The sequence below is a fragment of the Sphingomonas sp. genome (assembly GCF_041661825.1).
Taxonomy (GTDB): domain Bacteria; phylum Pseudomonadota; class Alphaproteobacteria; order Sphingomonadales; family Sphingomonadaceae; genus Sphingomonas.
Window position 1 is genome coordinate 114,753 of record NZ_JBAZTU010000003.1, and the last position, 54,497, is coordinate 169,249.

Here is a 54,497-nt window from a genome sequence, read left to right on the forward strand (position 1 = left end):
TCGCCTGGTCGCTGGGCGAATGGCGCAGCCCCGATCCCGTGCCGCTGTTCGATCTGTTCATGCGCAACCGCGGTCCGCTGGGTGAGGCGGGCCGCTCGCGCGGGCCGATGCGCGCGGTGCGGCGGCTGTGGCACCTGCTCCGCCGCAATCACCGCAGCGGGGCGCGGCGGAACATCGAGTTCCATTACGATCTGGGCAACGACTTCTACAGCCTGTGGCTCGACCCGGGCATGACCTATTCGAGCGCGCTGTTCGAGGAACCGATCTCGGCGGCGCAATCGCTCGAAGACGCGCAGGCGACGAAGCTTCGCGCCGCCCTCGATCGCACCGCGACCAAGCCCGGCGACACCATCCTGGAGATCGGGTGCGGCTGGGGCTCTTTCGCCGAGATTGCGGCGGGGGCAGGGGTGAAGGTGCATGGCATCACCCTGTCCGCCGAGCAGAAGCGCGCGGTCGAGGCGCGCATGGCGGCGGCGGGGCTGGACGGCGTCACCGTGTCGCTGACCGACTATCGCGACGTCACGGGGCAGTATGACGCGGTCGCCAGCATAGAGATGGTCGAAGCGGTCGGCGAGGAGTTCTGGCCGGCCTATTTGCAGGCGATCGCGCGAGCGCTGAAGCCGGGCGGGCGCGCCGCGATCCAGTATATCGCGATCGATGACGCGATCTTCCACGCCTATGCGAACAATGTCGATTTCATCCAGCGCTTCGTCTTCCCGGGCGGTATGCTGCTGTCGGAAAGCCGTTTTCGCGCCATTGCCGAGGCGAATGGCCTGGGCTGGCACGACCAGCGCGATTTCGGCCTTCATTATGCCGAGACCTTGAAGCGCTGGCGCGCGGCGTTCGACGTCGCGGTAGCCGCAGGAAGGCTGCCGGCCGAATTCGATCGTCATTTCGTCGATCTGTGGCGATATTATCTGATGTATTGCGAGGGCGGGTTCAGAGGCGGCGGGATACATGTCGCCCAGGTCACGCTGATCAAGGGGGGATGAGATGAAGAGGCAGTTGTTGGGCGTGCTCGCGCTGGCGGGCGTCGCGATGATTCCGGTGCAGGGCTTCGGCCAGGCCCAGCCTGCGGCCGAGGCGACCCAGCGTCAGGTCGGTGCGGAAGTGCTGTTCTGGTCGCAGGCGCAGCGCGATTCGAACTTCCCGGCGATGGAGAAGATCTTCCCGGGCAACGTCATCAAGGCGGACCCCGCCAGGGTGCGTGCGCTGCCGGCCGGAACGCCGTTGCCGATAGCGGCTGCTGATGTGGACGCGTTCATGAGTTCGATGAACGTCGCGGGCCTGATCGTGCTGCAGGACGGCAAGGTGCGGCTCGAACGCTATGCGCGCGGGTTTTCGGCGGAAGGACGCTGGACCAGCTTCTCGGTCGCCAAGTCCTTTACCTCGACCCTGGTCGGCGCGGCGATCAAGGACGGTTTCATCAAATCGCTCGACGATCCGGTGACTCGTTACATCCCCGATCTGGCAGGCAGTGGTTATGACGGGGTGACCGTCGCGCAGCTCATGACGATGACCTCGGGCGTCAAATGGAACGAGGATTATACCGATCCCAAGTCCGACGTGGCGCGGATGTTCCTGGAGCCGGTGCCGGCGGGCGTCGATCCGACCGTGTTCTTCATGCGCAAGCTGCCGCGCGAGACGGCGCCGGGCACGAAATGGGTCTACAAGACGGGCGAGACCAACCTGATCGGCGTGCTGGTGCGCCGCGCCACTGGCAAGACGCTCGCTGCCTATGCCGAGGAGAAGATCTGGAAGCCGGCGGGGCTGGAGCGCGACGGTTTCTGGATGAAGGACCAGACCGGCGCCGAGGTCAGCGGCTGCTGCCTGTCGGTGTCGCTGCGTGACTATGCGCGCTTCGGGCAGTTCACGCTCGAGGGTGGCAAGGGCGTGGTCGCGCCGGGCTGGTTCGCCGAGGCGACCAGGGCGCATGCCGAGGTGGCGCCTGGTGGCTATGGTTATGGCTATCAATGGTGGACCTATCCCGAGGGCCGCTACGGTGCACAGGGGATTTTCGGGCAGATGATCACGATCGATCCGGCGTCGAAGCTGGTGATCGCGATGGTCAGCGCCGCGCCCAAGGCGAGCGAGCGATCGCTGACGCTCGCGCGGCTGGCGTTTTTCGAGAAGCTGATGGCGGCGGCGAAGTGAGCATGTCCCCTCCCGCAAGCGGGAGGGGAGAAGGTCAGTCGATCCGCTCGAAATGGCCGTTCTCGAAATCGCCGGCGATCAGCGCGACGAGGCGATCGGCCACGACTTCCGGCGCCTTCACCGAGGCAGGATCCTCACCCGGATAAGCCCGCTCGCGCATCTTCGTCCGCGTCGCACCGGGATCGACGATGGCGGTACGGATGCTGCTGATATGCTCCATCTCGTCGCCATAGGCGCCGACCAGGGTCTCGAACGCTGCCTTGGAGGCGCCGTAGAGGCCCCAATAGGCGCGCGGCGTGCGGCTGACGCTCGAGGTGATGCCGATCACCCGGGCGCGCTTCGATTTGCGCAGCATCGGGTCGAACGCCGTGATCAGCGCGGCCTGGGCGCTGACGTTGAGGGTCAGGACGGTTGCGAGTTCCTTGTGGTCGATCGCCGGCACGGCGGCGAGGCTGCCCAGGGTCGCGGCGTTCATCACCATGATGTCGAGCTGCGGCCAGCGCTCGCCGATCGCGGCACCGAGACGGGCGATGCTGTCGGTCTCGGTCAGGTCGAGCGGCGCGATGGTCGCGCTGCCGCCGGCGTCGAAGATCTCGGTCTCGACCTGTTCGAGATCCTTGGCGGTGCGCGCGGTGATGACGACGTGCGCGCCGGCTGCCGCCAGGGCTTTGGCGGTCGCCGCGCCGATGCCGCGGCTGGCGCCGGTGACGAGGGCGATCTGGTTGGCGAGGGGCTTGTCGGTCATGCTCGTCTCTCTTCGTCACCGGTCCGCACAACGGACGCGGCGGCGCTTGCACCACGGTGGATGCCGGAACAAGTCCGGCATGACGGGTTTTGCTAGATCACGCGCTCCGCGAGGAGGGCGAACTGGTCGACCGAGGCGACTTCGTCCTGGTCGGTCAAGGTCGTCGGGTAATCCCCGGTGAAGCAGGCGTCGCAGTGGCTCGGGCGGATATCGGCGCGGCAGGGCTCACCAAGGGCCTTGTACAGGCCGTCGATCGAGACGAACGCCAGGCTGTCCGCCTGGATATAGGTGTTCATCTCTTCGATGTTCTTGGTCGCCGCGAGCAGTTTGGCCCGCTCCGGCGTGTCGACGCCGTAGAAGCAGCTGTGCCGGGTCGGGGGGCTGGCAATGCGCATATGCACTTCCGCCGCGCCGGCTTCGCGCATCATCTGCACGATCTTGAGGCTGGTGGTGCCGCGCACGATCGAATCGTCGATCAGCACGATGCGCTGGCCCTTGATCAGCGCGCGGTTGGCATTGTGTTTCAGCTTCACGCCGAGATGGCGGACCTTGTCGCCCGGCTGGATGAAGGTGCGGCCGACATAATGCGAGCGGATGATGCCGAGCTCGAACGGGATGCCGGACTGCTGGGCATAGCCGAGCGCCGCGGGCGTGCCCGAATCGGGCACCGGGATGATCAGGTCGGCATCGACCGGGCTCTCGATCGCGAGCTGCGCGCCGATCGCCTTGCGCACGGTATAGACGCTGCGATCGTCCGAAATCGAATCGGGGCGCGAGAAATAGACATATTCGAAGATGCAGGGCCGCGGCGAGACCGGTGCGAAAGGACGGTGCGAGCTGATCTCGGTACCGCGCACGATGACCAGTTCGCCCGGCTCGATCGAACGGACATATTCGGCGCCGACCACGTCGAGCGCCACGGTCTCCGAAGCGAAGATCACCGCGCCGTCGAGCGTGCCCATCACCAGCGGCCGGATGCCGAGCGGATCGCGGCAGGCGATCATGCCCTCCGGGGTCATCACGATCAACGAATAGGCGCCCTCGACTCGCTTCAGCGCATCGATGAACTTGTCGACGAAGGTGCGGTAGCTGGAGGTCGCGACGAGATGGATGATCGTCTCGGTATCCGAGGTCGACTGGAAAATCGAACCGCGCTGGACGAGATCGCGGCGCAGGCGCATCGCGTTGGAAATATTACCGTTATGCGCAATCGCGAAGCCGCCCGACGCGAGATCGGCGTAAAGCGGCTGAACGTTGCGCAGGGCCGTCTCGCCGGTCGTCGAATAGCGGACATGGCCGCACGCGACCGTGCCGCGCAGCGCGCCGATGACGTCGTCGCGGTCGAAATTGCCGGCGACATGGCCCATCGCGCGGTGGGTGTGGAATTCGGCGCCGTCGAAGCTGGTGATACCAGCCGCCTCCTGGCCGCGGTGCTGCAGCGCGTGGAGTCCGAGCGCCACGAGGGCGGCTGCGCCCTCGCTGCCGGATACGCCAAAAATGCCGCACTCTTCGCGCAGCTTGTCGTCATCAAATGGATTCGTTGTAAGCATGGCGCCCTTCGGGGGGTAGCGTCGCCCGCCATATAGGGGCGCCTTTCGGCTTTGTCGCGCTTTTGTCACATGGATTAATCGCCAACCGTCGCATTGGCGGTTTTGCGTGGGTCGCGCTAAGCGTCGTGCATGCCTGATTCCCGCGATACCGGCCTTGTGCTCGACCCGAAATACGATGCGGCCGGCCTGATCACCGCCGTTGCAACCGATCGCACCACGGGCGAGGTGCTGATGCTCGCCCATATGAACGCCGAGGCGCTGGCCGCCACGGTGGAGACGAAAGAGGCGCATTTCTGGTCGCGCAGCCGCGGGCGGCTCTGGAAGAAGGGCGAGTCGTCGGGCCATGTGCTGCGAGTCGCGGACATCCGGATCGACTGCGACCAGGATGCGGTGTGGCTGATCGTCGATGCCGCCGGCCCGGCCTGCCACACTGGCGAGCGCAGCTGCTTCTATCGCCGGATCGACGGCGACCGACTCGCGCCGATCGAATGAAACGCGGGCTGCCGTTCGCCCTGCTGTTGGTCCTCGCCGGTTGCGGGGGCGACGAGCCCAAGCCGGCGAGCAATGCGACCGCCGCGAGCGGCCTCGAGGCCGCGGCGATCGAGGCGGGGGTGATTCCCGATCCGAACAGCACCGACATCACGGGGCTCTATGCGCGTGATACCGACCGGGTCTGCATCGTGCCCAGCACCACAGCGTACCGCGTCGGCGTGTTCGTCGACTATGGCGACAAGGTGAGTTGCGGCGGCTCCGGTACGATCACGCGGGTGGGCGAGAAGCTCCAGCTCGAATTCGACGGGGTGGAAGGATGCAGCTTCGAGGCGCGCTTCGAGGGAGACCGGATCGTGTTTCCCGGCACTTTGCCCAATGCCTGCCAGAAACTTTGCGTTCAGCGGGCGTCGATGGCGGCGCTCGACGTGACCCGGCTGAGCGAGTCGGTTTCCGAGGCCTCGACCTTGCGCGACGGGAAGGGCAAACTGCTCTGCAGCAGCGGCGGATGAGCTTGACGTTCACGTAAACGGCACCTAATTTGCCAGCATGTCGACAGCCGCTGCCCCCATTGCCGCCTCCGTCGCCGCCTATGCCGCGATCGAGCGTCATCCCGATCGCGATCACTTCTCGATCTCCGACCTGTCCGCCGAGTTCGGCGTGACCGCCCGAGCGCTCCGATTCTACGAGGATGAAGGCTTGATCGCGCCCGAGCGGCGCGGCACCGCCCGCATCTATTCGCAGCGTGACCGTGCGCGGCTCGCCTGGATCCTGCGCGGCAAGCGCGTGGGTTTCAGCCTCGCCGAGATTCGCGAGATGATCGACCTCTACGATATCGGCGACGGCCGGCAGGTGCAGCGCGCGGTGACGATCGATCGCTGCCGCCAGCGCGTGTCGCTGCTGACGTCACAAAAGCAGGATATCGACGCGGCGATCGACGAACTGAACGATTTCATCACCCTGCTCGAAACCCATGGCGCGCAAGGCCGCCTGAAGGACTGATATCATGCCGCAATATACCCCGCCCGTGCGCGACACGCGCTTCATCCTGGAGCATGTGGTCGGTCTCGATCGCTATGCGAACCTGCCCGGCTTCGCCAACGCGACCCCCGATGTGGTCGATGCAGTGCTCGACGAAGGCGGCCGGTTCGTGGCGGAGGTGCTGTTCCCGCTCAACCAGTCGGGCGACCTCGAGGGCTGCACGCGCCATGAGGACGGTTCGGTGACGACGCCCAAGGGTTTCAAGGAAGCCTATGACAAGTTCGTCGAATCGGGCTGGGGTACCTTGTCCGCGCCGGCCGAGTTTGGCGGGCAAGAGATGCCGCACGTCGTCTCGACGGCGTTCCAGGAATATATGATCTCCTCGAACATGGCGTTCGCCATGTATCCGGGCCTCACGCATGGTGCGATCGCCGCGCTGCTGGTCAAGGGCACCGACGAGCAGAAGGCGAAATACGTCCCCCATATGGTCTCGGGCAAATGGGGCGGGACGATGAACCTGACCGAGCCGCAATGCGGCACCGATCTCGGCCTGATCCGCACCCGCGCCGAGCCGCAGCCCGGCGGGTCCTATTCGATCACCGGCACGAAGATTTTCATCTCGTCGGGCGAGCATGATCTGACCGAGAACATCATCCATCTCGTCCTGGCCAAGACGCCGGGCGCGCCGGAAAGTTCGAAGGGCATTTCGCTGTTCGTGGTGCCGAAGTTCCTCGTCAATGACGATGGGTCGCTTGGCGCGCGCAATGCGGTGTCGTGCGGCTCGATCGAACACAAGATGGGTATTCACGCCAATTCGACCTGCGTGATGAACTATGACGGCGCCACCGGCTGGCTGGTCGGCGAGGAGATGAAGGGCCTTGCCGCGATGTTCATCATGATGAACGCGGCGCGCCTCGGCGTGGGCCTTCAGGGGCTGGGTGTTGCCGAGACGGCGTACCAGAACGCCGTCCAGTATGCGCATGACCGGCGCCAGGGTCGCTCGCTGACCGGCGCCAAGGATCCGCAAGAAAAGGCCGATACGCTGTTCGTTCACCCGGATATCCGCCGGATGCTGATGGATGCCAAGGCGCTGACCGAGGGTCTGCGGGCCTTGTGCCTCTGGGGTGCGCTCCAGGTCGATCTCGAGCATGCCGCGGGGAATGAGGAGGAGCGCCAGCTTGCCGAGGACCTGATCGGCCTGCTGACCCCGGTCATCAAAGGCTATGGCACCGACAAGGGCTACGAGATCGCGACCAACGCGCAGCAGGTCTATGGCGGCCATGGCTACATCGCCGAATGGGGCATGGAGCAATATGTCCGCGATGCCCGCATCTCGATGATCTATGAAGGCACCAACGGCATCCAGGCGATGGACCTGGTCGGCCGCAAGCTCGCCATGAATGGCGGCCGCGCGGTGCAGGCGTTCTTCCGGGTCGTCGGCGAGGATGTCGCGGCCGGCAAGGCCGATCCCGCCACTGCCGATTTCGCGACGCGTCTCGAAAAGGCCAATGGCGAGCTGCAGCAGGCGACGGTCTGGTTCCTCCAGAACGGCATGCAGAACCCCGACAATGTCGGCGCGGGCGCGCAGCCCTATCTGCACCTGATGGGCATCGTCGCGGTCGGCTTGATGTGGCTGCGCATGGCCTCGGCCGCCGCGAAGCTGAAGGCGGCGGGAGAAGGCGATGCCGCGTTCCTCGACGCAAAGCTGGTGACCGCACGCTATTTCGCCGAGCGGATCATGCCCGATGCGGGTGCGCTGCGTCGCAAGATCGAGGGCGGGGCGGAAGCGCTGATGACCCTGCCGCCGGAGATGTTCGTGGCGGCCTGAGCGTCTGGGCGTTCGACTAGGTCGGGCGCGAGCGCCAATCAATTCCGTCATGCCGGACTTGTTCCGGCATCCACTGTTCCGCAGGAGTCGACGCGGTTTTGTACGCGGCACGATGGACCCCGGAACAAGTCCGGGGTGACGTTAAAGGGGACTGGTTCGCCTCCTAACGGAGCGGAGGCTGCGTCGCCGGCGCTGGCGGTGCCGTGACAGGCTTGGTGGGCGGGGGCGTCTCCGCCTTCCGCCGCACGCCCGACAGCTCCGGTATCGGCCTGATCGTCGCGGTCACGGGCGGCGGTGAGACTCTGGTTGTCCCGCTCAGGCTCTCCAGCTTGAAATTGTCCACTTGCCGCGCGACCGGGACCAGTACCTGGAGCTTCATGCACTGGCTGAACTCGGCCCGCTTGAACTCGGTGCAGTTCCACAGCGCCTTGTCGTAGTTGCGGGACTTGTCGCGCAGATAGCTGAACGACATCGCCGCGATCTGGGTCGGCTGCAGCGGCAGGGCGCCCGGGGTCTTGGCCTTGCTCGTCCAGCCCATGACCTTGCAATAGGGCCGCTCGCCGCAAGTGCGCGTAGCGAGCAGCGCATAGGCGTCGGGCGGCATGCGCGGATCGAGCGTCAGCAGGAAGCTGTTGGCATCCGTCGTCAGGGCGGGTGGCAAGACCGCGCCCGCCGCTGCCGCTTCGGCAACGGTCGCTGAGGCATCTACCAGCGCGGCACCGGTCTTGTGGGCATCCGAATAAAGCCCAAGCTGGGCGATGACCGGCTCGTCCGACGAGACATGGCGGTTGAACGCAGGCGGCGTGCCCCACCAGCCGGTCCAGCGGAAGAACAGATGCGTGCGAACCGCGGCGATCTTGTCGAGGCTCGACTGCCAATAGGGCACGACCCAGTCGGTATGGTAATGAGTCGCATAGCCGACCGGCTTGTAGACGGCACCATCGAGCGCGAGCGTGGCGGTTTCGCGCGCGCGCACCCAGGCGGCATCGGACCAGCGATGGCGGACCAGCGCACCGTCGCACGTGAAGGTGAACTGGCACCCGGTCACGCGTTCGGATCCCTGGAACACCACGCCGCAGATCGTCTTGGGAAAGGCGGGATGGCGCGCGCGGTTGATCACGACCTGCGCCACGGAGCGCTGGCCCAGCGTATCGTCGCCCGCTTCGTAGAGCACGCCGGCGGCCAGGCAGTCGATCGCCCGGGCGCGTTGCTCGTCGGTGCCGACGAACTTGAAGGCGCGCGCCGCCGGATTGGGGCCGGTCGAGAAGGGGACGGACGCGTTGTAGGCGCGGGCATCGTCGGGATCGAGATTCTGGAACGCGACGGGCTCGACCGGCGGCAATTCGGCCTTGGGCACGACTCGCTGCGGCAGGCGCTTGACCGGATGGTGGGGCACGACCGGCGGCGCGTTGCGGACGACGAGCGCCGGCGCTGCGATCGCCGAGATCGCGACCAGCAACAGCAGGAGGTTCAGGCCGAAACCGGGATTGCCCGGCGGGGCGGAGGGCTGGGACATAAGCGAGGAGGTTTCAGCGATGAAGGGAGCGACGCGGAAGGGAGGTCAAGAGCGGCTCCTGGCGGCGATGAGGAGGGGGCCTTTACCCCAGAACGCTTCGGATGCGAAATGGTTCGCAGGAGTCTCGTAGAGGGACAGCGGCGCATCGGGCCGGAGAAACGGCCTGGCTCGCAGAACAGCTGGTGACGTCCGAGTCGCGCGGCGACGGTGCCTGTCGTGCTGAGTCGCCTGCCCGACCAGAACTGCCCTCAGAAGCAGGCCGAACGCTTCGGTCGTCTTGAGGACCCGCTGCACGTCGCTCGGTCCCATCGGGGCCGCGAACGGTCATTGAGGTAAGTCTGCTGAAGACGCTCCGGGCGTTGGCCGCGTCACGCCGGCTACGGCGTTGGCGTCGTCATTCGCCCTGGAAAAGGCCCCGCTGCATGGGGGTCGCTGCCGTCGCGGCCGCGGCCCATTATTCCGGCCAGAATCCCGTGGCTTCGCACAGATCCCATTGATCGGCGGCATTGATGCTGCAGGCCTGATCACCCCTGGCGCATTTCTGGAACGCCGCCTGATAGCGCTTGTAGCAGCTCTTCGGGGCAATGGCGGCGGGCAGGCTGACCTTGGCCGGAATGGGGATCACCGCCGCCACGGCGACGGCGGGAATGGGCTTCGGCGCCTCCCGCGTAGCAGTGGCCGCCGCTGCCGCGCCCTCGCCATGCTGCCCGAAAATCATCGGCCAAACCAGAAACAGCGCCAGCATCACGCTGACGCAAATCATCGCCCTGCGCATTTTCCCACCCCTCGCAACGCCCCCGCGTCGACCATCGAGATATAGCCGAAGTGGATGCTTTGCGCGAGATTAACTTTCCGGCAGGAAGTCCGGCACGGAGAGGTAGCGCTCCCCGGTATCATAGTTGAATCCGAGCACCCGGACGCCGTCGGGCAGGTCGGGCAGCTTCTGCTGGATCGCGGCCAGGGTCGCGCCCGAGCTGATGCCGACCAGCATGCCTTCTTCCCGCGCAGCGCGGCGGGCCATCTCTTTTGCGACGGCCGCATCGACCTCGATCGCGCCGTCGATCGCCTGGGTATGGAGGTTGGCCGGGATGAAGCCGGCGCCGATGCCCTGGATCGGATGCGGTCCGGGCTGGCCGCCCGAGATGACCGGCGAGGCCTGGGGCTCGACCGCATAGACCTTCAGGTGCGGCCATTCCTTCTTCAGCGTCTCGGCGACGCCAGTGATGTGGCCGCCGGTGCCGACGCCGGTGATGATCACGTCGATCGGCGAATCGCGGAAGTCGTTCAGGATCTCCTGCGCGGTGGTGCGCACATGGACATCGATATTGGCCGGGTTCTCGAACTGCTGCGGCATCCAGCTGTTCGGCGTCTGCGACACGAGCTCGAGCGCGCGCTCGATCGCGCCCTTCATGCCCTTTTCACGCGGCGTGAGATCGAAGGTCGCGCCGTATGCGAGCATCAGGCGGCGGCGTTCGAGCGACATGCTCTCGGGCATGACCAGCACGAGCTTGTAGCCTTTCACCGCGGCGACCATCGCCAGGCCGACGCCGGTGTTGCCGCTGGTCGGCTCGATGATCGTGCCGCCGGGCTTGAGATCGCCCGACTTCTCGGCCGCCTCGATCATGCTGAGCGCGATGCGATCCTTGATCGACCCGCCGGGATTGGAGCGTTCGGACTTGATCCATACCTCGGCGCCGGGGAACAGCTTCTGCACGCGGATGTGCGGGGTGTTGCCGATCGTCTCGAGGATCGTGTTGGCTTTCATCGTGCGGCCTCCATCTCAATATCTGCGGCGTCTTGTGGCGTCGTGGGTGGATCGAATGTACGGGCGTTGCGGATGCTCGGGAAGAGCCAGGTCCATAATATGGTGACGACGATCGCGCCGCCGCCACCGACCAGCACGGCGCCGATCGGGCCCAGCGCGGAGGCGAGAAAGCCCGATTCGGCTTCGCCCAGCTCGTTGGAGGCGGAAATGGTCAGCTGCGAGACGGCGCCGACCCGGCCGCGCTTGTCGTCCGGCGTGTGGAGCTGGATCAGCGACTGACGGATATAGACCGAGAACATGTCGGCGGCGCCGGCGATGGAGAGCGCGATCAGGCTGAACAGCATCGAGGTCGACAGGCCGAACAGCACCGTTGCCGAGCCATAGACCAGCACGGCACCGAGCATCTTCGGCCCGACATTGGTCTTCAAGGGCCGGAAGGAGAAGAACAGCGCGGTCAACGACGCGCCGACGGCGGGTGCGGCGGCGAGCGCGCTGAGCCCTTGCGGCCCGACCTTCAGGATGTCGTACGCATAGATCGGCAACAGCGCGCTGGTGCCCGCGAGGAACACGGCGAACAGATCGAGGGTGATCGTCCCCAGGATCATCTTGTTCTGCCAGACATAAGCGAGCCCATCGGCGATCTGCTTGAGCGGATGCGCGGTGCTGACCGCGATGGTGCGTGCGACCGGGCCGATCATCATCAGGCAGATCAGCGCCCCGCTGAACAGCGCGGTCGCAAGGAAATAGGCGGCCGAGGGCGCAAAGGAATAAGCGAATCCGCCGATCGCGGGGCCGATGATCGTGCCGACCTGCCAGGAGATCGAGCTGAGCGCGATCGCGGTCGGCAGCACTTCGCGCGGGACGAGATTCGGCGCCAGGGCGGAGAAAGCGGGGCCGGCAAAGGCGCGGCCGAGGCCCAGCAGCACGGCGACCGAGAACAATACCGGCAGCGACATCCAGCCCTCATAGGTCGCCATCGCCAGGATGAAGGCGCAGAGGATCTGGAGCGATACCGTGACGCGGGTGATCCACCGTCGATCGAATCGGTCGGCCACCCATCCGGTGACGGGGGTCGTCAGGAACAGCGGCACGAACTGCAACAGGCCGATCAGGCCGAGCTGCGCCGCGGCGGCGGCGGGCGACATCATCATCGTCTCGCGCGCGATGGTGTAGGTCTGCCAGCCGATCACGATGATCATGCCGTTCTGCGCCAGCGTCATGCAGAAGCGGGCGGCCCAATAGGCCCTGAAATTGGCGATGCGGAACGGGTGGGGAGGCGAATCCATGTAAGGGCGGCTTTAGGCCCCCGATCCTTCGCGGGGCAATCGCCGATTGCTTGGGGGCGTGAAACTTCTCATGTTCCGGGGCGATTGATGTCCGGGACGAAACGGGCCTATAGGCTCGCCGTCCTCCCCTACGGAAACGAGGTTTCCCTCACGTGGCCAAAGCCCCTGCTGCTCGTAAAGCCGAGCCCCTGACGCCCAATCGCGAGCGTCCCGACGAACCCAAGCCCTACAAGGCGTCCAAGGAAGAGTTGCTCGACTTCTACAAGCAGATGCTGCTCATCCGCCGCTTCGAAGAGAAGGCGGGTCAGCTTTACGGCCTCGGCCTGATCGGCGGTTTTTGTCACCTCTATATCGGCCAGGAAGCCGTCGCGGTCGGCCTGCAATCGGCGCTGACCGAGAAGGACAGCGTGATCACCGGCTATCGCGACCATGGTCACATGCTGTTGTGCGGGATCCCGCCGCAGGACGTGATGGCCGAGCTGACGGGACGCCAGGCCGGCATCTCGAAGGGCAAGGGCGGCTCGATGCACATGTTCAGCGTCGAGCATAAATTCTATGGCGGCCACGGCATCGTCGGCGCGCAGGTCTCGCTCGGCACCGGGCTTGGCTTCAGCCATAAATACAAGGGCGATGGCGGCGTGTGCCTCGCCTATTTCGGCGACGGCGCCTCGAATCAGGGCCAGGTGTACGAAAGCTTCAACATGGCCGAGCTGTGGAAGCTGCCGGTCATCTACGTCATCGAGAACAACCAGTACGCCATGGGCACGAGCGTCAACCGCTCGTCGTCCGAGGACCAGCTCTATCGCCGCGGCGAGAGCTTCCGCATCCCCGGCATCCAGGTCGACGGCATGGACGTGCTGGCGTGTCGCGGCGCGGCCGAAGAGGCGCTGGCCTGGGTCCGCGCGGGCAAGGGGCCGATCATCCTCGAGATGAAGACGTACCGGTATCGCGGCCACTCGATGTCCGACCCGGCAAAGTACCGCAGCCGCGAGGAGGTCCAGGCCGTTCGCGACAAGTCCGACCCGATCGAGCATGTGAAGAAGCTGCTCGAGGAGCTGGGCGCGAAGGAAGACGAGTTCAAGAAGGTCGATCAGGAGATCCGTAAGGTCGTGAACGAAGCCGCCGATTTCGCCGAACAGACGCCTGAACCGGAGCCGTCCGAGCTCTACACCGACGTGCTGGTGGAGAAATACTGATGGCGATCGAGATCAAGATGCCGGCGCTTTCCCCCACGATGGAGGAAGGCACGCTCGCCAAGTGGCTCGTCAAGGAAGGCGACACGGTCAAGTCCGGCGACATCATGGCCGAGATCGAGACCGACAAGGCGACGATGGAGTTCGAGGCAGTCGACGAAGGCACGATCGGGAAGATCCTGGTCGCCGAGGGTACCGACAATGTGAAGGTCGGCACCGTCATCGCGACGCTCAATGCCGAGGGCGAGGAGGCGTCGACCGCCGCGCCCGCTCCGGCCGCCGAGAAGGCGCCCGAGGCGCCGGCGGAGCAGAAGGCCGAGGCGACGCCTGAGCCGAAGCAGGTCGAGACCGGTGCGCGCCAGATGTACGAAGCGGCGAAGAATGACGGCCCGACCGACCCGGCGATCCCGGCCGGCACCGAGATGGTCAAGCTGACGCTGCGCGAGGCGCTGCGCGATGCGATGGCCGAGGAGATGCGCAAGGACGACCGCGTCTTCGTGATGGGCGAGGAAGTCGCGCAATATCAGGGCGCCTACAAGGTGACCCAGGGCCTGCTCGACGAGTTCGGCGACAAGCGCGTGATCGACACGCCGATTACGGAATATGGCTTTGCCGGTGTGGGTACGGGCGCGGCGATGGGCGGGCTTCGCCCGATCGTCGAGTTCATGACCTTCAACTTCGCGATGCAGGCGATCGACCACATCGTGAACTCGGCGGCCAAGACCAACTATATGTCCGGCGGCCAGATGCGCTGCCCGATCGTGTTCCGCGGGCCGAACGGCGCTGCGTCGCGCGTGGGGGCGCAGCATTCGCAGAATTACGGCCCCTGGTATGCCAGCGTGCCGGGCCTGATCGTGATCGCGCCTTATGACGCGGCCGATGCCAAGGGCCTGCTCAAGGCAGCGATCCGCAGCGAGGATCCGGTCGTGTTCCTCGAGAACGAGCTGCTCTATGGCCGCACCTTCGAGGTGCCGGCGCTCGACGATTACGTCCTGCCGATCGGAAAGGCGCGGATCATGCGCGAGGGCAAGGACGTGACGATCGTCAGCTATTCGATCGGTGTCGGCCTGGCGCTCGAAGCCGCCGAGACCTTGGCGGGCGAGGGCATCGAGGCCGAGGTGATCGATCTGCGCACCTTGCGTCCGCTGGACAAGCAGGCAGTGCTCAAGAGTCTCAAGAAGACCAACCGCATGGTGGTGGTCGAAGAGGGCTGGGCGACCTGCTCGATCAGCTCCGAAATCGTCGCGATCGCGATGGAGGAAGGGTTCGACGACCTCGACGCGCCGGTGCTGCGCGTGACCAACGAGGACGTGCCGCTGCCCTATGCCGCCAATCTCGAAAAGCTGGCGCTGATCAATACCGACAAGATCATCGCGGCGGTGAAGAAGGTGACGTACCGGGGCTGATCGCCCCGGTCGTCGACCTAGCAGGTTGCGATCGCTGCGCCGGCCGTGTTGTAGATCTGGGTCAGGTCGCGCCGGTCGCGGACCGCCATCGAGGCGATCTCGGTGAAGGTCGTCGTCGGGGCGAGCGTGCCGCGGCCGACCAGTGGGACATAGGTGTAGAACACCTCGACGAACATCGTCGCGTTGCCGCTCTGCGCCGTCACCTGGCGGCCGGTCGGGCCGACGCCGGTCAGGTTGGTCGTGCCGGAGGTGCTTGGATATTGCCGGGCATAGCTGGTCTTCAGGCCGTAGCAGCGCCGCCACCCGACCTTATATTTGCCGGTATTGGCCGAATCCTCCTCGATGTCGGAGAGGATGACCCGGCCGTTGGTCCTGAGATCGAGTTCGCCCGACTGCATCTGCGCGCCGGTGAACAGGTCGTTGATGTCGGTCTCGGTAATCGTCTTGGCCGAGAGCTGGCTGCCGCTGCCCATGCGCGCCGCATCGTCGGCGATGTGCAGGGCGAGCTGGCTGATGCGCATCTTGGCGGTGATGTAATTGGTCATCTCGGCACCGGTGAGCGCCATGGTCAGGAACACCGGCAGGATGAACGCGAATTCGAGCAGCGCGAGGCCGCTCTTGTCATCCCGCAGCCGCGTGGCAACGCTGGTCAGGCGCGCGATCATGGGCAATTCCTCACAGTCGGTGTGCCGTAGCTGCCCTGATCCGCATAGGGCTGGTTCGCCAGGACGGTCGCGGCGCTGATGACGGTCGTGTTCGATCCGCCGATGATGCGGTAAAGCGGGAAGAAGCGCGGATAGCTCATGCTCACGGTATAGACGGCCTTGTCCTTCGCGCCGCCCTGGCCGCCATTGCCGCCATCGGCATCCCAGCTGCTGTTGTTGTTGGCGTCCTGATAGGGCTCTCCCGCGTCGCAGGTGCCGTTGTGGTTGGTGTCGGTCCACGCCTCGGCCTGGGCGGCCGACGCGGTGGAGAAGGTGCGGTAATAGCGCCGCGTGATCGTGACGTTGGCGTTGTTGGCGATCGCCTTGACCGACGCCCGCACCTTGTTGTCCAGCACCGTCTGCTGAGCGGTGGTCGTGCCCGATTCGAGCGATGCATCGCGTGCCACCTTCTGCACGATGCCCTGCAACACTGACCGCATGTACAGCGAATGGGCCGTATCGAACGCGCCGAGCAGCAACAGGCCCATGACGGGCGCGATCATCGCAAACTCAACGATCGTCGAGCCGCGCCGGTCAACGGCGACACGCCGCAGCAGGCGGTGGGGCAGAGGACGCCGGGTCATTTGGTTAGCCTCAACTGGGAGATCTGGTTCGCGATGCTAGCAAACGTCGTCTGCAGGGTTGCCGAGTTGCGCGCCGTGAAATAGCGGCCGGGCGAAGCGCAGGTTTCGAGCCGACTCTCAGTGGTGGTGTTCGAGCCGCTGCCGAACGAGATCACCCACAAGGTGATGTTCTTGTTCTTGACCGCGGTGCAGAGCGCTTCGAGCCGGTAGTTGATCTGGTTGTTCAGCGAGGTCATGCCGCCATTGATGCCGGCGCAATCATTTGCTGTGCCGACGTCAGTCGTCGTTCGCTGGTCCCAGAAGGCGACGCCATAGGCTGCGTAGTCGCAATTCTGCGATACCGCGTCGCCGTCGGTCATGAAGATCATGTGGCGCTCGATCTCGGCGCCGCCCGGGGTGAGGGCGTTCTCGGAGGCGAAGATGCCGGTCGGTGACATCAGCCGGGCGCCCCACAACATGCCGATGTCGTGATAGGTGTTGCCGGTCGGCACGAGGCTGTCGACATAGCCATCGAAGGTCGTGGCATCTGGCCAGGACTGCAGCTTCTTCGCCTGGGTCGGGCAATAATAGGAAACGCCGTTATAATAATTGGTCGTCGTGCCGAGCACGTTCGTCCGGCTTGCCTGGCTATATTGCGAGGTGATCGAGCGCATATAGATGAGCTCGGGAAGCGCGGGCCCCCACAAGGTGGTCGCGTCCCCGGACGACGGAACGAGATCGATGTTGAGATCCTTCGCACCGCTCGGAATCGGATCATAGTCGGTGGCCTGCACGGTCGGGCGGCGCTCCTCGATACAGCCGTCCCAGGTGATCGTGCGGTCGGTGCCGTTGGCGCCGATCGGCGCGGTGAAGGTGTTGTTCCAGCTGCTGCCGCCGGCCTTGAGGCCGCTGATGTTGATCGGCGCATCCTTATAGTCCCAGCTGGCGAATTGCGGGACATAGGTGGTGGTGGCGTCGGTGCGCGCGCGCCGGCAGCTGCGGTTGGTGCCGCTGTCGTCCGACGAGCCGCTCCAGCCCCATTCGCCGGTTCCGCCGGCGGTCGCGGTGCCGTCGCTGTTGAAGGTCACCACGACGGTAGGCGTCGGCGAGGGGCCGCCCGATGTGGTGGCGGTGGGGGTGAAGCTGCCGAACGACTGATTGTTCATGTATTTGAGACAGTCGCTCTGCGAGATCGCGCCGCCGCTATAGACCTGCCAATAGGGCCCATTGCTCGTGGTCCCCGGCGGATTCCAGTTCGCGACGCGGGTCTGATAGTTCCAGCTATCAGCCAGATAGCTGTTCGGCAGGAGTCTCCCGACGTTCACGTTGGTTGAATAGGGTACGAAGCCGAAGCGGATCTGGACCTGGGTGCCGGTGCCGCTGGTGCCTGGATTGCCGGTGGTACAATTGGCGTCGGTGTCGAGGCGCGCGACGATCTCGTAGAAGCATTTGACCGCCGTTCTCAGGCTTTCCATCTTCGTGTCGGGGTCGGTCGACACGGCCTTTTGATCCATCGACCCGGTGTTATCGAGCACGAACATGATATCAGTGTTGGGCAGCCGCATCTCGGCGTCGCACGTGACGCTGAGCGTCGCATAGGCCCAGTCCTTGGTCACGACCTTGACCAGGGTCATCTGCAGTTCGACCGAGGCGGTGCCGGTGACCTTGCCCGCGCTTTCGGCAAAGGCCTTGGTGAGGTTGCGGGTGCCGTAGCTGTTGGGCGCGAAGTTCGCGTCGAAGAACTGGACGGCCGTCGTGTTGGGCATGCCGTTGCTCTGCGACCAGGCGCCGCCACCCATCGCCTTGCGCCCGGCGAGTGCCCCGGCGTCACAGGCGTGTTGCAGCCGCGTCTTGGTGATGTACATCCGGCTGATGTCGATACCGCCGCCAACCAGCCCTGCCAGGGGGACCAACGCGATCGCCATGATCGCCAGCGCATTGCCCCGCACATCGCGTGCGAGCCGGCTCAAAAAGCCAAGCGGCGTCGCTAGCATCTTCGGCTTCTTCCCCAGCATTCGCGTGCCCCACCCGATAGAAACAGTTCCCGGTCGATGCAGTATGCGGGGGGAAGGGATAATCGCGGCTCAAGCGACATGGTTAACGCGGCGGTTACCAAATGCTTTTCCAACGGCCTGCTGGTGAGTGGGCCGGTGAGCGGGGAGGAGAGGGGGCGGGACCCCGAACGCGGCCTCGCGCTGGCCTATGCGCCGCGGGCGACGCTGCCCGCCATCAGCGCGCTGTTCGCGCTCGACGATAGCCTCGCATCGGTCCTGCGGACGACGCGCGAACCGATGGTCGGCCAGATGCGGCTGACCTGGTGGCACGAGGCGCTGACCAGGCTCGATACCGCACCGCCGCCGGCCGAGCCGGTGCTGCAGGCGCTGGCGCTGCATGTCGTGCCGAACGGCGTCTCCGGCGCCCGGCTGGCCTGGATGATCGAGGGCTGGGAGGAACTGCTGGAGCCCGAGCTGAACGACGACGCAGTCGCCCGGCATGCCGCGCGGCGCGGCGGCAAACTGTTCGAGATGGCGGGCCTGTTGCTGGGCGCGACGCAGACCGATCCACTGACGGCGGCGGGGGAAGGGTGGGCACTCGCCGACCTTGCCCGCCACTTGAGCGACCGGGCGTTGGCGGCGCGAGTCCTGGCGCGCGCCGCCGCGCCGATCGCGCGCGCCACGCGCGTGCGCTGGAGTCGGGCGGCACGGCCGCTGGGCGCCCTGGCCCATATCGCGCGCTTGAATCTCGCCGTGCCGCTCGACCAGCCCGTGCCGGCGGGCGCGCCGGGCCGGGTCGCGCGGCTGCTGCTGCACCGATTGACCGGCCGCTAGGCTTTCGCGGCTGTTGGAAAGGCGATAGCTTTTCCAACAGGAGCTGGAAGGAGAGTGGGGATGTGGCGTTATGTCGCGGGCGGCGCTTCGGCGTTGTTGCTGGTCACTGCGGGAGTTATGCTGTCGACCGGCAAGGCGCGGCCGCCATCGCTGCTGGCGGCGCAGCCGGCCGCGGCGGCCGTGCAGGGCGATCCGCTCCCTGCCGGCGTGCCCGAGGCAAGCGAGCGCACCCGCGAGCAGAAGCGGTTCGACCGCTACGACAAGGATCGCAACGCGCAGGTGACGCAGGAGGAATATCTCGCCCAGCGCCGCAAGGCGTATGCGAAGCTCGACGCCAACCATGACGGCCAGCTCTCGTTCGACGAATGGGCGGTGAAGACGACGACGAAATTCGCGGAGGCCGACAAGGACAAATCGGGCGCGATGACTCCGGTCGAGTTCGCGACGACCGCGCCGAAGCGCACGGTCAAACGTCAGCCCAATTGCCCGCCGGCACAGGCGCCGCGCGAGGACGAGGAGACCTGAAAACCTCCAACATTATCGCTGGTCCGGCGGTTTGTTTTTTCTTCCGCTGTTATGTTGGAGTTCGGGCCGGAAATCGTGATGCGTTTCCAGTGACTTGGGGCGGCTTTTCCCTGTTATGGAATAACAGCGGAAAACGTGGCGGTAACAGCGGAAAAAAGGTCATTATTTTCCGCTGTTCCCGGCGGAAAACCGTCCAACAAAATCGACCATGTCAAAGAGCGTGTCGAGCGCGCGAGCTCGGGAAACTGGTCGCGCGGGCTGCCACGATCTCGTCGGTTGTTGAATCAAGGGAGCAGGATCAGGCGGCCAGCCATTCCCCGAATGCCGCGCGGGCGCGGTCGGTGTACATCTTCTTGCGATCGGCCTTTTTCGTGCGGCCGGGGATCGGCGGCATCAGGCCGAAATTGACGTTCATCGGCTGATAGGACTCGGCGACCGCGGCACCGGTAATGTGGTGGAGCAGTGCTCCGAACGCCGTCTCGACCGGCGGCGGCGCGAGGCTGCGTCCGCCAAGCTCGGCCGCGGCGAAGCGGCCGGCGAGCAGGCCGATCGCGGCGCTTTCGATATAGCCCTCGCAGCCAGTGATCTGGCCGGCGAAGCGGATGTTGGGCTTGTTCTTCAGCCGCAATGTTGCGTCGAGCAACTCGGGTGAGCGGATGAAGGTGTTGCGGTGCAGCCCGCCCAATCGTGCGAACTCGGCATTCTCCAGCCCCGGGATGGTGCGGAACAGGCTGACCTGTTCGGCATGCTTCAGCTTGGTCTGGAAACCGACGATGTTCCACAAGGTGCCCTGCGCATTGTCCTGGCGGAGCTGGACCACGGCATGCGGCCAGCGGCCGGTGCGCGGATCGTCGAGGCCGACCGGCTTCATCGGGCCGAAGCGCAAGGTGTCGAAGCCGCGCTCCGCCATCACTTCGATCGGCATACAGCCTTCGAAATAGGGCGTGTCCTTCTCCCATTCCTTGAAGTCGGTCTTGTCGCCCGCGATCAGCCCGGCGTGGAAGGCGGCATATTGCTCCTTGTCCATCGCGCAGTTGATGTAATCCTTGCCCTCGCCCTTGTTCCAGCGGGATTGGAACCAGGCGGTTTCCATGTCGATCGAGTCGAAATGGACGATCGGCGCGATGGCGTCGAAGAAAGCGAGCGAGTCAGCGCCGGTCGCGGCGCCGATGCTCGAGGCGAGGCCGGCGGCGGTGAGGGGGCCGGTGGCGATGATGGCGAGGCCGTCATCGGGCAGGGCGTCGACTCGCTCGCGCACCACAGTGATATTGGGATGCGCGGTGATCGCAGCGGTGACGCCGGCAGAGAAGCCGTCGCGGTCGACGGCGAGCGCCGAGCCGGCGGGCACCTTGTGGATATCGCCTTCGCGCATGATCAGCGAGCCGAGCGCGCGCATTTCGGCATGGAGCAGGCCGACCGCGTTGCTGACCGCGTCGTCCGAGCGGAAGCTGTTCGAGCAGACCAGTTCCGCCAGGCCGTCGGTGTGGTGCGCCGGCGTCATCTCGCCCGAGCCGCGCATTTCGGAAAGCTTCACCTTGAAGCCGGCCTCGGCAAGCTGCCACGCGGCTTCGGAACCGGCGAGGCCGCCGCCGATGATATGGATGTCGTGAGTCATGGCGCGGGCAGATAGCAGCGTGTCCGGCGATCGGCCAGCCGTGGCCGATTCTCGTCGGGTCAGGCCGTCAGGCGCGGCCCTGTCCGTTGCGGATCAATCGCCACGACGCTATATCGCCGGTGTCGGAAAAGGCTGACTTGGTTTGGTAAGCCCAAGTCCTTTCGGAAGCGAAAGCTCTGGTCTCCTGCCTGGTGCATGAGGTCCCCACGACGAACATGGGACGCTGCCCGCGCGCCCAGTGTTCGTCCGTGTGGTTCTCGAACCGACGAACCGCTCCGGTCGAACACCGACAAGGGAGTAGGTCATGCACAACCACCCGGTTCTCCATGATGTCGTGATTGCCGGCGCCGGCCCCGTCGGCTTGTTTCTCGCCTGTGAGTTACGGCTCGCCGGCCTTTCGGTGCTGGTGCTGGAGCGGGAGGAGGATCCGCGCGCGCCGTTGAAGCGGCTTCCCTTCGGCATGCGCGGCCTTTCGGCACCCACGATCGAGGCGTTCTACCGTCGCGGCATGCTGGACGACCTCGCGGTGCCTGAACACGCGAAGGATGACTCGGGCAACAGCGTGGCGCGTGTCGCGCATTGGATGCAGCAGCCGCGCCGCCCGGCCGGGCATTTTGCCGGCATTCAATTCTATCACGACGCCATCGACGCCTCGAAATGGTCCTATCGCCTGCCGAGTCCGGCCGGCACGAGCATGGCGGTCACGATGGAGCATCTCGAAATGCTGTTGGCCGCTCGGGCAAGCGCGATGGGGATCGAGATCAGGCATGGCCTCGGCGTCGAGGATTTCGAGCAGTCGGACGAGGAGGTGGCCCTTCGCGCTGGCGGGGAGACTTTTCGCGGGCGCTGGCTCGTCGGCTGCGATGGCGGCCGCAGCACGGTGCGCAAGACTGGCGGCTTCGAATTCGTCGGCACCGATCCCGAGTTCACCGGCTATTCGGTCGAGGTTGAATTGGCTGATCCGAAGAAGCTCAAGCCGGGTCGCCACTATACGCCGACAGGCATGTACACTTATGCGAGGCCCGGGACGATCGCGATGGTCGAGTTCGACGGGGGCGCTTTCCATAGGGTCCGGCCGATCACGCGCGAGCATGTGCAAGCGGTCTTGCGCCGGGTGTCCGGTACGGATGTCAGCCTGACGGCCCTCCGCCTAGCCACCACCTGGACAGATCGCGCGTTCCAGGCGACGGCGTACCGCAAGGGGCGCGTATTGCTCGCGGGCGACGCCGCACACGTGCATTCTCCCCTGGGCGGCCAGGGGCTCAACCTCGGGCTCGGCGATGCGATGAACCTGGGCTGGAAGCTCGCTGCCGCGATCCGCGGTGACGCGCCGGCCGATCTGCTCGACAGCTATCAGAGCGAGCGGCATCCGGTGGGGGTGCAAATCCTCGACTGGTCGCGCGCGCAGGTCGCGCTGATGCGTCCCAGCCGGAGCACGCGCGCGCTCGAAGCCATCATCCGTGACCTCATCGAGACCCGCGATGGCGCGACCTATTTCGCCGAGCGTGTATGGGGTGTTTCCCTCCGCTACGATCTTGGCGGCGACCATATGCTCATCGGCCGCAGTGTCCCTGATTTCGAACTGGTCGGGGGGACGAAGATCGGGGCGCTCCTGACCGAGGGGAAGGGTCTTTTCCTGGACTTCGAGTCTCGCGCACCACTTCAGGCGCTTGCACGCCGCTGGAACGGGCGGATCACCTATATCGCAGGTGAGGCCAAGGATCGGCTTGGCTCGAGCGCGGTGCTTGTGCGCCCCGACGGTGTCGTTGCCTGGGCCAGTGAGGATGCCGCTGACGAAGGCGCAGTTTCCAGGGCCGCGTCACGCTGGTTCGGCGACGCTGAAGAGGCGCCTGAATCCGCCTGACGCTTTCCGACACCGCGCACGGGATCTCGGCGAACGTGATTGCGCTGCTCCGCAGAGCTACTCTTCGTCGAGCCAGGTCGTCAGGTGCCGGCATACCAGGGCACAGATAATCCCGGGGGTCGTGAATGCCAGGATCAGCGGGAGTGGATTCTCCCGGGATCCATGGACCAGCCAGGCGACGAAGGGGATGGAAAACAGTGTGGCGAAGGCGGCTCCCGCGGCGCCCCAGACGATGGGCGACCGGGATTCCGGTGCGCGCCAACCCAGCCAGGACATGACTGCGGCGCCGAAGAAGATGGGGAGGCCGGCGATGAAAAAGCCAATCGGCACCGATGCGGCCAACACCAGCATGACGAAGCCGATTTGGCGGCCATCGATGTCGAGAAGCTCTTCCGGATACTGGACCACGATCCCGACGATGATGGACAGCAGGAGCAGCGGACCGGCCAGCAACGACGCGGCGGCAGTGCTGGCGAGGATTGAGGAAGTGCTGCGCATGCGAGCTGGCTACCATGTCGCTCGCGCGGGGCCGATAGCGGCGGGCGATCTGCACCGTAAATCCACGCAAGGCTCATCGGAAATTCGGAAGAGCTGGCACGTGAGGCTGAAGTCAGCCAGCCGCCTTCTCCTCCTGCGCCAACTCCGCACAGAATTCTTATGCGACGCTCAATTCGTGGCGGTCGTCGAGGCTTGCGAATGGCTGGTCTATGGCACTGTCGTAAAATAACATCACGAAAGCCAGTCTTGGTTCTGGAGAGCGAAGCGGCACGACGCGGTGCTCGATCGAGCCAGGGAAGCAGATGAACGCACCTGCGCGGGGGTGGATTTGCGCAATCGGACACCCCGGGTGGCGAAACTCCAGTTCGCCCCCGGAGCCCACAGGCACTGCGGCATAGAACACGCCGGTCACTGCGTTCGCGTCGGTATGCCAATCGGTCTCCGCGCCAATGCCCTCCAATATATTCAGGGTAATCGCCGAACTGATTCGATTGGCTGGATAAACCGGGCGACCGAAACGATCAGCGACGAAGGCCCGGATCGGGCCAAGATACAGACGCCAGAGCCAATCGAACCGCGCACGGACGTCTGTGCCTTCGAGGATCGAGAATTTCTCGTCGCCTGGGGCAATGTCGGCGCCGGATCGGACAATCAGGCGCTCGGGTGCGTGAGTCGCGGCATGAACCTGCACCGCCCAATCGTGCGGCAGCGCATTCTGGTCGTTGAGATCCAATACAAAATGGGGCGGCCAATTCATGGGAAGGTCTTGCGGCCAACCTTGTTCGCGCGCAACCTGAACATGGGCGGCTCATTGAGAAGCGCTTCGGGAATCGGCCGAATGACATTGAGCGTCCGACGCTGGGCGATGGCGGTCATTCCCCGTTATAAATTCAAGTTCCAGGCGCGGTCGCCTTCTCCTCCTGCGCAAGCTCCGCACAGACCCGGGCAGTGTGCTCGTCGGCGGGAAAGGTGCAGTCGATCCGGATCTCGTCGAGCGTCACGTCGTGCGGGGCGGCGAAAGTCGTGAAGGTTTCGAAGAAGCGGAGCTCGCCGCGCGGGCTGGCGAAGGTGAAGGTGATGATCGGCGCGGGCTCCTCGCCGAGATCGCGCAGCCGCCAGCGCTGCGGCACGCCGGGATATTGGAAGATCTCGTCGAGCAGCTGCCGGGTCCGGCGATCGGTCGGGTTGGCGGCGAGATCGTCGTGCAGGTGACGGATGAAGCGGCCGGCCACCTCGGGCCAGTTGACGATGACCGAGCGGAAATCCGCCGGGTCGAACAGCTGGTGGAGCAGATTGGCGTGCGGGCTCTGGCGTCCGCCGGTCAGCAGAGTGTTGAGGCGGACTGCCGCGGCATTGGTCATCAGCACGTCCCAGTGCCGGCTGATCACGAAAGCGGGGTAGGGCTCCTGATGCGCGATGATCAACTCGACTGCCTGGCGGACCCGGTCGAGCGCCGGCGCGGCGAGATCGCGTTCGGGATGCATTGCCGCATAGCCCGCCGCCCGGAGCAGGACATTGCGCTCGCGCAGCGGCATGGCGAGCGTATCGGCGAGCCGCGAGATCGTCTCGCGGCTGGCCTTGGCCTTGCCGGTTTCGATGCAGCTCAGATGCCGGGTCGAGATGCCCGCCTCCAGCGAGAGATCGAGCTGGCTCATCCGCCGCGCCGCACGCCATTCGCGCAGCAGCATGCCGATTGGCGGATAGGCATCTTCTGCGGTTGCACGTGTTGCCATGGCGACTCCTTCGGTTCCGACCACATGAATAGCCGGGTTCAAGGCGCGCTACACGGGTTCTTCGCCGGGTCAGTGTTGCCACTGGACCCGGCGACGGCAGATCAGGGCGCAGCACGCTCCGGTGAACGTGAAGGCGATGAGCGTGGAGTGCGTGTCGGGCGATCCGGCACCGAAGGCGATGATGGGCACGGCACAGGCGATGGCGCCCGACAACGCCCATATCACCGGCAGCCGCGCCGCCTCGTTGCGGTCCCCGAGCCAGGTCATGAGCTTTGCACCGAGCAGGTTGGGGACGAGGCCCAGGATCGCGCCGACCAAGGCGGCGAGCGGCATGAACAACGGAACCCATATGATCATGGAACCGGTCAGCTCGACCCCGAACCCGTTGGCCGGATTGTCGGCCCAGAGTCCGAAAAGGGTGCCCAACAGGAAGAGCGGCCCGGCAGCGAAGCTTGCTTGTGTGGCGCTGGACCAGTTGATCGGCGTACCCGCCATCGTCCGTTCCTTCTGTCCTGGGTTCATGCGACGGCCGCCCGGCGGCCGTCGTCGAGCCAGCCATTCACCTTGCGGCCGAACTGCGCGATCGCGCCCATGTTGAAGAAGTGCATCGCGCCCAGCACGATCACCGCGAGGCCGACCTTGCCGCTGAGAAAACGCATTGCGCCAGTGATGGTGGTCGGTTCCTGGCCGAGGCTGAGGGTCAGGGTGATGAAGCCGATATTGACGAGGTAGAAGCCGACCACGAGCAGATGGTTGGTCGAGCGCGCCAGCGTTTCGTTCTGGCCGAAGCACTGGATGAGGAACACGACGCCGTTCTTCGACAGGGTGCGGGCCACCCAGATGGTGATGCCCAGCGTGATCGCGAGATAGAGGATGTAGACGATCTCGACCATGATAATTTCCTTTCTTCCTGTAATTTGAGAAATGGGTGGGCGTGGTTTGGGCTATCTTGAGGGTCTGTGCCTTCGCCCTCTCCAGGGGGAGAGGATATGGAGACTTGAGAGCGTAGCGATCCAGTCGAAGTTGGTGCGGGGCTCCGGGAGCTATCGATGGCTCCCGGAGCCCCTCTCCAACTTCAGTTAGGCAGCAAGCTGCCAAGCTTTCGTATCAGTTTTGCCTGCAGTCAGGTCGAAATGCCCCCCGGGCATTTCTCAACATGCCGGGGGCATGATTGACCTGACTGCAGGCAAAACTCCCACTGGAGAGGAAAGAATGGCCAGGTGCTTTTCACTTTAATCCGCCTTGGCCTTGGCGCCCGGGATGAAACGAGCGACCTTGCTGCCGAGCTTCATCAAGGTAACGAGCGTCGGCTTGGGCAAAGTGCGGACCTGGTCGTACCAGCCTCCGAGCGTCGAGATGAATTCATGCATGCGCGTCACACGCTCGCGGACATAGGCGGGCGCGGCCTTGTCGTTCTTCATCCGCTCGGACAGTTCGGCGAGCAGCGCGAGGGTGGGATCGATCTCGCGGCGCTTGCGCTCGGCGGTGATGCGCATCAGCATTTCCCACAGATCGGTTTCCGCCACGAAATGGTCGCGCCGGTCGCCCTCGACATGGACGCGGCGGACGATGCCATAGCCCTGGAGTTCCTTCAGGCCGGTCGAGACGTTAGACCGGGCAAGGCCGAGCGCCTCGACGATCGCCTCGGCATCGATCGGCCGGTCGGAGAGATAGAGCAGGGCGTGGATCTGCGCGACCGACCGGTTGACGCCCCATTGCGTGCCCATCTCCCCCCAATGGAGGATGAAGGCCTTGACGTCGGGATGATCGGTGAGGGTCATGTGTTTCTCTTTTTCTGTAAAAACAGAAATACGAGATATTGGTGGCGCCGTCAATGACTCAGCCAGCCGTGATGCGACGAACCCTTACTTCTCTCGCAGGCGTTGTATAATAGAGGGGAAGCTCGCCATCGCAGGCAACCTCTTTTCGCCCCACCAGTTCGCGAAGACGCCAATGCATCAGCGCATCGCAGGGGTTGAGGCCGAAATCCCAGGCCTCGACAATGGCGTCGCCTATGACGCGTCTCCATTTTGTCCATTCGTTCGAACAACGCGAAAGGAGGAAACGATCGAAATAATCGTCTGGAGCGCTATTGAGCACGCCGTCTTCCACTACGCGAACAAGCGTATCTTCGGCCATCAGGGTCTTCCACCGATCTACGGGAAAGCGCGCTTTACCCAGCGCCACCCGGGGACACCCATCCAGAAGTTCGCCGATTGCCTCCGGCTGGAGTCCGCCGAGACTATCGGGTGGCTCGCCGCGCCATGCATCATGAAGCGGATAGTCGGCCACGATCATCCGCGCGTCGGCTGCGCCGAACTGCGCCAGAAACCAGTATAATCCTGATTGATCTGCTGCCGAGCGGGGTGCGATCCAGATCAGTCGGTCGGCATCGGCGGCAAGTTTTCTCCGGAATTCGGCGACGTGTTCGGCGATCCAGTTCCACCCGACGTTACTGCTCGGGATGTGATGATCGAACCAGGCCTCTCGATCCTCGAAATTGCCGCTCGAGATCGGTCCCCAGTCGAGCACGTCCGTCAGATCGACGACCTTTTGCCGAACACCTCGATCAGACAAAACTTGCCGCAGCGTGCCCGCCGCTGACGAATTGAAGAGAACATGGATCATCTGGTCGTGTCCCGGCACCCGATCCGAACTGATACGCTCGATTTCCTCAATCGGGCCTTAAGGGCGGAAAGCCGATCGCTGCCCTGCGTTGTACCGCGACCAACACGGGAGAGGAGTACAGCATGCTCGATCATATCGGTTTGGCGGTGACGGATTTTGCCAGGTCGCGGGCCTTTTACGAAGCCGCGCTGGCGCCGCTCGGCATCACCGTGCTGGAGGTCATAGACGAGAACGAGGCCGGCGGCACCGCGGTGATGATGGGCGACAGCGAGCCTTTCTTCGTCTTCGCCGACAATGAGCAGCCGGGCGAGGGCACGCATGTCGCGTTCCGGGCTTCGTCGCGGGCGCAGGTCGATGGATTTTACGAAGCGGCGATGGCGGCAGGCGGCAAGGACAATGGCGCGCCGGGCATCAGGGCGCAGTATCATCCGAATTATTATGCGGCGTTCGTGTTTGACCCGGACGGGATCAATGTCGAGGCGGTCTGCCATCTGCCCGGATGAGGCGGACGGATTGCGCGATGCTTCGCGGGGCGCAATACCGTTGCGATGACCGAGACCAAAACACCGCCATTCCCCAACTTCTGGCTCTTTCCGGCCGCGATCCTCGCGGGTGTGACCTTCTGGGTGGCCAGCCATATGGGGCTGTCCGGCGCTCTTTTCGTTGCGTGGAAGGGCATGTGCGTCGGGTTGCTGACGCTCTGCGCAGCGCTTGCCGCGCGCGACCGCAATGGCTGGCTGCTCACGGCGCTGCTGGCGCTGGGTACGTTGGGCGATGTGGTGCTGGAAACCTCCGGCATCGTGATCGGCGGGGTGGCTTTCCTGGCGGGGCATCTGGTCTCGATCCTGCTCTATCTGTCGAATCGCCGGAACGAGGGCGGAGCGGTGGCGATCGTGATTGCCCTGGTGGTTCCCGCCATCGCTTTCGTCCTCACCCACGATATCGGCGCGACCTTCTATGCCGTCGGGCTGGGCAGCATGGCGGGCGCTGCCTGGTACAGCCGGTTCCCGCGGACGCTCGTCGCCGCCGGCGCGCTGATGTTCGTCGTGTCCGACCTGTTGATCTTTGCCGAGCTCGGGCCGTTGAAGGGCTCGATCGTGACCGCCTACGCAATCTGGCCGCTCTATCTCGGCGGCCAGACGCTGATCGCGTACGGCGTGCTGAGAACCCTCGAAGCGAGGAAGCGCAATGAAGATCTTCACCATCGGCTATGAAGGCACGACGATGGCCGATTTCCTCGCCGCGCTGAAAGGCGCTGGCGTGGAACGGGTGATCGACGTGCGGGCGCTGCCGCTGTCGCGGCGGCCGGGCTTCTCCAAATCATCGCTTGCCGCGTCGTTGCTCGATGCGGGGATCGGTTATGTCCATCTGAAGGCGCTCGGCACACCCAAGCGGGGTCGGGACGCGGCGAAGAAGGGCGACCGGGCGACGCTGGAAGAGGTTTACGAGGGGCAGCTCGAACTGCCCGAAGCGCAGGCCCAGGCAGCGCAGATGCTGGATCTGGCGGCGGAGAAGCCGAGCGCGCTGCTTTGTTTCGAGCGCGATCCTTGTGTGTGCCACCGCACCTTGTTGCTGGAGGCGGTTGGGGGAGACGCGGAAGTTGTGGACCTGTTCGCCTGACCCCTGAAAGGACAAACCATGATCGACCATATGGGCATCGCCGCGTCGGACTTCGACGCTTCCCGTCGGTTCTACGAGGCAGCGCTCGCGCCGATGGGGATCGGGCTGGTGATGGAGGTGACGCCGGAAGAAAGCGGCGGCTATCATGGCATCGGCCTGGGCAAACCGGGCAAGCCCAGCTTCTGGGTCGGCAATGGCGGGCCGAAGGGGGCGGGCATCCATATCGCCTTCGCGGCCGACACTCGCGCGGAGGTCGATGCGTTCTACGAAGCGGCGATGGGCGCCGGCGGCAAGGACAATGGCGCGCCCGGCATCCGCGCGCATTACCACCCCAATTACTACGGCGCGTTCGTGCTCGATCCCGACGGGATCAATGTCGAGGCGGTCTGTCACCGGCCGGAATGATCCGGCCGTAAAGGCCCAATGCAACCCGGCTTGCCTTTCGCCGTTGCTCTGTCATGTTCCACGCACTTCGGGGGAGGAATCATGGAACCATCGACACTTGCGGCGGGCGCGCCGAACATGTTCGCGGTCGCGGGTTTTATCCTGCTGCTGTTCTGGCTGGTCCCGATCGGGATCTGCGGCATTCCCTTTTACCGAATCCTCCAGCGCGCGGGACTTCACCGCGGGCTGATCGCGCTGCTTGCGGTGCCGCTCGTGGGAATCCTGGCGATGCTCAGCGTGCTCGCTTTCTCCAACTGGCCGAACGAGCCCGAGGGGTATCGCTGATGCTGCTCATTTCCCTGGTCATCTTCGCCTATACGGCGATCTGCATGTCGCTCATTTGCCGGAAGATGGGATATTCTCCCGCAATCGGCCTGTTGACCATCGTGCCCTATCTCAACTTCCTGACCTTTCCGGCGCTGCTCTGGTTCATGGCCTTTGCGAAATGGCCGCGCTGGACCGACGACTGGGCCTGAAACGCGGATCGCGGGCCTGATAATGGGAATGTGCCGGTGGTGATTGCTCGATTGCGTGCGTTGCGGACGGCCATTCCCGGGCCCGGCTGGATGTTGCTGGCGCTGGTCTTCGGCTTTGCCGCCGGGGTGCTGATCGGCACCGGCCGGCCGGCCGTGATCGATGCGATGCGGCTGATCGGCGGACTATGGCTCGATTGCCTGCGCATGACGATCGTGCCGCTGGTCTTTGCGCTGGTGGTGACGGGGGTGGCCGATCTGGCGACGGCGGATGATGGCCCGGCGGCGCGAATCGGCGCGCGCTTGCCGCTGGTGCTCGCGGGGTTCCTGCTGTTGTCCGCAGTGGTAGCCGCGTTGCTGGTACCGCCGCTGCTGGCGTTGTTCCCGATATCAGCCGAGACCGTGGCGGGGCTGCGCGCCAATTTTCCCGCGAGCGCGCCGCCGGCGATCCCGTCGACCGCCGAGGCGATCAGCGCGATGGTGCCGGTGAATGTCATCGCCTCCGCCGCGCAAGGCGCGATCGTGCCTTTGGTCGTGTTCGCACTGGTGCTCGGGCTTGCCTTGAGCCGGGTGGAGCGCGGGCGGGCGAAGGCGACGCTCGAGCCGTTCCGCGGGCTTGGCGATGCGATGATCGTCGTGGTCGGGTGGGTGCTGCGCGTGGCGCCGATCGGCATCTTCGCGCTCGCGCTCGCGATCGGCGCAACGGCAGGGGTCGGCGCGGCGCTGGCGCTCGGGCATTATATCCTGGTCCAGATCGTGCTGGCGCTGGTGCTGGCGGCGATCTGTTATGGCCTGGCGCGCTGGCCGGGTGGCGTGCCCTTGTGGCGCTTTGCCCGCGCGGTTGCGCCCGCCCAGGCCGTCGCGGCGGGCACGCAATCCTCGATCGCGACCTTGCCGGCGATGCTGGTCAGTGCCGAGCGGGTCGGCATCAGCGACCGCGACGCCGGCGTGATCCTGCCGCTGGCGGTGGCGGTGTTCAAGGTGACCGCGCCGTCCGGGTCGTTGCTGTTCGGACTGGCGATGGCGTGGATGGTCGGGGTGGACGTGCCCCTGGCCAAGATCCTGATCGCGATCCCGCTGGCGGTGCTGTCGACTTTGGTCGTGATCGGCATGCCGGGCGCGGTCAGCTTCTTTGCGGCGGCGACGCCGACGGCGCTTGCCCTGGGCGCACCGCTGGAGCTGCTGCCGATCCTGTTGGCGGTCGACACCATCCCGGACATGTTCCGGACGGTGGCAAACGTGACGGCGGATGTGGCGGTGGCGGCGATCGTCGCGCCGCCGGGTGAGGATTAGAGTCGCCCGGGCAGGGGGCCGCGGCAATCCAGCCGGTCTTCGCCGGAGGCGATCCGGTAAAGCTCGTCCGCTTCCCGCAAATTGACGATCCGGTTGCCGAGGAAACCGACGATCCAGAACTCCCGTCGCGGTTCGAAATGCGGGTCGGGTTCGAAAATGGGCATCAACAGGCCGTCATCGCCCATATACCGTTCGAGCTCCCATCGGTCGCGTTCGATCGTCGCGACATAGAAAGCGGACGTCTTGTCTTGCCGGTCGTCGATGCGGCGCAACGATTCGAGGCGCATCGGATGCTGGTCGGGCTTGCCATTATGCGTGCGCAGGCTGGCGGCCAGCGCCTCCCATTCTTCCCATTGCACCGACCCCAGTTCGTCGGTCGAGACCTGGACCCCGACCAGCAGGCCGCCGAGCTGAGGGCGCTTGGCGGTCGCGAGTCCCTGGAGCAGGTTCGCCAGCGCGCTGCAGGCAAAGGCGGGCTGGTGCGGCCGGATGGCGGCGACCGAAGTCGCGCTGGCGGGCACGGCGAAAGCGAGCGAGAGACTGATGAGCCGCAAGATCATGCGGCAAACATGCGCTGACTTCGGGTGGTGCGCAATGGACGGGCCGCGCTTGGGGATCAGCCCGTAACGGGCAGCTTCACCTTGCCCTGATCGTCGCGTTCGATCGGACCATAGGCGAGCACCGTTTCGAGCAGCAGCGGGCCGTAGATGTGCGGGAAAAGCTGGCCGCCGCGTGACGGCTCCCATTTCAGCGTGTCGCCCTGCGCCGCGAGGTCGACCGCGGCGATGTGGAGATCGGCCCGGCCGGCGAAATGCTTGTCGACCGTTTCGTCGAGCTGCTGCGCGGTGGAGAGGTGGATATAGCCGTCGGCCAGGTCGATCGGCGCACCGGCGAAGCTGCCGGTTTCGAGCAGCGCCATCTGGTCGGCTGTCAGGACCTTGTACGCCGTCAGTGCCGTCATGCGATTCCCTTTGCAAAGCTAACCGGATTTGTAAGTCACCCGACGAACCGCGCAACGCTATGTTCCTTTTCACGGTGAACGGGCCGGAAAGAGGGAGATGCGGGATGCGGGGGTTGATCGCCATGCTTGGCCTGCTGGTCGGCGCGCTGGCGCTGCCGTCCGCGCTCGCGGCGGAGAAGCTGCCCTCGCGCTACGACGAGCGGCGCGACTCCTTCCTGTTCAACGGCAAGCAGAACATGCCCTACAAATTATGGGGCGTGACGATCAAATGGCACCGCGACTGCATGGCGGGCAAGGCGGCCGACTGCGTGCGGCTGGCCCAGGCGTTCGAGAAGGGGTCGGGCGAGATGGCGCCCGATATGCGCGTATCGATCGCTTATTGGATGAAGTCGTGCGAGATGGGCGTGGCTTCCGCCTGTACCCGCGCCGCGACGATCTTCCGCGACGGCAGCGCGACTTTCGTCAATCTCGATCTGGCGCAGAAGATGGCGGATCGCGGCTGCATCGCCCTGAAGGATCAGGGCGCGTGCGCTGCTTTGGCCGAGAGCATGGCGAGCGCGGGCAAGGCGGACGGGCGATCGGCGCAGTTGATCGATACCGCCTGCGCCTCCGGGGCTGACGACGGGTGCCGGTTGAAGGCGAATGCGCTGTTCTATGAGCGGAAGGATGCCGCCGCGAGGGCGGAAGCGCTGCCGATGTTCGACAAGGCCTGCACCGCGAAGCGCGCCTGGGGGTGCATGGGGCTGGCCGATGCCTATCGCGAGGGCTGGGGCGTGGCGAAGGATGCGGTGCGGTCGGTGGGTTATGCGCGGACCGGCTGTACGCAGGGGCAGGGCGACCGGCTGCGGTTGTGTACGCTCTACGGGATCAGCCTGGCGCGGCCCGGCGACAAGGCGTCGCTCAACAAGGGCGAGGATTATCTCGATGCGTCGTGCAACGCCGGGGATGGGATGGCCTGCAATCATCTCGGGCGGATCGGCCTGTCCGTGGTGTCCGGGGCGACGACGACGATGGAGGAGGGGCTCTATTATCTCCGCCGCGGCTGCGACCTGAATTACGGGCCGGCCTGCAGCTATTTGTCGGTCGCCTATAGCAGCGGGATCGTCGTCAATCCGGACAACGCCGTCGCCTTCTCGCTGAACGACAAGGCCTGCCGGCTTGGCGATGGCGAGGGCTGCACCCTGGCCAAGGGGCTGCTCGCCGGGGATTCGGGGATGCGCTCGCGCATTCCGCCGATCGATCCGTCGCTGCCCGTCGCCGACCAGCTTCGCCTCGCCAAGGCGGCGGTCGATGGTGGCGACAAGACGGTCGGGGTCAATGCCGTCATCCGGCTGATGCAGGAGGGCAATGAGGACGCGCAGTGGATGCTCGGCGGCTGGCTCTATTACGGGCTGCCGGGCATGTTCGACCTGTCGCGGCAGAAGGACGGGCTGATCCTGTTCGAGAATGCCGCGCGCGTCGGCCATGTCGAGGCCGCCATCTATATGGGCATGGCCTATTGGTATGGCGACGGCATCGCCGAGGACCGCGCCAAGGGCGAGAAATACATGCTGATCGCGGCGACGCGCGGCAGCGAGATGGCGGGTGCGATCTACCGGTCGATGCGGCTCGAGCCAGTGCGGCAGGAGAATGCCCGGCGCGCCAAGGCGATGGAGGAGGCGATGCGCACGCGCCGCGCCACCTGGGCCGATGCGATGGCCAACTGGAAGCCGAGCTGGTCGGCGCCGTCCACCACGTACAGCCCGTCCTCCACCAACAGCGTCGCGTCGATCATCGACAACAGCAACTGGAACCAACGGATCAATTACCTGTCGGGCTCGACCACGGCCTGCCCGGCTTCGAACCATTATTGCTGAACCAAGGCTCGAACAGGGGATGACGGACATGAAGAACAGGATTTTGACGGCGACCGGCACGCTCGGCGCCCTTGCGCTTGCCCTGGCGCTCGCGCCGGTCAACGCCGGGCAGGGTATCCAGTACCGGTTCACGCCGGGATCCGGGAATGGCGGCTGCTGGGTGGATTTCCCCGGGCCGAACCTGCCGGGCAGCGACACGCCGACTCAGGTCCGCTTCAGCGTCCGCGTGCGCGACGGGAATTTCGGGGCGAGCATCCTCGTCAATGGCTGGCCCAAGGCGCAGGAAATGGCGTCATCGGAAGCCAATTTCCCGATGACGGTGACGTTCGACACGGGGAAGACCACGACTTCCCGGTCGGGCGGCTACGAGAGCGGGTTCAACGACAGCGCCTGGGCCGGGTGGGGAGCAGGTCCTGCGTCCGATGCTGCCCTGGCGATGCTGAAGGACGCGAAGACCGCACGGATCAAGTTCGACGGCAAGGATTTCGGCGCAGTCGATTTCCAGATGAAGGGCCTGGCCCACGCAGCGATCATCGACTGCGTGGAGAAGACCAAGGCTGGGGCGTAACTCCAATTCCACTCCCGTAAACGGGAGGGGAGGTAGTTTTACGCTTCGCTGTCGGGAGCGGAATCCTCGCCGCCATCGGCGAGATCCTCGCTCGTGTCGCCATCAGGCGTGGGCGCGCCGGCGACCGGGCCGTCGGACAGGTCGATCTCGGCCTCTTCCTCGGTTTCCTCGATGCGGGCGGCGGAGACGACATGCTCGTTCTTGCCGACATCGAACAGCTTCACGCCGGCCGAGCCGCGGCCGATGACACGCAGGTCGCCGAGCGACATGCGGATCAGCTTGGCCTGATCGGTCACCAGCATCAGCTGATGGCCCTTCGACGCCGGGAAGCTGGCGACCACCGGGCCGTTGCGGGCGATATTGTCGATATTGGTGATGCCCTGGCCGCCGCGATTGGTGCGGCGATATTCATAGGCGCTCGATAGCTTGCCGTATCCGTTGGAGCAGACCGTCAGGATGAACTGCTCGCGCGCCGCCAACTCCTCGAAGCGCGCCTGCTCCATGTCGGGCTCGCCTTCCTTTTCCGGCTTCCAGGGCGCGAAGCGGAGATAGGCCTCGCGCTCCTCCTGGCTGGTGCCGACGCGGTGCAGCACCGACAGCGACATCACTTCGTCGCCGTCCTTCAGGGTCATGCCGCGCACACCGGTCGAGGTGCGGCTCTGGAACTCGCGCACATCGTCGCCGGCGAAGCGGATCGCCTTGCCCTGCCGGGTGGCGAGCAGGACGTCGTCCTCTTCGGTGAGCAGCGCGACGCCGATCAGCCGGTCGTCGCTCTCGTCATCGAAGCGCATCGCGATCTTGCCGTTGGTGGGCACGTTGGTGAACGCATCCATCGAGTTGCGGCGGACCGTGCCCTTGGCAGTCGCGAACATGACATGGAGCTTGCCCCATTCCGCCTCGTCCTCGGGCAGCGCGAGCACGGTCGAGATCGTCTCGCCCTCGGCCAGCGGGAGCAGGTTGATCATCGGCCGGCCGCGGGTGGCGGCGCCGCCCTCGGGCAGGCGCCAGACCTTCATGCGATAGACTTTCCCCGCGGTCGAGAAGAACAGCACCGGGGTGTGGGTGCTCGTCACGAACAATTCGGTGACGATATCCTCTTCCTTGGTCGCCATGCCGGCGCGGCCCTTGCCGCCGCGGCGCTGCGCGCGGAAGGTGTCGAGCGTGGTGCGCTTGATGTACCCCTGCATGGTCACGGTCACGACCATGTCCTCGCGCTCGATCAAATCCTCGTCGTCGATGCCATCGGCGGCGGCGGCGATCTCGGTCTTGCGCGGGGTGGCGAAGGCGAGGCGCACGGCGGCAAGCTCGTCCTTCATCACGCCGTAGAGTTTCGCCCGGTCGCCGAGGATCGAGAGCAGTTCGGTGATCGATTCGGCGAGCGTCTTGAGCTCTTCGCCGATCTCGTCGCGGCCGAGCGCGGTGAGGCGGTGCAGGCGCAGGTCGAGGATAGCGCGGACCTGGATGTCGGACAGGCGATAGACGTCGCCCTCGATCTCCTTTTCGACGGCTTCGACCAGCTTGATGTACGGCGCGATCTCGGCGATCGGCCATTCGCGCGCCATCAGCGCGGCGCGGGCGACGGGCGGGCTGGACGAGCCGCGGATGATCTTCACCATCTCGTCGAGATTGGTGGTCGCGACCACCAGGCCGAGCAAGATGTGCGCGCGCTCGCGTGCCTTGGCCAGCTCGAACTTCGAGCGGCGGGTGATGACCTCTTCGCGGAACTTGACGAAGGCCTCGATGATGTCGCGCAGGTTGAGCGTTTCGGGCCGGCCGCCACGGATGGCGAGCATGTTGGCCGGGAAGCTCGACTGCGCGGGCGTGTGGCGCCAGAGTTGGTTGAGCACGACTTCGGCAGTCGCGTCGCGCTTCAGGTCGATGACGATCCGCACGCCGTGACGGTTCGATTCGTCGCGGATGTCCGAAATGCCCTCGATCCGCTTGTCCTTGGCGGCCTCGGCGATCTTCTCGACCAGGGCGTTCTTGCCGGTCTGGTAGGGAATCTCGGTGAGCACGATCGAACGCTTGTCGCCTCGCCCTTCCTCGACGATGTGGCGCGAGCGCACCATGATCGAGCCGCGGCCCTCATGATAGGCGCCCTTGCAGCCGGCGCGGCCGAGGATGATGCCGCCGGTCGGGAAATCCGGACCGGGCACGATTTCCATCAGTTCGTCGATCGTGATCGCATCGCCGCCGTCGAGCGAGCGCTCGATATAGGCAAGGCAGGCATCGACCACTTCGCCGAGATTGTGCGGCGGGATGTTGGTCGCCATGCCGACCGCGATGCCGCCGGCGCCGTTGACCAGGATGTTGGGGAAGCGTGCCGGGAGCACGGTCGGCTCTTCGCGCGAGCCGTCATAGTTGGGCGCGAAATCGACCGTGTCCTTCTCGATATCCTCGAGCAGGGCCATCGCCGCCTTGGTCAGCCGCGCTTCGGTGTAGCGCATCGACGCGGGCATATCCGGATCCATCGATCCGAAATTGCCCTGGCCGTCCATCAGCATTACCCGCATCGCCCAATCCTGGGCGAGGCGGGCGAGCGCCATGTAGATCGAGCTGTCGCCGTGCGGATGGTAATTGCCCATCACGTCGCCGACGATCTTGGCGCATTTGCGATACGGCCGGCCGGGGACGAAGCCGCCTTCCTGGCTGGCGAAGAGAATGCGGCGATGCACCGGTTTCAGCCCGTCGCGCACGTCCGGCAGCGCACGGCTGACGATCACGCTCATCGCGTAATCGAGATAGCTCGAGCGCATCTCGTCGACGATCGAGATCGGTGAAATATCGGAAGGGTCGGCGAGGAGTGTCTCGTCGGTCAAGTTTTCGAATCTTTCGGAAAGTTTATGTGTCTGTTGGATGACGGTTCTAGCGGGGCCGGCCGCATTTGTCACGCGCGTGCATGACACGCGTGCGCGCGTACGCACGCGTGAGAGCGCTCAAATCCTACTTGCACAGTGGGAGTTTGTGAGGCCTATTGTCGCGGCTCAGGGGAGAGGGCCGATGCGCACCTGTGGACCGATCGTCGCCATGTTGTTGCTGTCGTTGGCGGGGTGCTCGCCAGCGCCTTTCACCATTGCTGCGACGATCGTGGGACGCGACCTCGTTTTCAGCAGCAAGGGCAAGGGGTCCTGGCCGTTCAGGAAAAAGGACAATATCGAAACGGCACGCGAGATCGAGGTTCGCGAGGGCGAGCAACTGGTGTGGCGGATCGAGCAGGCGCTGGACAGCCCCGGCTGCGCGAACCCCGAACCCCTGCATTTTCCCCTGACCTTCAACCGCACGCCCCGCTGCTACCGCGTGATCATGCCGTCGCGCGGAATCCAGCACGGGATCGTCTATACGGTGGAGAGCGAGGGTTCGAGCGGTGTGGGCAGGGGCTGGGGACAGTTCCGGATCCGGGACAGCGCGGAGAATCTTTGAAAAGGATCAGGGCGCGACCTCGGCGCCGTCCCAGGCGAAGTGCTTGCCGGTGTCGGGTGCCTTGAGGCTGTCGATCACGTCGAGCAGCTGAACCGCCGCGCGCGATGGGTCGAACAGGGTACCCGGCGCGGCATTGCCGCGGAACGGGCGCGACAAATCCGTGTCGACGGTGCCCGGGTGCAGCGCGACGACGATCGAACGATCGTTGCGGCGCTTTTCCTCGATGGCGAGCGTGCGGACCATCATGTTGAGCGCCGCCTTGGAGGCGCGATAGCCGTACCAGCCGCCGAGCTTGTTGTCGGCGATGCTGCCGATCCGGGCCGACAGGACCGCAAACACAGTGCGGCCGGTGCGCGACATCAGCGGCAGGAAATGCTTCGCGACCAACGCCGGGCCGATCGTGTTCACTGCGAAATTGCGGGCGAGCCATGCCGGGTCCAGTTCCTGCATCGCCTTTTCCGGGCCGTTCCCGTTTTCATGCAGCAGGCCGGTTGCAACGATGACCAAGCTCGGCGCAGGTCCTTTGGCGACGATCGCCGCGGCGTCCGCGATGCTGGCTTCGTCGGTCAGATCGGTGCCGGTGCCGCTGCGCGAGAAGGCATGCACGGTATCGAACGCGCCTTCGTCCTCCAGCGCTTCGCGCAAGCCGCCACCGATGCCGCCCGATGCGCCGAAAACGACCGCGCTGCCGCTCATGCGCGGACGAATCGCCAGTGATCGGGCTCGCTCGGCGCTGCGTCGAATCGATAGCCGGCGCTGTCGAAGCCCTTCATCGATTCGGTGTCGGTGATGCGGTGCTCGCACAGCCAGCGGGCCATCATGCCGCGCGCCTTTTTCGCGTGGAAGCTGACGAAGCGGGGGCCGTCGGGGCCGGGTTCGCGGAAATCGACATGGATCACGCGCAGGCCCTGGAGCTTGTCGGCGACGGCATGGAAATATTCCTGGCTGGCGAGGTTGAGCACCACGCCCGACCCTTCCGCCGCGACATCGTCGCGCACGGCCTGGGCGATGCGATCGCCCCACCAGTCATAGAGATTCTTGCGGCGCGGCGCCCAGCGCGTGCCCATTTCGAGCCGGTAAGGCCGCATCGAATCGAGCGGGCGAAGCAGCCCGTACAGGCCGGACAGCATGCGCACATGATCCTGCGCGAAGGCCACGCCCGATTCGTCCAGGGTCCGCGCCTCGAAGCCGAGATAGACGTCGCCGGCAAAGGCGTAGAGCGCGGGGCGCTCCGGCTGGGCGTCGAAGCCGGCGAAGCGGTCGGCATTGAGCTTGGCGAGCTTCTTCGAGATGTCCATCAGCTCGGCCAGGCGCTTCTGGCTGAGATTGGCGGCCGATGCAGCGAGGGAGCTCGCCTCCGCGGCGAAACGCGGCGAGGTGGCGTCGACCGGCGGCAGAGGCCGTTCATAGTCGAGGGTCTTGGCGGGGGAGAGCAGGGCAATCACCCGCCGCGCCTAGTCGCTGGGTCGCGCGTGAGTCAAAGGCCATGGAGCGGGGGCCACGGAGCGGGCGAGGGATCCGAAGGCGTTAAAGCAGCGTTCAGCGCCCGAATGCCAACCGCACGGAGTTCCGTGCGCCTTGAACCATGGTGCCCCCCACATTAGAGGCGTCTCCGAATTGAACGGACGTCCATCCGCTTAGGAGTTTTTCTTGATGAAGCTGCTTCCCAACGTTGCGCTGGCCCTGATGCTGTCGCTTGGTGCCACCGCCATGGTTGCCGCGCCCGCAACCGCACAGAAGAACAAGAAGGACGACAAAGCGGAGGCTGGCGTACCCAAGCTGACCGCGAGCCCGGCTTTCGGGAAGCCGGCCCAGGAGGTCAAGAAGGCGCTCGACGCCAAGGATTTCGCGACGGCAGAAGCGAAGCTCGCCATTGCGGATCCGCTCGCGACCACTGACGACGACCGCTATTTTGCCAATATCTTCCGCCTGAACATCGCGAGCGAGAAGAAGGACAACGCGACTCTCGCCACCGCCCTCGACGCGCTGATCGTGAACCCGAAGACCCCGCCGGCCGATCTTCCGGCCTATAATTTCGTGCGCGGGACGATCGCCATCGAAGCCAAGCAGAACGAGCAGGCCATTCCCTTCCTGCTGAAGGCGCGTGAACTCGGCTATGCCAAGACGGACCTCTCGGTGTCGCTGGCCCAGGCTTACGGATCGACCAACCGGACCAAGGAAGCGATCGCCGAGTTGGACAAGGCAGTCGAGACCGAGACGGCGGCTGGCCGGACGGCACCGGAATCCTGGTATGCTTATGCCGTGAGCAATAGCTACGCCGGTCGCGATGTTCCCACGGCTGAGGCATGGCTGGTTCGTCAGCTAAAGGCCTATCCGAAGGTCGCCACCTGGCGCACCGCGGTCAACAATTTCCGCAAGGTGACCGATCCGACCAACACCAAGTTCACCAAGGCCCAGAAGCTCGACCTGTATCGCACGATGCGGGGTACCAAGGTCCTGAGCGACCCGAACGACTATTACGGTTACGTGCAGGCAGCGCTTGATTCGGGCCTGCCGTGGGAATCGGCCGCAGTGATCGACGAGGGACGCGCAGCGGGCAAGATCCCGTCGGGCGATGCCGATATTGCGCGTGTCTACACGGCGGCCCAGGCCGCGATGAAGTCGGAAGTGTCGGCAGCGAACGCTGCCGGCAAGTCGAAGCCGAGCGTCGCCGGCGACATCTATTATGCCGCGGGGGACTATGCGAAGGCGGCAGAGAGCTACACCGCGGCTGCTGGTCAGGCCGGCGCCGACGCGAACACGGTGAACATGCATCTCGGCATGGCGCTCGCCAATCTCGGCCGCAAGGACGAGGCCAAGGCCGCCTTCGCCAAGGTTACTGCCGCGCCGCTGAGCCAGATCGCGCATCTTTGGACGATCTGGCTGGACTCGCCGCCGCTGGCGTGATTCACCACTATTGAGCGCGCGACCGCCAGCGCCGTATTTGGAGAGTTTCCGTAATGAAGACGATTTCGACCATGGCGCTGGCGGCGCTGCTGACCGGTAGCGCGGCACTGCCATTCGCGGCGACCGCCGCGGGCAAAAAGGAGCAACCGCCGCCGGATAGCCCGACGAACTTCGTCCTTTCCCAGCAGGTCCGGGCTTCGGCGGCAGCGGCGACGCTGGCGCTGAAGGCCAATGACCTGGCGGGGGCGGAAGGCGCGATTTCGACGATCGAGCGGAGCGCGAGCAACGACAGCGAGCGTTTTATCGGCCGGACCCTGCGGGTGAGGCTATTGAGTGTGTCGCCGGCGACGGTCCAGAGCCAGACGGCGATGGTCAAGCCGATGACCGAGCTGATCGCCGATCCACGTACGTCGAAGGACGATGCCTCGCGCTACAATTATACGCTCGGCGATTTCGCCTATGCGCGGAAGGATTACGTCAAGGCAGTGCAATTCTACCGCCAGGCGCGCGAGGACGGCATTCGCGACGACGAGCTGAATCTGCAGATCGTCCGTGCGAACATGGAAGCGGGTCAGGTTTCCGCAGGTGCTGCGGAACTCGATTCGATGATCACGGCGCAGATCGCAGCGGGCAAGAAGCCGCCGGAGAGCTGGTATCGTTTCGCGGCCCAGCGGCTCAGGTTGAAAAAGGCACCCGAGACGGCGGCCTGGACCGGCAAATGGCTTGGTGCCTATGGCACTAAAGCGAACTGGCATGACGCGATCGCGTTCAACGGCTTCAAGGACGAAGACGAAACCAAGCTGACCCCGACCGAACGCAAGGACCGCGATACGCGGTTCGTCGATCTATTCCGGCTGATGCGCGCGACCAGGAGCCTGGCCGGCCAGAAGGAATATCTGGAATATGCGCGCCGGGCGAACAATCTCGGCCTGAAGGACGAGGTGAAGGCCGTGATCGAGGAAGGGCGCGCGTCGGGCGCGATCCCCGCCAAAGACCCGGAAAGCATCCGCCTGCTGGGCGCTGCCCCGGCCAAGGGCAAAAAAGCCGCGGCGCCGGCCGCCGGGCCGAGCGAGGCCGCAGCGCGCAAAGCAACCGACGGTACGCAGGCCGCGCAGGTCGGCGACGCCAGCATCGGCCGGGGCGCTTACGCCAAGGCCGTCGAGATGTACGACCTCGCGCTCGAAAAGACCGTCAAGGACGCGGACGATGTCCGCCTGCACCGTGGGATCGCGCTGGCGCTTGCCGGCGACAAGGAGCGCGCGCGTGCCGACCTTGCTACGGTGACCAATGGCCCCGACAGCGACACGGCGACGCTCTGGAAGATCTGGCTGGATAACCCGCCCGCGGCCTGATTGCGGCACGGAGGATTGAAAAAGGGGGCCGCGACGCCCCCTTTTTTATGCGTCAGTCCTGCCGCACCGGGATGCCGGGCAGCGCCTTGGCGGTGCGGATCGTCAGCGAGGTCTTCACGCTCGCCACGTTCGGCGCGGGCGTCAGATGCGTGGTGAGGATTTCCTGGAAGCTCTTCAGGTCTGTCGCCACGATCTTCAGGATGAAATCAATCTCGCCGTTGAGCATATGGCATTCGCGGATCTCGGGAATCTGGGCGACATGATCCTCGAAGGCGGCGAGATCGTGCTCGGCCTGGCTGCGCAGGCTGACCATCGCGAAAACGGTGATCGGATAACCGAGGGTCGCCGCGTCGAGCTCGGCGTGATAGCCGCGGATCGCACCGGCTTCCTCGAGCGTGCGGACCCGACGCAGGCAGGGCGGGGCGGTCAACCCGACTCGTTCCGCCAGATCGACATTCGTCATCCGGCCATCATCCTGCAGCAAACCCAGAATCCGCCGGTCGATCGAATCAAACGCCATTACGCAAAGCTCCCCGCCGGCTCTGTCTTTCTGGCGAGCGGCCGGCATTCAGCATAAGATAATTGCGAGCGAACGCAATTGTCCCACATTGCTACGTGCCAAAAACAGATGTTTCACTGGCGACTCCGGCCGGTTAAGAAATTCTTACGGCGCGGTCCTCGCGGCCGGTTGGGGGTCGAGTCCTTTTGCGCTTTGACGACAGTCTCGAAACGGTTCTCTCGGCAGACATGTCGACCCCGTTCGGCGCGCAATCGGCATGGCGGCAACTGGTCGACCTGATCAGCCGTCGCCGCGTCCCGCCGGGTATCAGCGCGATCGCGAAACTCAAGGCGATTCGTGCCCATGTGCCGGCATCGATTCGCGCCGCGAGCGCGCGGGGAGTGGCCTTTGCCGACCCGCCCGCCGCGCTCGTCCAGCTCTTCGCCGAAGACGAACTGGCCATTGCTGCGCCAGTGTTGCGCACTGCGCGGCTGCGCGCCGACGAATGGATCGACATGCTGTCGGGCATGCCGCCTGCCGCGCGATCGATCCTGCGCCATCGCCGCGACCTGCCGCCAGCGGTGAATCGCGCGCTCGAAAGTTTCGGCAGCGTCGATTTCGTGCTGTCGGCCGGACCCGTCGCGCCGTTGGAGGCCCTGCCGGTCGAGCTAGGAGCGCCTGTACCGGTCGAGCAGGAGGCCGAAGCGATCGAAGCCGAGGCCGACATGGCATCGGAGCAGGCCAAGGAAGTCGCGATCGATGATTCGATTTCGGTCGAGGCCGGCGCGGCAGCAATCGAATCGATCGATTGGACCGATGTGCTCGGCCCGCTTCCCGCCAATGAGCCGGACCCCGCGATTTCGGTCGAGGCGGTCGTATCGGAGCCGGTCCTTATCGAGCCGGAGGTCGCGACGTCAGAGATCCAGGCGGAGCCGGCCATCATGGCGCCGCCTGAACTGACCTTCTTTTCGTTCGCCAGCATTGCGCGTGGACTGCCGGTCGTTGCGGAAGCGCTGCGCCACAGCGAGGCCGAGGCAGAGCAACCTCCGGCGACTGAAGCGGTCGAGAGCCCGGCGCTGCCCGAGGCAGCCGGGACCGGGGAAATTCCCGAGGCCGAAGAAATCCTTGAGACCGTGGAAACATCCGAGCTTCAGGAGGCTCCTGAGTCTGAAATCCCAGGGACTGACGCGCCAGAGGCTGAAGGCCTCGAGACCGAGCAGGCGGCCGAGGTTCAGGAAGAGGCCCAGGCGTCGGGTTCCGGGGCCGAGGTAATCGAGTTTGCCACCCTGCAGCCGCCGCCGGCCGAAGCATCGAGCGGTATGTTCCAGATCGCCGAACTGGTCGCCCGGATCGATGCCTATCAGCGCCAGCGCGAGGAAGCACCCGCCGCGCCGATTCTGCCGGAGATCCAGTCCGAACTGTTCGAGCTCGAATCGATCCAGGCGCAGAGCTTCCGGTTCGAGACCGATGCATCGGGCATCGTGCGCTGGATCGAAGGCGCCGCGCGTGCGCCGCTGATCGGGCTTTCGCTCGATCTCGCCGCCGTCCCCGGAGGGTCGCGGGTGGACGGCGCCGTCGCCGGGGCGTTTCGCCGCCGCGCCGGTTTCGCCAATGCGCGCCTGGTCGTCGACGGCGATTCGGATGCTGCCGGCCAATGGCGCATCACGGGCATCCCGGTGTTCGACCGCGAGAGCGGACGCTTCACGGGCTATCGCGGGACCGCGCGTCGCCCGCGTCCGGACGAGACCGCTGAACCGCGCCCGGTTCGCAGCCCCGCCGCAGACGCGCTGCGCCAGCTCGTCCACGAACTGCGCACGCCGACCAACGCCATCGCCGGCTTTGCCGAAATGATCGAATCGCAGATGCTCGGGCCGGTGCCCCATGCTTACCGCGCGCATGCCGCCGACATCCGCAACCAGGCGGGCAGCCTGCTGACCGCGATCGACGATATCGACATGGCGGCGCGGATCGAATCCAGGGCGCTTGATCTGCGACCGGGCGAGGTACCCCTGGTGCCGTTACTCGAGCGGGTCGCGAGCGATCTGCTGCCGCTGGCAACGCTGCGCGGCACGACGATCGATATCTATACCGGCGACGGCAACCTGGCGATTGCAGGCGACGACCGGGCGGTCGAGCGGCTGATCGCCAGGCTGATGGCCACGCTGGTAGCATCCGGCGGACGCGGCGAGCGGATCGGCATTGCCGCGACGCTCGAGGCCGACTCGATGGTCGCGGTCGTGTTCGACCGGCCTGCGGCGCTCGCCGCCTATGCCGGCGACAGCCTGTTGACGATCGATGCCGAGACCGAGGCCGATAGCGAGGGTGCGCCGCTGCTCGGCACCGGCTTCGCCCTGCGGCTGGCGCGCAACCTTGCCACCGAGCTGCGCGGCGTGCTGGTCATCGGCGACAAGGCCTTGACTTTGCGGCTCCCGGCCGCCGTTATCGAGAGCGTGGAGCAGGTTTCTTCAAGCTGATCGTGGACCAATCCACGCCTTTGCCGGGTGCGGTGCCGGGATACCGCGTCCCTCCGCCGACCGCCGCCGACCTGATCGCCTGGCCCGAGGATTTCGGCACGCGTTTCACGATCTTCGTCGATACCGAGGAAGAATTCGACTGGGATGCGCCGCTCGACCGCGACAGCCACGGCCTGTCGCATGTCACCGCGATCCCCGCGGCGCATCGTCGCTTCGCCGAGCGGGGCGTGCCGCTGACCTATTTGGTCGATTATCCGATCGCGACTGACCCGGTAGCCACCGACATGCTGCGCGAGGTGTTGGCCGATGGCGTGTCGGCGGTCGGGACTCAGCTCCATCCCTGGGTCAACCCGCCGTTCGACGAAGCGCTGACGCCGGCCAACAGCTTTGCGGGCAACCTTCCCGAGGCGCTCGAGGCGGCCAAGATCGATGCGCTGACCGAGGCGATTGCGTCCGCCTTCGGTGCCGCGCCGCGCGCCTATCGTGCCGGACGCTATGGTATCGGTCCCGCGACGGCGGGCCTGCTCGCGGCACGGGGTTATGCGCTCGATAGCTCGATGCGATCGTCCTATCGCTACAGCGACGAAGGCGGTCCGGATTTCGCGGCAGTGGGCAACCATGCGTTCCGGATCGGCGCGATCGTCGAGCTGCCGCTTACCACCGTGTTCACCGGGCTGGCGCGGCGCGGCGGGGTGGGGCTCTACAATGCGCTCGGCAAGCTGCCGAAGGGCCGCGGGCTCTTCGCCCGGACTCATCTTCTCTCCCGCGTGGCGCTGACGCCCGAGGAAATGCCGTTGGCCGATGCGCTGGAAGCGGTGGCGGTTGCGGTAGGCGAAGGGGTGCGCGTGCTTAACTTCTCCTTCCACTCTCCCTCGGTCGCGCCCGGCCATACGCCCTATGTGCGCGATGCCGCCGACCTCGCCGCCTTTCATCATTGGTGGGACCGGATCCTTGGCGATCTGGAGCAGCGCGGCGTCGCGCCGGCGTCGCTTGGCGCAATCATCGATGCGGCGGCCTTGCCACCGAAGCGGACCCTCCGCTAACGAGCGCTTTGGTGGGGCCTGTAGCTCAACTGGTTAGAGCTGCCCGCTCATAACGGGTAGGTTGCGGGTTCAAGTCCTGCCGGGCCCACCAACCTTCCGTTCGAACCCGTTCGCGGGCGATCTGGTTGCTGAATCGACCGGCGCCCTTGCTTCGTGGCGGCGTCCCGCCTAAGCGACCCATCCGTCGGGGAGTGGCGCAGTCCGGTAGCGCGCCTGCTTTGGGAGCAGGATGTCGCAGGTTCGAATCCTGTCTCCCCGACCACTACCCCGGAATAGATTGCTGTGGCCCTTCAGCGGCCACTAGAGTGGCGTCGTGAAAACGGTTCCCGGCATCCCTCCGCGCATCGCCATGAACATCGTCGCGGGGCTTTCGGTCGCCGGGCTGATGTTGCCCGAGGCAGTCGCCTATGCCGGAATCGCCGGGCTCGCACCGGGCCGTGCGATCGTCGCTGCGCTCGCTGGCGGCGTGGCCTATGCAGTGCTGGGTCGCAGCCGCTTCGCGATTATCGGCCCGACCTCGTCCTCCGCCGCGATCCTGGCGGCCGCGCTGGCGACTCTGCCAGGCAGCCCGGCCGAGCGCGGTGCGATGGCGACGATGATGGTGGCCATGGTCGGGATCATGTTCGCGCTGATCGCGGCCTTCAGGCTCGGCAGCCTTTCCAGCTTCATTGCCCGCCCGGTGCTGCGCGGGTTCGCCTTCGGCCTCGCGATCAACATTATCATTCGCCAGCTGCCGCATCTGCTGGGGCTGAAGCTGGCATCGACCTCCACCCTGGTCCTGCTGGCCGATATCGTCGCGTCTCTCGGTCAGGCGAATGGGGCGAGTCTGGCGATCGGGCTGGTGTGCCTGGCGCTGCTGATCGGGCTGCGCGCGACCACACGGCTGCCCGCCGTGCTGATCGTGCTGCTGCTCGGCGTGGCGGCATCGCGACTGATCGACCTGCCGGCACTGGGGGTGGCGCCGGTCGGCCCGATCGACCTGGGCATGGCGCCCTGGGCGCTGCCGGATTTCGGTTTCGCGCGCTGGTCCCACCTGGTGCAGCTTGCCGCGCCGTTGACCCTGATCCTGCTCGCCGAAAGCTGGGGCACCGTCCGCACGCTGGCGCTGCGCCATGGCGATTCGCTGTCGGCCGACCGCGAATTCGGGGCGCTGGCGGGTGCGAACCTGCTGTCGGCATTGGGGCAGGGCATGCCGGTCGGGGCGGGTTTCTCCGCCGCCGCTGCCAATGAATCGGCGGGTGCGACGAGCCGGATCGCTGCGATCGCCTCCCTGATCGCCCTGGCCGCCGCGGCATTGCTGGCGGGCCCTGCGATCGAGGCGCTGCCAGCGCCGTTGCTGGCGGCGGTAGTGATCGCGGCACTGACTCACTCCTTGTCGCCGGCGCCGCTTTCCCGGCTGTTCAAGGTCGGTCGCGATCAGTGGATCGCGCTGGCGGCCGTCGCGGGGGTGATCCTGTTCGGGGTGCTCGACGGCATGCTGATCGCGGTGGCGCTGTCGATCGGGGCGTTGCTCTACCGGCTTTCCCATCCAGCGGTGAGCGAGCTTGGTCGCCTGGGCGACAGCCACAACTTCGTCGACCGGTCGCGCCATGTCGAGGCCCGGGCGGTGGCGGGGGTGGCGATCTTCCGCCCGAATGCGCCGCTGTTCTTCGCCAATGCCGAACAATCGCTGGGCAGCATCGCGGCAAAGGCCATGGCGCGCCCCGGCGACACGGACGTCGTATTGAGCCTGGAGGAGAGCGACGATCTCGACAGCACGGCGCTGGAGGCGATCGCCGAATTCGAGAAGCAGTTGAACGCGAAGGGCCTGTCGCTGCATCTCGCCCGGGCGCACGACCGGGTGCGCGACGTGCTGGCCGCGGCGGGGCTCGACCGGCTGGCGCGGGGCGCTTCGTTCAGCGTCGCGGATGCCGTCCGCGTGGTGGAAGAGCAGCGGTCCGCTCAGTGAGCGGCGGCGGTTTCCCCGGTCTTGCGCGGGATCAGGTGCAGCACCGCGACGATCACCCCGCCCACGATCATGCCGATCACCGCTGATCCGAGCGCGCCGACCAGCCATTCGACCAGCCCCTGCGCCACCGGCGAGGCATGGCCGACGGCCTTTGCCGCATCGTGCAGCCCGTGCGAGATCACGCCCAGGCCGAATTCCTCCAGCCCGTGCACGATGAAGCCGCCGCCGACCCAGGCCATTGCCGCGACGCCGAGCGTCGACAGGCCTTCGAGCAGGATCGGCATCGCCTTGACCAGCCCGCGGCCGAGCGCGCGGACGCCGGCCGATTTCCGCTGGGCAAGATGAAGACCGATATCGTCCATCTTCACGATCAGCCCGACGACGCCGTACACGCCGACGGTGATCGCGATGCCGACCGCCGCGAGGACGAAGCCCTGCATCAGGACCGAGCTTTTCGGAATGTCGGACAGCGCGATGACCATGATTTCCGCCGACAGGATGAAATCGGTGCGGATGGCGCCGCCGACCTGGCGTTTCTCGAGCTCAGCCGGATCGTGGATGTCGGCGACTTCCTCGGCATGATGCGTGCCGGTGACGGCCTCGAAGATCTTCTCGGTCGCCTCGAAGCACAGATAGGCGCCGCCGATCATCAGCAGGGGGGTGATCGCCCAGGGCGCGAAGCTGCTGAGCAGTAGGGCTGCCGGCAGCAGGATCAGCAGCTTGTTGCGCAGCGAACCGACCGCGATCTTGGCGATGATCGGTAGTTCGCGATCGGGCGTCAGCCCGACCACATAGCGCGGGGTGACCGCGGTATCGTCGATCACCACACCCGCCGCCTTGACGCCCGCGCGGCCGGCTGCCGCAGCGACGTCGTCCACCGAGGTCGCCGCCAGCTTCGCGATCATCGCGATATCGTCGAGCAGCGCTACTAGGCCTCCGGGCATTCGATCTCCTTCTTTGTGGTTTCTTGGATCTGGTATCGCATTCGACGCGAAGCGCCAGAGGATCAGGGCACCGAGATATCGAAATGCATCACGTTCTCTCTCGCGCCGAGTTTGGTGTAGAGCGCGATGGCGGGATCGTCGCCATAATCGGCCTGGACGAAGATGACATAGGCGCCGCGCTGCGCGGCGATCTGCTGCAGATGCTCGATCAGCGCGGTGGCGATGCCTTCGCGGCGATGGGCTTCGGCAACGGCAAGGTCGTAGATGTAGATCTCGCTGCGTTCCTGCTCGAATTTCTGCAGCTCATAGGCAGCGAGACCGCCGACGACGGCACCGTCCCGTACCGCGGCGAGAGCGAAGAAATGCTCGCTGCCGAGCAGGCGGCGGAGATAGGCGGGGCTCGGCCGCTTTGAGTCATAGCTTTCGGTGTCCTCGAACGCCTCGCCAAAGGTGTCGAGCAGGGCGTCCATCAGCGCCAGATCGTCAGGCGCGAGGCGATGGATGGTGTGGTCCATCAGGCCGCATCCGCTGGTTCGACGGTTGCGACCAGCCTGAACTCCTCGCACCAGACCAGCATATCGGGATCGAAACCGCCGTTCCGCGTGAAATAGGCTTGGTGCGCCTCGCGCCAATAGTCGAGGCTGCGATCGCCTTCGCCTTCCTTGGTCGCGAATTCTGCATCGACGTCGGAGAAGACGCGCTGGTGCAGCGTGACGGTTTCGATCACCGCACGCGGCTGGCCCCCACCGTCGCAGGCGACCATGCGCTGGCCGATCTCGGTGAGCTGCCCGTCACGCGCCGCCCAGCAGGTCCCGGTCTTGACCCCGGCCAGGACCAGCGCAAGCAAGGTGTTGGCGAGCTCCGGGCTGTCGCCGAAAGAGAAGCGTTCGAGGTCGCTGATATCGGTTTCAGTGAGGGTTTCGGTCATGAGGCGATCGTAACAGCAGAGCGACGGCGAAAGAAATGGTTCCCCGCCGAGGATTCGAACCTCGATTGCGGCAGTCAAAGTGCCGAGTCCTGCCCTTGGACGAACGGGGAATGGCACCAGCGGCAGGAGTCGAACCTGCTGGCGACGGTTTTGGAGACCGGGCCGCGCCCACGCGCTCGCTGATGTGGCGCCAGATGATGGAATCGAACCATCGCCGCGCGGATCTTCAACCCGCCGCTCTACCGCTGAGCTAATCTGGCATGAGGGATTGGCTGACCGTGCAGGAATCGAACCTGCCGTAAGCCGATAACAGTCGGCCCCGTCCACCTTGTTCGGCTACGGTCAATTGGTTGCAGTGACTGGGATCGAACCAGCGACCTAAGGCTTATGGGGCCCCTGCTCTACCTCTGAGCTACACTGCAAAGCAGTGAAGCGAACGCAGCTTCACCAATTGCTGGTAAATCGTTGCATTCGATTGAGGGAGCGTATCTGTCGCATGCGCGGTCACATAACCAAGACTTGCCTGACTGGCAAGTCTTCTGTTCCGAGACTGGTTTCGTGCGCTAGTCAGCTGCGCCTGTCGGGTCCGTGAGATACGCCCGCTCGCGATAGGCGAACCAGTCGAAATCCGCCGCCAGGCGGCGTCCGGACGTGTCCTGGCAGGCCATTCCCACGAACGCCCCGGTGAAGTTCGGCAACCCGGGCGCACTGGCTTCGTCGGAGAGGATGCTCGCGTCGAACTGCTCGCGCAGCCAGGTCCAGTCGCTGTCGCCCTCGAGCCGGAACGCGAAGCGGAGGCGTTCGTAATCGACTTCCACGCGCAGCTGGATGCGGCCCTCCGCCGCCACGCTGTGAACTTGCGAAAAGGCATCGCCTTGCGGGGAGTCGGGAAGCGCGGACATGACCTGCACCTGACGGTCGTCATCGTCGCCGGCGGTGACGAACAGATAGTGGAATTTCGAGCCGTTATAATAGCAGATCAGGCCGGCCGCCTGCTGATAGCTTTGGGGCGCGAAGTCGACGACGGTTTCCGCCGAATAGCAGAAGGCCTGTTGCCGCCGCGCGACCAGAGCCTGTTCGAACAGGCTGCCGAGCGTCTCGCGACCGAAGAGGCGGAGATGGCCGGGGTGGGCGGTGAGGCTGAACAGTTTTTCCGGCTCGGGCGAGCGCAGCCACTGGAAGTCGATCGGCAATAGGCCGTCGTCGAAATCGGATCGGATTGGTGCCGCAGGCATCGGCGCATCGAGCACCGGCGCGGGGATGTCGCGTTGCGGGATGCTGTCGCCGCTTGCCGTATAGAGCCAGCCATCGTCCGCCCAGCGCATCGGCTGGATCGCCGTCTCGCGGCCCATCACGCAGCGGCCGCGATTGGGGAGGGGGCGACCACAGAGATAGACCATCCAGGGCTCGCCCTCGGGCGTTTCGACCAGGTCGGCATGGCCGGCACGCTGGAGCGGCGCATCGGGGCGGTCGCGGGCGCTGAGGATATAGGTGTCGGGATGGAGCTCGTAGGGACCGGTCAGGCTGCGCGAGCGCGCCATGGTCACGGCGTGATTCCAGGCGGTGCCGCCCTCGGCAGTGATGAGATAATAAAAGCCGTCGCGCTTGCAGAGATGCGGCGCTTCGGTGAGCCCGAGCGGGGTGCCTTCGAAGATCAGGCGCGGCTCGCCGATCAGCGCATGCTCCTCCGGTGCATATTCCTGAAGCACGATGCCGGCGAAGCGGTTGCGGCCGGGACGATGGTCCCACAGCATGTTGGTTAGATATTTGCGGCCGTCATCATCGTGGAACAACGAGGGATCGAAGCCGCTGCTGTTGAGATAGATGGGGTCGGACCAGTCGCCCTCGATCGTCTCGCTCGTCACCAGATAATTGTGGAAATCGCGCAGCGACGCGCCCGACGCGCCGCCGGTGGTGGTGCGGCCATAGCGCTTCACGTCGGTGTAGATCAGGTGAAAGCGATCGCCGTCATGCGTGAGGCAGGGCGCCCAGACGCCGCAACTGTCCGGATCGCCGCGCATGTCGAGTTGGCTCGCGCGGACCAGCGGGCGGGCGACGAGCGTCCAGTTGGCGAGATCGCGCGAATGGTGGATCTGCACGCCGGGAAACCATTCGAAGGTCGAGGTCGCGATATAATAATCCGCGCCGACCCGGACGATCGACGGGTCGGGGTTGAAGCCGCGGAGGATGGGATTGCGGATCATGCGGGCTCGGGGTCCTTTTGGGGTTCGGGGGCGCGGACGAGGATCCACATCACGGCGGCGGCGAACAGGTCGAGGATGCCGAGCGCGACGAAGAACGGGCCATAGCCGATTGTCTCGACGAAATGGCCCATGGCGAGCGAGAAGATCAGCACGCCGAGATTGGCCATGGTGCCGGCAATGCCCGCTGCAGTGCCCACCTCGTTCCGCGGAAACAGGTCGGAGGCCATGGTGATGCAGGTGACGGACAAGGTCTGGTGCGCGAAGCCACCTAGGCAAAGTAGCGCTACCGCGGCGGCGGCGCTTTCCACCTGGCCGACGAACATCATGCCGGTCATCAGCACCGCGCCCAGCGTATAGGCGCCGCGCCGCGCATTGATCAGGCTGATCCCGCGCCGTTGCAGCCACAGCACCACCGCTGGCCCGAACAGGCAACCGAGATCGGCGGCGATGAAAGGCAGGCCGGCGAACATCGCGATCTGGCCGAGATCGAAATGGCGGACGGTGGTGAGATAGAGCGGCATCCAGAGGGTCAGCGTGCCCCACACCGGATCGGCGAGGAAGCGGGGCAGGGCGATCCCCCAGAGGTTCCGCCGCATGAGCAGCGTGCGGAGCGGCGGCTTGTCCTCCGTCGCGCGGAGATAGGATTCCTGGCCCTCGATGATCTCGGCCTTTTCCTCCGACGAGACGGTCGGATGGGTTTCGGGCGAATGATAGAGGCGGCGCCAGCAAGCGGCCCAGATCAGCGCGAGCACGCCCGCGACGATGAAGGCGCCGCGCCAGTCCCATACCATCACCGCGCCTGCCACCAGCAACGGCGCCAGCACCGATCCGAGCGACGCGCCGATATTGTAGACGCCGCCGGCAAAGCCGCGTTCGCGCGCCGGAAACCATTCGGAGATAACCTTCAGCGCGCCGGGATGGGCGGTGCCCTCGGCAAAGCCCAGCAGCGCGCGCAGGCCGGCGAGGCTGACCCAGCCTGTCGCGAGGCCATGCGCCATGGTGATCACGCCCCAGGCCGCCGCGAACAGGGCAAGGCCGGTCTTCAGCCCGATCATATCGAGGATATATCCGGCGATCGGCTGCAGCATGATGCCGAGCTGGAAGCCCCCGGTGATCCAGCTATATTGCTCGGTGCTGATATGGAGTTCGGTCATCGCGGTCGGCGCGGCGACGCCCATGATACTGCGCGTCAGATAATTGAGGATGGTACCGATCATCACCAGTCCGATGATCCACCAGCGGATCTTCATCATCCTGCCAATCCGCATCGCGATTCCTCTCCGCGCGTCGGGCGCCGTTGCGGCTCGATCGCTGATGGTAGCGATAACGATCTGACCCGCGCTGGCAAGATCGCGGGCGATTTGCGGGGTAAGCGACGACGTGATACCGCTCGCACCTCTGTTCGGGAGAGCGGAAATGTCTCGTGTCCTTGTGCCACTCGTCCTTGGCGCCATCCTGATTTCCTCCGCCGCCGATGCGGCCAGCGCGCCGCGCGAAAGCTGGGGCAAGGCGGGCGTTTCGCTCGACCGCTACCGCGAGGACGCGGTACTGTGCGGGCGCCAGGCCTATTATCTGGATGTGTCGGATACCCCTGCGGCTAAGGCGCTGGTGCGGGCGTCGAGCCAGATCGAGAATCTGCCGTCGAACATCAACGAGAATAATTTCCAACCGGTGTCGGGGGCCGAGGCGATC

Annotated in this window: 56 protein-coding genes and 6 tRNA genes (2 of these 62 cut by a window edge); 29 read left to right on the forward strand and 33 right to left on the reverse strand. The window is 65.4% G+C overall.

Going from position 1 to position 54,497, the window contains the following annotated elements; translation table 11 throughout:
* Window positions 1-992, forward strand: the 3' portion of a protein-coding gene (locus WC729_RS13395) for a class I SAM-dependent methyltransferase (RefSeq protein ID WP_372853521.1). 280 nt of this gene lie to the left of the window's left edge; the window shows 992 of its 1,272 coding nt (coding positions 281-1,272); its start codon lies beyond the left edge, outside the window; its stop codon occupies window positions 990-992.
* A gap of 1 nt (window position 993) precedes the next feature.
* Window positions 994-2,154, forward strand: a complete 1,161-nt coding sequence (locus WC729_RS13400) for a serine hydrolase domain-containing protein (RefSeq protein ID WP_372853523.1) — start codon at window positions 994-996, stop codon at window positions 2,152-2,154.
* Window positions 2,155-2,188: 34 nt separating this feature from the next.
* Here WC729_RS13400 and WC729_RS13405 read toward each other — a convergent pair whose 3' ends face one another.
* Window positions 2,189-2,899: an SDR family NAD(P)-dependent oxidoreductase gene (locus WC729_RS13405; RefSeq protein WP_372853525.1), complete on the reverse strand. Its 711-nt coding sequence runs from the start codon at window positions 2,897-2,899 to the stop codon at window positions 2,189-2,191.
* A gap of 92 nt (window positions 2,900-2,991) precedes the next feature.
* On the reverse strand, window positions 2,992-4,449 hold the full coding sequence (gene purF, locus WC729_RS13410) for an amidophosphoribosyltransferase (RefSeq protein WP_372853527.1): 1,458 nt from the start codon (window positions 4,447-4,449) through the stop codon (window positions 2,992-2,994).
* A 129-nt stretch (window positions 4,450-4,578) separates the two neighbouring features.
* On the opposite strand from purF, the gene hisI reads away from it, so the two are divergent.
* Genes hisI through WC729_RS13430 form a run of 4 tightly spaced genes read left to right on the forward strand, consistent with a single transcriptional unit; the run spans window position 4,579 to window position 7,747 of the window.
* Window positions 4,579-4,941 carry a phosphoribosyl-AMP cyclohydrolase gene (hisI, locus tag WC729_RS13415; protein WP_372853529.1) on the forward strand — a complete coding sequence of 121 codons (363 nt, stop codon included), beginning with the start codon at window positions 4,579-4,581 and terminating at the stop codon, window positions 4,939-4,941.
* On the forward strand, window positions 4,938-5,450 hold the full coding sequence (locus tag WC729_RS13420) for a hypothetical protein (RefSeq protein ID WP_372853531.1): 513 nt from the start codon (window positions 4,938-4,940) through the stop codon (window positions 5,448-5,450). The genes hisI and WC729_RS13420 overlap by 4 nt, the downstream gene beginning before the upstream one ends.
* Before the next feature lie 37 nt (window positions 5,451-5,487).
* The gene (locus tag WC729_RS13425; RefSeq protein ID WP_372853533.1) at window positions 5,488-5,940 is read left to right on the forward strand and encodes a MerR family DNA-binding transcriptional regulator; all 453 of its coding nucleotides are present in this window, start codon (window positions 5,488-5,490) and stop codon (window positions 5,938-5,940) included.
* 4 nt (window positions 5,941-5,944) lie between these two features.
* Complete coding sequence (locus WC729_RS13430) at window positions 5,945-7,747, forward strand: acyl-CoA dehydrogenase C-terminal domain-containing protein (RefSeq protein WP_372853535.1); 1,803 nt, start codon at window positions 5,945-5,947, stop codon at window positions 7,745-7,747.
* A gap of 163 nt (window positions 7,748-7,910) precedes the next feature.
* Here the strand turns inward: WC729_RS13430 and WC729_RS13435 are convergent, their stop codons facing one another.
* From WC729_RS13435 to WC729_RS13450, 4 genes are all read right to left on the reverse strand, one after another.
* Entirely contained in the window at window positions 7,911-9,263 is a 1,353-nt protein-coding gene (locus tag WC729_RS13435) for a cell wall hydrolase (RefSeq protein WP_372853537.1), read from the reverse strand.
* Window positions 9,264-9,717: 454 nt separating this feature from the next.
* Complete coding sequence (locus WC729_RS13440; RefSeq protein WP_372853539.1) at window positions 9,718-10,011, reverse strand: hypothetical protein; 294 nt, start codon at window positions 10,009-10,011, stop codon at window positions 9,718-9,720.
* A gap of 96 nt (window positions 10,012-10,107) precedes the next feature.
* Window positions 10,108-11,028 carry a cysteine synthase A gene (gene cysK, locus WC729_RS13445; RefSeq protein WP_372853541.1) on the reverse strand — a complete coding sequence of 307 codons (921 nt, stop codon included), beginning with the start codon at window positions 11,026-11,028 and terminating at the stop codon, window positions 10,108-10,110.
* Window positions 11,025-12,314: an MFS transporter gene (locus WC729_RS13450; protein WP_372853543.1), complete on the reverse strand. Its 1,290-nt coding sequence runs from the start codon at window positions 12,312-12,314 to the stop codon at window positions 11,025-11,027. Before WC729_RS13450 ends, cysK begins: the two co-directional genes overlap by 4 nt.
* 152 nt (window positions 12,315-12,466) lie before the next feature.
* Between WC729_RS13450 and pdhA the strand changes: the two genes are divergently transcribed.
* Window positions 12,467-13,510 carry a pyruvate dehydrogenase (acetyl-transferring) E1 component subunit alpha gene (gene pdhA / locus WC729_RS13455; protein ID WP_372853545.1) on the forward strand — a complete coding sequence of 348 codons (1,044 nt, stop codon included), beginning with the start codon at window positions 12,467-12,469 and terminating at the stop codon, window positions 13,508-13,510.
* Window positions 13,510-14,913 (forward strand): pyruvate dehydrogenase complex E1 component subunit beta, encoded by a 1,404-nt coding sequence (locus tag WC729_RS13460; protein WP_372853547.1) that lies wholly within the window; start codon window positions 13,510-13,512, stop codon window positions 14,911-14,913. The genes pdhA and WC729_RS13460 overlap by 1 nt, the downstream gene beginning before the upstream one ends.
* A 17-nt stretch (window positions 14,914-14,930) precedes the next feature.
* On the opposite strand, the gene WC729_RS13465 is transcribed toward WC729_RS13460, so the two are convergent.
* The 3 genes from WC729_RS13465 to WC729_RS13475 are packed head-to-tail and all read right to left on the reverse strand — an operon-like array spanning window position 14,931 to window position 18,195.
* Window positions 14,931-15,578 (reverse strand): TadE/TadG family type IV pilus assembly protein, encoded by a 648-nt coding sequence (locus WC729_RS13465; RefSeq protein ID WP_372853549.1) that lies wholly within the window; start codon window positions 15,576-15,578, stop codon window positions 14,931-14,933.
* Window positions 15,575-16,201: a TadE/TadG family type IV pilus assembly protein gene (locus WC729_RS13470; RefSeq protein WP_372853551.1), complete on the reverse strand. Its 627-nt coding sequence runs from the start codon at window positions 16,199-16,201 to the stop codon at window positions 15,575-15,577. Before WC729_RS13470 ends, WC729_RS13465 begins: the two co-directional genes overlap by 4 nt.
* Complete coding sequence (locus WC729_RS13475) at window positions 16,198-18,195, reverse strand: pilus assembly protein TadG-related protein (RefSeq protein WP_372853553.1); 1,998 nt, start codon at window positions 18,193-18,195, stop codon at window positions 16,198-16,200. The genes WC729_RS13470 and WC729_RS13475 overlap by 4 nt, the downstream gene beginning before the upstream one ends.
* A gap of 78 nt (window positions 18,196-18,273) precedes the next feature.
* Between WC729_RS13475 and WC729_RS13480 the strand changes: the two genes are divergently transcribed.
* Window positions 18,274-19,008 (forward strand): squalene/phytoene synthase family protein, encoded by a 735-nt coding sequence (locus WC729_RS13480; RefSeq protein ID WP_372853555.1) that lies wholly within the window; start codon window positions 18,274-18,276, stop codon window positions 19,006-19,008.
* A 60-nt stretch (window positions 19,009-19,068) separates the two neighbouring features.
* Entirely contained in the window at window positions 19,069-19,533 is a 465-nt protein-coding gene (locus WC729_RS13485; RefSeq protein WP_372853557.1) for a histidine kinase, read from the forward strand.
* A gap of 298 nt (window positions 19,534-19,831) precedes the next feature.
* Here the strand turns inward: WC729_RS13485 and trmFO are convergent, their stop codons facing one another.
* Window positions 19,832-21,148: a methylenetetrahydrofolate--tRNA-(uracil(54)-C(5))-methyltransferase (FADH(2)-oxidizing) TrmFO gene (gene trmFO, locus WC729_RS13490; RefSeq protein WP_372853559.1), complete on the reverse strand. Its 1,317-nt coding sequence runs from the start codon at window positions 21,146-21,148 to the stop codon at window positions 19,832-19,834.
* Window positions 21,149-21,452: 304 nt separating this feature from the next.
* Here trmFO and WC729_RS13495 point away from each other — a divergent pair, with 304 nt between their 5' ends.
* Window positions 21,453-23,012, forward strand: coding sequence for an FAD-dependent monooxygenase (locus tag WC729_RS13495; protein WP_372853561.1), 1,560 nt, complete (start codon window positions 21,453-21,455; stop codon window positions 23,010-23,012).
* 57 nt (window positions 23,013-23,069) lie between these two features.
* On the opposite strand, the gene WC729_RS13500 is transcribed toward WC729_RS13495, so the two are convergent.
* From WC729_RS13500 to WC729_RS13535, 8 genes are all read right to left on the reverse strand, one after another.
* A complete protein-coding gene (locus WC729_RS13500; RefSeq protein WP_372853563.1) occupies window positions 23,070-23,510 on the reverse strand; it encodes a hypothetical protein in 441 nt (146 codons plus the stop codon).
* Between the two features lie 157 nt (window positions 23,511-23,667).
* Window positions 23,668-24,267: a hypothetical protein gene (locus WC729_RS13505; protein ID WP_372853565.1), complete on the reverse strand. Its 600-nt coding sequence runs from the start codon at window positions 24,265-24,267 to the stop codon at window positions 23,668-23,670.
* The gene (locus WC729_RS13510; protein ID WP_372853567.1) at window positions 24,264-24,386 is read right to left on the reverse strand and encodes a hypothetical protein; all 123 of its coding nucleotides are present in this window, start codon (window positions 24,384-24,386) and stop codon (window positions 24,264-24,266) included. Before WC729_RS13510 ends, WC729_RS13505 begins: the two co-directional genes overlap by 4 nt.
* A gap of 14 nt (window positions 24,387-24,400) precedes the next feature.
* Window positions 24,401-25,243, reverse strand: coding sequence for a helix-turn-helix domain-containing protein (locus WC729_RS13515; protein ID WP_372853569.1), 843 nt, complete (start codon window positions 25,241-25,243; stop codon window positions 24,401-24,403).
* 69 nt (window positions 25,244-25,312) lie between these two features.
* On the reverse strand, window positions 25,313-25,765 hold the full coding sequence (locus WC729_RS13520; RefSeq protein ID WP_372853571.1) for a hypothetical protein: 453 nt from the start codon (window positions 25,763-25,765) through the stop codon (window positions 25,313-25,315).
* Window positions 25,762-26,136, reverse strand: a complete 375-nt coding sequence (locus WC729_RS13525) for a hypothetical protein (protein ID WP_372853573.1) — start codon at window positions 26,134-26,136, stop codon at window positions 25,762-25,764. Before WC729_RS13525 ends, WC729_RS13520 begins: the two co-directional genes overlap by 4 nt.
* 339 nt (window positions 26,137-26,475) lie before the next feature.
* Window positions 26,476-27,024: a GbsR/MarR family transcriptional regulator gene (locus WC729_RS13530; RefSeq protein WP_372853575.1), complete on the reverse strand. Its 549-nt coding sequence runs from the start codon at window positions 27,022-27,024 to the stop codon at window positions 26,476-26,478.
* Between the two features lie 58 nt (window positions 27,025-27,082).
* Entirely contained in the window at window positions 27,083-27,871 is a 789-nt protein-coding gene (locus tag WC729_RS13535; RefSeq protein WP_372853577.1) for a DUF3658 domain-containing protein, read from the reverse strand.
* A 122-nt stretch (window positions 27,872-27,993) separates the two neighbouring features.
* On the opposite strand from WC729_RS13535, the gene WC729_RS13540 reads away from it, so the two are divergent.
* From WC729_RS13540 to WC729_RS13570, 7 genes are all read left to right on the forward strand, one after another.
* A complete protein-coding gene (locus WC729_RS13540) occupies window positions 27,994-28,374 on the forward strand; it encodes a VOC family protein (RefSeq protein WP_372853579.1) in 381 nt (126 codons plus the stop codon).
* Window positions 28,375-28,419: 45 nt separating this feature from the next.
* A complete protein-coding gene (locus WC729_RS13545; RefSeq protein WP_372853581.1) occupies window positions 28,420-29,085 on the forward strand; it encodes a lysoplasmalogenase family protein in 666 nt (221 codons plus the stop codon).
* Entirely contained in the window at window positions 29,060-29,491 is a 432-nt protein-coding gene (locus WC729_RS13550; protein WP_372853583.1) for a DUF488 family protein, read from the forward strand. The genes WC729_RS13545 and WC729_RS13550 overlap by 26 nt, the downstream gene beginning before the upstream one ends.
* An 18-nt stretch (window positions 29,492-29,509) precedes the next feature.
* A complete protein-coding gene (locus WC729_RS13555; RefSeq protein WP_372853585.1) occupies window positions 29,510-29,896 on the forward strand; it encodes a VOC family protein in 387 nt (128 codons plus the stop codon).
* Window positions 29,897-29,977: 81 nt separating this feature from the next.
* Window positions 29,978-30,220: a hypothetical protein gene (locus tag WC729_RS13560; RefSeq protein WP_372853587.1), complete on the forward strand. Its 243-nt coding sequence runs from the start codon at window positions 29,978-29,980 to the stop codon at window positions 30,218-30,220.
* Window positions 30,220-30,411 (forward strand): hypothetical protein, encoded by a 192-nt coding sequence (locus tag WC729_RS13565; protein ID WP_372853589.1) that lies wholly within the window; start codon window positions 30,220-30,222, stop codon window positions 30,409-30,411. Before WC729_RS13560 ends, WC729_RS13565 begins: the two co-directional genes overlap by 1 nt.
* 36 nt (window positions 30,412-30,447) lie before the next feature.
* Window positions 30,448-31,701: a dicarboxylate/amino acid:cation symporter gene (locus WC729_RS13570; protein WP_372853591.1), complete on the forward strand. Its 1,254-nt coding sequence runs from the start codon at window positions 30,448-30,450 to the stop codon at window positions 31,699-31,701.
* On the opposite strand, the gene WC729_RS13575 is transcribed toward WC729_RS13570, so the two are convergent.
* Together WC729_RS13575 and WC729_RS13580 are read right to left on the reverse strand one after the other, a co-directional pair.
* Window positions 31,698-32,261, reverse strand: a complete 564-nt coding sequence (locus WC729_RS13575; protein WP_372853594.1) for a hypothetical protein — start codon at window positions 32,259-32,261, stop codon at window positions 31,698-31,700. The genes WC729_RS13570 and WC729_RS13575 overlap by 4 nt on opposite strands.
* A 56-nt stretch (window positions 32,262-32,317) precedes the next feature.
* Window positions 32,318-32,662: a DUF952 domain-containing protein gene (locus WC729_RS13580; RefSeq protein WP_372853596.1), complete on the reverse strand. Its 345-nt coding sequence runs from the start codon at window positions 32,660-32,662 to the stop codon at window positions 32,318-32,320.
* Window positions 32,663-32,766: 104 nt separating this feature from the next.
* Between WC729_RS13580 and WC729_RS13585 the strand changes: the two genes are divergently transcribed.
* Window positions 32,767-34,518 (forward strand): tetratricopeptide repeat protein, encoded by a 1,752-nt coding sequence (locus WC729_RS13585; RefSeq protein ID WP_372853598.1) that lies wholly within the window; start codon window positions 32,767-32,769, stop codon window positions 34,516-34,518.
* Between the two features lie 28 nt (window positions 34,519-34,546).
* Window positions 34,547-35,086 carry a hypothetical protein gene (locus WC729_RS13590; protein ID WP_372853600.1) on the forward strand — a complete coding sequence of 180 codons (540 nt, stop codon included), beginning with the start codon at window positions 34,547-34,549 and terminating at the stop codon, window positions 35,084-35,086.
* A gap of 38 nt (window positions 35,087-35,124) precedes the next feature.
* Here WC729_RS13590 and gyrA read toward each other — a convergent pair whose 3' ends face one another.
* On the reverse strand, window positions 35,125-37,905 hold the full coding sequence (gene gyrA, locus WC729_RS13595) for a DNA gyrase subunit A (RefSeq protein ID WP_372853602.1): 2,781 nt from the start codon (window positions 37,903-37,905) through the stop codon (window positions 35,125-35,127).
* Window positions 37,906-38,086: 181 nt separating this feature from the next.
* Here gyrA and WC729_RS13600 point away from each other — a divergent pair, with 181 nt between their 5' ends.
* The gene (locus WC729_RS13600; RefSeq protein WP_372853604.1) at window positions 38,087-38,506 is read left to right on the forward strand and encodes a hypothetical protein; all 420 of its coding nucleotides are present in this window, start codon (window positions 38,087-38,089) and stop codon (window positions 38,504-38,506) included.
* Between the two features lie 6 nt (window positions 38,507-38,512).
* Here the strand turns inward: WC729_RS13600 and WC729_RS13605 are convergent, their stop codons facing one another.
* Together WC729_RS13605 and yaaA are read right to left on the reverse strand one after the other, a co-directional pair.
* A complete protein-coding gene (locus WC729_RS13605; protein WP_372853606.1) occupies window positions 38,513-39,202 on the reverse strand; it encodes an SDR family NAD(P)-dependent oxidoreductase in 690 nt (229 codons plus the stop codon).
* On the reverse strand, window positions 39,199-39,951 hold the full coding sequence (gene yaaA, locus WC729_RS13610; protein ID WP_372853608.1) for a peroxide stress protein YaaA: 753 nt from the start codon (window positions 39,949-39,951) through the stop codon (window positions 39,199-39,201). Before yaaA ends, WC729_RS13605 begins: the two co-directional genes overlap by 4 nt.
* Window positions 39,952-40,159: 208 nt before the next feature.
* Between yaaA and WC729_RS13615 the strand changes: the two genes are divergently transcribed.
* Both WC729_RS13615 and WC729_RS13620 read left to right on the forward strand, forming a co-directional pair.
* Window positions 40,160-41,413, forward strand: a complete 1,254-nt coding sequence (locus WC729_RS13615; RefSeq protein ID WP_372853610.1) for a hypothetical protein — start codon at window positions 40,160-40,162, stop codon at window positions 41,411-41,413.
* Window positions 41,414-41,466: 53 nt separating this feature from the next.
* The gene (locus tag WC729_RS13620) at window positions 41,467-42,765 is read left to right on the forward strand and encodes a hypothetical protein (protein ID WP_372853612.1); all 1,299 of its coding nucleotides are present in this window, start codon (window positions 41,467-41,469) and stop codon (window positions 42,763-42,765) included.
* Between the two features lie 52 nt (window positions 42,766-42,817).
* Here WC729_RS13620 and WC729_RS13625 read toward each other — a convergent pair whose 3' ends face one another.
* Entirely contained in the window at window positions 42,818-43,285 is a 468-nt protein-coding gene (locus tag WC729_RS13625) for an Lrp/AsnC family transcriptional regulator (protein ID WP_372853614.1), read from the reverse strand.
* A 227-nt stretch (window positions 43,286-43,512) separates the two neighbouring features.
* Between WC729_RS13625 and WC729_RS13630 the strand changes: the two genes are divergently transcribed.
* From WC729_RS13630 to WC729_RS13650, 5 genes are all read left to right on the forward strand, one after another.
* Window positions 43,513-45,738, forward strand: a complete 2,226-nt coding sequence (locus WC729_RS13630; RefSeq protein ID WP_372853616.1) for a histidine kinase dimerization/phospho-acceptor domain-containing protein — start codon at window positions 43,513-43,515, stop codon at window positions 45,736-45,738.
* A 2-nt stretch (window positions 45,739-45,740) separates the two neighbouring features.
* Window positions 45,741-46,781, forward strand: coding sequence for a polysaccharide deacetylase family protein (locus tag WC729_RS13635; RefSeq protein ID WP_372853618.1), 1,041 nt, complete (start codon window positions 45,741-45,743; stop codon window positions 46,779-46,781).
* A gap of 14 nt (window positions 46,782-46,795) precedes the next feature.
* A tRNA-Ile gene (locus WC729_RS13640) sits at window positions 46,796-46,872 on the forward strand.
* A gap of 94 nt (window positions 46,873-46,966) precedes the next feature.
* A tRNA-Pro gene (locus WC729_RS13645) sits at window positions 46,967-47,043 on the forward strand.
* A gap of 51 nt (window positions 47,044-47,094) precedes the next feature.
* Entirely contained in the window at window positions 47,095-48,729 is a 1,635-nt protein-coding gene (locus WC729_RS13650) for a SulP family inorganic anion transporter (protein WP_372853620.1), read from the forward strand.
* On the opposite strand, the gene WC729_RS13655 is transcribed toward WC729_RS13650, so the two are convergent.
* The 9 genes from WC729_RS13655 to WC729_RS13695 form a co-directional block, all read right to left on the reverse strand.
* A complete protein-coding gene (locus tag WC729_RS13655; RefSeq protein ID WP_372853622.1) occupies window positions 48,723-49,673 on the reverse strand; it encodes a DUF808 domain-containing protein in 951 nt (316 codons plus the stop codon). The two genes, WC729_RS13650 and WC729_RS13655, sit on opposite strands and share 7 nt — an antisense overlap.
* Before the next feature lie 62 nt (window positions 49,674-49,735).
* Window positions 49,736-50,188 carry an AAC(3)-I family aminoglycoside N-acetyltransferase gene (locus tag WC729_RS13660; protein WP_372853624.1) on the reverse strand — a complete coding sequence of 151 codons (453 nt, stop codon included), beginning with the start codon at window positions 50,186-50,188 and terminating at the stop codon, window positions 49,736-49,738.
* Window positions 50,188-50,601, reverse strand: a complete 414-nt coding sequence (locus WC729_RS13665; RefSeq protein ID WP_372853626.1) for an ASCH domain-containing protein — start codon at window positions 50,599-50,601, stop codon at window positions 50,188-50,190. The genes WC729_RS13660 and WC729_RS13665 overlap by 1 nt, the downstream gene beginning before the upstream one ends.
* A 36-nt stretch (window positions 50,602-50,637) precedes the next feature.
* Window positions 50,638-50,711, reverse strand: a tRNA-Gln gene (locus WC729_RS13670).
* Window positions 50,712-50,786: 75 nt separating this feature from the next.
* Window positions 50,787-50,861: transfer RNA gene (locus WC729_RS13675), tRNA-Phe, on the reverse strand.
* 9 nt (window positions 50,862-50,870) lie between these two features.
* Window positions 50,871-50,946: transfer RNA gene (locus tag WC729_RS13680), tRNA-OTHER, on the reverse strand.
* A 2-nt stretch (window positions 50,947-50,948) separates the two neighbouring features.
* Window positions 50,949-51,023: transfer RNA gene (locus WC729_RS13685), tRNA-Met, on the reverse strand.
* Between the two features lie 141 nt (window positions 51,024-51,164).
* Window positions 51,165-52,805, reverse strand: coding sequence for a glycoside hydrolase family 43 protein (locus tag WC729_RS13690; protein WP_372853628.1), 1,641 nt, complete (start codon window positions 52,803-52,805; stop codon window positions 51,165-51,167).
* Window positions 52,802-54,055 (reverse strand): MFS transporter, encoded by a 1,254-nt coding sequence (locus WC729_RS13695; protein ID WP_372853630.1) that lies wholly within the window; start codon window positions 54,053-54,055, stop codon window positions 52,802-52,804. Before WC729_RS13695 ends, WC729_RS13690 begins: the two co-directional genes overlap by 4 nt.
* A gap of 166 nt (window positions 54,056-54,221) precedes the next feature.
* On the opposite strand from WC729_RS13695, the gene WC729_RS13700 reads away from it, so the two are divergent.
* Window positions 54,222-54,497, forward strand: partial view of a hypothetical protein gene (locus WC729_RS13700; protein WP_372853632.1) — the 5' portion only. It continues 228 nt past the right edge of the window; only the first 276 of its 504 coding nucleotides appear in the window; it begins with the start codon at window positions 54,222-54,224; its stop codon lies beyond the right edge, outside the window.

Excerpts from the sequence above, each read along its gene's own strand:
- WC729_RS13400 (WP_372853523.1), top strand. The coding sequence starts at position 994 with ATGAAGAGGCAGTTGTTGGGCGTGCTCGCGCTGGCGGGCGTCGCGATG.
- WC729_RS13405 (WP_372853525.1), bottom strand. The coding sequence starts at position 2,899 with ATGACCGACAAGCCCCTCGCCAACCAGATCGCCCTCGTCACCGGCGCC.
- purF (WP_372853527.1), bottom strand. The coding sequence starts at position 4,449 with ATGCTTACAACGAATCCATTTGATGACGACAAGCTGCGCGAAGAGTGC.
- hisI (WP_372853529.1), top strand. The coding sequence starts at position 4,579 with ATGCCTGATTCCCGCGATACCGGCCTTGTGCTCGACCCGAAATACGAT.
- WC729_RS13420 (WP_372853531.1), top strand. The coding sequence starts at position 4,938 with ATGAAACGCGGGCTGCCGTTCGCCCTGCTGTTGGTCCTCGCCGGTTGC.
- WC729_RS13425 (WP_372853533.1), top strand. The coding sequence starts at position 5,488 with ATGTCGACAGCCGCTGCCCCCATTGCCGCCTCCGTCGCCGCCTATGCC.
- WC729_RS13430 (WP_372853535.1), top strand. The coding sequence starts at position 5,945 with ATGCCGCAATATACCCCGCCCGTGCGCGACACGCGCTTCATCCTGGAG.
- WC729_RS13435 (WP_372853537.1), bottom strand. The coding sequence starts at position 9,263 with ATGTCCCAGCCCTCCGCCCCGCCGGGCAATCCCGGTTTCGGCCTGAAC.
- cysK (WP_372853541.1), bottom strand. The coding sequence starts at position 11,028 with ATGAAAGCCAACACGATCCTCGAGACGATCGGCAACACCCCGCACATC.
- WC729_RS13450 (WP_372853543.1), bottom strand. The coding sequence starts at position 12,314 with ATGGATTCGCCTCCCCACCCGTTCCGCATCGCCAATTTCAGGGCCTAT.
- WC729_RS13460 (WP_372853547.1), top strand. The coding sequence starts at position 13,510 with ATGGCGATCGAGATCAAGATGCCGGCGCTTTCCCCCACGATGGAGGAA.
- WC729_RS13465 (WP_372853549.1), bottom strand. The coding sequence starts at position 15,578 with ATGATCGCGCGCCTGACCAGCGTTGCCACGCGGCTGCGGGATGACAAG.
- WC729_RS13470 (WP_372853551.1), bottom strand. The coding sequence starts at position 16,201 with ATGACCCGGCGTCCTCTGCCCCACCGCCTGCTGCGGCGTGTCGCCGTT.
- WC729_RS13475 (WP_372853553.1), bottom strand. The coding sequence starts at position 18,195 with ATGCTGGGGAAGAAGCCGAAGATGCTAGCGACGCCGCTTGGCTTTTTG.
- WC729_RS13480 (WP_372853555.1), top strand. The coding sequence starts at position 18,274 with ATGGTTAACGCGGCGGTTACCAAATGCTTTTCCAACGGCCTGCTGGTG.
- WC729_RS13485 (WP_372853557.1), top strand. The coding sequence starts at position 19,069 with ATGTGGCGTTATGTCGCGGGCGGCGCTTCGGCGTTGTTGCTGGTCACT.
- trmFO (WP_372853559.1), bottom strand. The coding sequence starts at position 21,148 with ATGACTCACGACATCCATATCATCGGCGGCGGCCTCGCCGGTTCCGAA.
- WC729_RS13495 (WP_372853561.1), top strand. The coding sequence starts at position 21,453 with ATGCACAACCACCCGGTTCTCCATGATGTCGTGATTGCCGGCGCCGGC.
- WC729_RS13500 (WP_372853563.1), bottom strand. The coding sequence starts at position 23,510 with ATGCGCAGCACTTCCTCAATCCTCGCCAGCACTGCCGCCGCGTCGTTG.
- WC729_RS13505 (WP_372853565.1), bottom strand. The coding sequence starts at position 24,267 with ATGAATTGGCCGCCCCATTTTGTATTGGATCTCAACGACCAGAATGCG.
- WC729_RS13510 (WP_372853567.1), bottom strand. The coding sequence starts at position 24,386 with ATGACCGCCATCGCCCAGCGTCGGACGCTCAATGTCATTCGGCCGATT.
- WC729_RS13515 (WP_372853569.1), bottom strand. The coding sequence starts at position 25,243 with ATGGCAACACGTGCAACCGCAGAAGATGCCTATCCGCCAATCGGCATG.
- WC729_RS13520 (WP_372853571.1), bottom strand. The coding sequence starts at position 25,765 with ATGAACCCAGGACAGAAGGAACGGACGATGGCGGGTACGCCGATCAAC.
- WC729_RS13525 (WP_372853573.1), bottom strand. The coding sequence starts at position 26,136 with ATGGTCGAGATCGTCTACATCCTCTATCTCGCGATCACGCTGGGCATC.
- WC729_RS13530 (WP_372853575.1), bottom strand. The coding sequence starts at position 27,024 with ATGACCCTCACCGATCATCCCGACGTCAAGGCCTTCATCCTCCATTGG.
- WC729_RS13535 (WP_372853577.1), bottom strand. The coding sequence starts at position 27,871 with ATGATCCATGTTCTCTTCAATTCGTCAGCGGCGGGCACGCTGCGGCAA.
- WC729_RS13540 (WP_372853579.1), top strand. The coding sequence starts at position 27,994 with ATGCTCGATCATATCGGTTTGGCGGTGACGGATTTTGCCAGGTCGCGG.
- WC729_RS13545 (WP_372853581.1), top strand. The coding sequence starts at position 28,420 with ATGACCGAGACCAAAACACCGCCATTCCCCAACTTCTGGCTCTTTCCG.
- WC729_RS13550 (WP_372853583.1), top strand. The coding sequence starts at position 29,060 with ATGAAGATCTTCACCATCGGCTATGAAGGCACGACGATGGCCGATTTC.
- WC729_RS13555 (WP_372853585.1), top strand. The coding sequence starts at position 29,510 with ATGATCGACCATATGGGCATCGCCGCGTCGGACTTCGACGCTTCCCGT.
- WC729_RS13560 (WP_372853587.1), top strand. The coding sequence starts at position 29,978 with ATGGAACCATCGACACTTGCGGCGGGCGCGCCGAACATGTTCGCGGTC.
- WC729_RS13565 (WP_372853589.1), top strand. The coding sequence starts at position 30,220 with ATGCTGCTCATTTCCCTGGTCATCTTCGCCTATACGGCGATCTGCATG.
- WC729_RS13575 (WP_372853594.1), bottom strand. The coding sequence starts at position 32,261 with ATGATCTTGCGGCTCATCAGTCTCTCGCTCGCTTTCGCCGTGCCCGCC.
- WC729_RS13580 (WP_372853596.1), bottom strand. The coding sequence starts at position 32,662 with ATGACGGCACTGACGGCGTACAAGGTCCTGACAGCCGACCAGATGGCG.
- WC729_RS13585 (WP_372853598.1), top strand. The coding sequence starts at position 32,767 with ATGCGGGGGTTGATCGCCATGCTTGGCCTGCTGGTCGGCGCGCTGGCG.
- WC729_RS13590 (WP_372853600.1), top strand. The coding sequence starts at position 34,547 with ATGAAGAACAGGATTTTGACGGCGACCGGCACGCTCGGCGCCCTTGCG.
- WC729_RS13600 (WP_372853604.1), top strand. The coding sequence starts at position 38,087 with ATGCGCACCTGTGGACCGATCGTCGCCATGTTGTTGCTGTCGTTGGCG.
- WC729_RS13605 (WP_372853606.1), bottom strand. The coding sequence starts at position 39,202 with ATGAGCGGCAGCGCGGTCGTTTTCGGCGCATCGGGCGGCATCGGTGGC.
- WC729_RS13615 (WP_372853610.1), top strand. The coding sequence starts at position 40,160 with ATGAAGCTGCTTCCCAACGTTGCGCTGGCCCTGATGCTGTCGCTTGGT.
- WC729_RS13620 (WP_372853612.1), top strand. The coding sequence starts at position 41,467 with ATGAAGACGATTTCGACCATGGCGCTGGCGGCGCTGCTGACCGGTAGC.
- WC729_RS13625 (WP_372853614.1), bottom strand. The coding sequence starts at position 43,285 with ATGGCGTTTGATTCGATCGACCGGCGGATTCTGGGTTTGCTGCAGGAT.
- WC729_RS13630 (WP_372853616.1), top strand. The coding sequence starts at position 43,513 with ATGTCGACCCCGTTCGGCGCGCAATCGGCATGGCGGCAACTGGTCGAC.
- WC729_RS13655 (WP_372853622.1), bottom strand. The coding sequence starts at position 49,673 with ATGCCCGGAGGCCTAGTAGCGCTGCTCGACGATATCGCGATGATCGCG.
- WC729_RS13660 (WP_372853624.1), bottom strand. The coding sequence starts at position 50,188 with ATGGACCACACCATCCATCGCCTCGCGCCTGACGATCTGGCGCTGATG.
- WC729_RS13665 (WP_372853626.1), bottom strand. The coding sequence starts at position 50,601 with ATGACCGAAACCCTCACTGAAACCGATATCAGCGACCTCGAACGCTTC.
- WC729_RS13690 (WP_372853628.1), bottom strand. The coding sequence starts at position 52,805 with ATGATCCGCAATCCCATCCTCCGCGGCTTCAACCCCGACCCGTCGATC.
- WC729_RS13695 (WP_372853630.1), bottom strand. The coding sequence starts at position 54,055 with ATGAAGATCCGCTGGTGGATCATCGGACTGGTGATGATCGGTACCATC.